This is a genomic window from Pseudomonas sp. BGI-2, from assembly GCF_004310295.1.
GTDB lineage: Bacteria > Pseudomonadota > Gammaproteobacteria > Pseudomonadales > Pseudomonadaceae > Aquipseudomonas.
This window is the reverse complement of sequence record NZ_SISB01000053.1, coordinates 1-42,415: the sequence shown is the minus strand read 5'-3', so window position 1 is coordinate 42,415 and position 42,415 is coordinate 1. Positions and strand designations below refer to the sequence as shown.

At 60.0% G+C, this 42,415-nt stretch carries 37 protein-coding genes; 21 read left to right on the top strand and 16 right to left on the bottom strand.

The genetic code is table 11. The annotated features are described in order from the left end of the window. Positions 1–261 precede the first annotated feature (261 nt). Complete coding sequence (locus EYC95_RS26945; protein WP_131063033.1) at positions 262–1,578, top strand: bifunctional DedA family/phosphatase PAP2 family protein; 1,317 nt, start codon at positions 262–264, stop codon at positions 1,576–1,578. Here EYC95_RS26945 and EYC95_RS26940 read toward each other — a convergent pair whose 3' ends face one another. From EYC95_RS26940 to EYC95_RS26930, 3 genes are read right to left on the bottom strand one after another with little or no spacing between them, the layout of a single operon-like run. Beyond that, the gene (locus EYC95_RS26940) at positions 1,579–2,169 is read right to left on the bottom strand and encodes an LON peptidase substrate-binding domain-containing protein (RefSeq protein WP_131063032.1); all 591 of its coding nucleotides are present in this window, start codon (positions 2,167–2,169) and stop codon (positions 1,579–1,581) included. 10 nt (positions 2,170–2,179) lie between these two features. Further along, positions 2,180–2,896 (bottom strand): LrgB family protein, encoded by a 717-nt coding sequence (locus EYC95_RS26935; RefSeq protein ID WP_131063031.1) that lies wholly within the window; start codon positions 2,894–2,896, stop codon positions 2,180–2,182. Further along, positions 2,893–3,255, bottom strand: coding sequence for a CidA/LrgA family protein (locus EYC95_RS26930; protein WP_131063030.1), 363 nt, complete (start codon positions 3,253–3,255; stop codon positions 2,893–2,895). The genes EYC95_RS26935 and EYC95_RS26930 overlap by 4 nt, the downstream gene beginning before the upstream one ends. A gap of 197 nt (positions 3,256–3,452) precedes the next feature. On the opposite strand from EYC95_RS26930, the gene EYC95_RS26925 reads away from it, so the two are divergent. The 3 genes from EYC95_RS26925 to EYC95_RS26915 all read left to right on the top strand — a co-directional run bounded on the left by EYC95_RS26925 (position 3,453) and on the right by EYC95_RS26915 (position 6,411). Then, positions 3,453–3,908, top strand: coding sequence for a MaoC family dehydratase (locus EYC95_RS26925; protein WP_131063029.1), 456 nt, complete (start codon positions 3,453–3,455; stop codon positions 3,906–3,908). 115 nt (positions 3,909–4,023) lie between these two features. Continuing rightward, positions 4,024–5,742: a C13 family peptidase gene (locus EYC95_RS26920; RefSeq protein ID WP_131063028.1), complete on the top strand. Its 1,719-nt coding sequence runs from the start codon at positions 4,024–4,026 to the stop codon at positions 5,740–5,742. 27 nt (positions 5,743–5,769) lie between these two features. Next, complete coding sequence (locus EYC95_RS26915) at positions 5,770–6,411, top strand: oxidoreductase (RefSeq protein ID WP_131063027.1); 642 nt, start codon at positions 5,770–5,772, stop codon at positions 6,409–6,411. 151 nt (positions 6,412–6,562) lie between these two features. Here the strand turns inward: EYC95_RS26915 and EYC95_RS26910 are convergent, their stop codons facing one another. The 3 genes from EYC95_RS26910 to mpl are packed head-to-tail and all read right to left on the bottom strand — an operon-like array spanning position 6,563 to position 8,818. After that, entirely contained in the window at positions 6,563–6,847 is a 285-nt protein-coding gene (locus EYC95_RS26910) for a YceK/YidQ family lipoprotein (RefSeq protein WP_131063026.1), read from the bottom strand. Beyond that, entirely contained in the window at positions 6,840–7,472 is a 633-nt protein-coding gene (gene ubiX, locus EYC95_RS26905) for a flavin prenyltransferase UbiX (RefSeq protein ID WP_010467349.1), read from the bottom strand. Before ubiX ends, EYC95_RS26910 begins: the two co-directional genes overlap by 8 nt. Then, the gene (mpl, locus tag EYC95_RS26900) at positions 7,469–8,818 is read right to left on the bottom strand and encodes a UDP-N-acetylmuramate:L-alanyl-gamma-D-glutamyl-meso-diaminopimelate ligase (protein WP_131063025.1); all 1,350 of its coding nucleotides are present in this window, start codon (positions 8,816–8,818) and stop codon (positions 7,469–7,471) included. The genes ubiX and mpl overlap by 4 nt, the downstream gene beginning before the upstream one ends. Positions 8,819–9,014: 196 nt before the next feature. Between mpl and EYC95_RS26895 the strand changes: the two genes are divergently transcribed. After that, the gene (locus EYC95_RS26895) at positions 9,015–10,166 is read left to right on the top strand and encodes a molecular chaperone DnaJ (RefSeq protein ID WP_131063024.1); all 1,152 of its coding nucleotides are present in this window, start codon (positions 9,015–9,017) and stop codon (positions 10,164–10,166) included. Positions 10,167–10,202: 36 nt separating this feature from the next. Here EYC95_RS26895 and EYC95_RS26890 read toward each other — a convergent pair whose 3' ends face one another. Continuing rightward, positions 10,203–12,116, bottom strand: a complete 1,914-nt coding sequence (locus EYC95_RS26890; RefSeq protein ID WP_131063023.1) for a sigma-54-dependent Fis family transcriptional regulator — start codon at positions 12,114–12,116, stop codon at positions 10,203–10,205. Positions 12,117–12,416: 300 nt separating this feature from the next. Here EYC95_RS26890 and EYC95_RS26885 point away from each other — a divergent pair, with 300 nt between their 5' ends. The 11 genes from EYC95_RS26885 (at position 12,417) to EYC95_RS26830 (ending at position 22,861) form a co-directional block, all read left to right on the top strand. Beyond that, positions 12,417–13,937 carry an aldehyde dehydrogenase family protein gene (locus tag EYC95_RS26885; RefSeq protein ID WP_131063022.1) on the top strand — a complete coding sequence of 507 codons (1,521 nt, stop codon included), beginning with the start codon at positions 12,417–12,419 and terminating at the stop codon, positions 13,935–13,937. Positions 13,938–14,052: 115 nt separating this feature from the next. Continuing rightward, positions 14,053–15,501: an ethanolamine permease gene (gene eat, locus EYC95_RS26880; protein WP_131063021.1), complete on the top strand. Its 1,449-nt coding sequence runs from the start codon at positions 14,053–14,055 to the stop codon at positions 15,499–15,501. 50 nt (positions 15,502–15,551) lie between these two features. Then, positions 15,552–16,946: an ethanolamine ammonia-lyase subunit EutB gene (locus tag EYC95_RS26875; protein WP_131063020.1), complete on the top strand. Its 1,395-nt coding sequence runs from the start codon at positions 15,552–15,554 to the stop codon at positions 16,944–16,946. 8 nt (positions 16,947–16,954) lie between these two features. Continuing rightward, a complete protein-coding gene (gene eutC / locus EYC95_RS26870) occupies positions 16,955–17,779 on the top strand; it encodes an ethanolamine ammonia-lyase subunit EutC (protein ID WP_165557512.1) in 825 nt (274 codons plus the stop codon). Positions 17,780–17,899: 120 nt separating this feature from the next. Next, on the top strand, positions 17,900–18,358 hold the full coding sequence (locus EYC95_RS26865) for an N-acetyltransferase (RefSeq protein WP_131063018.1): 459 nt from the start codon (positions 17,900–17,902) through the stop codon (positions 18,356–18,358). Positions 18,359–18,598: 240 nt separating this feature from the next. Then, entirely contained in the window at positions 18,599–19,255 is a 657-nt protein-coding gene (locus EYC95_RS26860; RefSeq protein WP_131063017.1) for a DedA family protein, read from the top strand. 6 nt (positions 19,256–19,261) lie between these two features. Further along, positions 19,262–20,074 carry a zinc-dependent peptidase gene (locus EYC95_RS26855; RefSeq protein WP_131063016.1) on the top strand — a complete coding sequence of 271 codons (813 nt, stop codon included), beginning with the start codon at positions 19,262–19,264 and terminating at the stop codon, positions 20,072–20,074. A gap of 273 nt (positions 20,075–20,347) precedes the next feature. After that, positions 20,348–20,875 carry an inorganic diphosphatase gene (gene ppa / locus EYC95_RS26845; protein WP_028620880.1) on the top strand — a complete coding sequence of 176 codons (528 nt, stop codon included), beginning with the start codon at positions 20,348–20,350 and terminating at the stop codon, positions 20,873–20,875. A 231-nt stretch (positions 20,876–21,106) separates the two neighbouring features. Further along, positions 21,107–21,853 (top strand): S24 family peptidase, encoded by a 747-nt coding sequence (locus tag EYC95_RS26840; RefSeq protein WP_131063015.1) that lies wholly within the window; start codon positions 21,107–21,109, stop codon positions 21,851–21,853. A gap of 476 nt (positions 21,854–22,329) precedes the next feature. Then, complete coding sequence (locus EYC95_RS26835) at positions 22,330–22,569, top strand: type II toxin-antitoxin system RelB/DinJ family antitoxin (protein WP_131063014.1); 240 nt, start codon at positions 22,330–22,332, stop codon at positions 22,567–22,569. Beyond that, positions 22,559–22,861: a type II toxin-antitoxin system RelE/ParE family toxin gene (locus tag EYC95_RS26830; RefSeq protein WP_131063013.1), complete on the top strand. Its 303-nt coding sequence runs from the start codon at positions 22,559–22,561 to the stop codon at positions 22,859–22,861. Before EYC95_RS26835 ends, EYC95_RS26830 begins: the two co-directional genes overlap by 11 nt. 371 nt (positions 22,862–23,232) lie before the next feature. On the opposite strand, the gene EYC95_RS26820 is transcribed toward EYC95_RS26830, so the two are convergent. Genes EYC95_RS26820 through EYC95_RS26795 form a run of 6 tightly spaced genes read right to left on the bottom strand, consistent with a single transcriptional unit; the run spans position 23,233 to position 33,409 of the window. Then, complete coding sequence (locus EYC95_RS26820; RefSeq protein ID WP_131063012.1) at positions 23,233–24,048, bottom strand: YfaP family protein; 816 nt, start codon at positions 24,046–24,048, stop codon at positions 23,233–23,235. Positions 24,049–24,051: 3 nt separating this feature from the next. Further along, on the bottom strand, positions 24,052–25,671 hold the full coding sequence (locus tag EYC95_RS26815) for a DUF2300 domain-containing protein (protein ID WP_131063011.1): 1,620 nt from the start codon (positions 25,669–25,671) through the stop codon (positions 24,052–24,054). A gap of 1 nt (position 25,672) precedes the next feature. Then, a complete protein-coding gene (locus EYC95_RS26810) occupies positions 25,673–30,238 on the bottom strand; it encodes an alpha-2-macroglobulin (protein WP_131063034.1) in 4,566 nt (1,521 codons plus the stop codon). Next, positions 30,235–30,885 carry a DUF1175 domain-containing protein gene (locus tag EYC95_RS26805; RefSeq protein ID WP_131063010.1) on the bottom strand — a complete coding sequence of 217 codons (651 nt, stop codon included), beginning with the start codon at positions 30,883–30,885 and terminating at the stop codon, positions 30,235–30,237. The genes EYC95_RS26810 and EYC95_RS26805 overlap by 4 nt, the downstream gene beginning before the upstream one ends. Continuing rightward, entirely contained in the window at positions 30,870–32,582 is a 1,713-nt protein-coding gene (locus EYC95_RS26800; RefSeq protein ID WP_131063009.1) for a DUF2138 domain-containing protein, read from the bottom strand. Before EYC95_RS26800 ends, EYC95_RS26805 begins: the two co-directional genes overlap by 16 nt. A gap of 35 nt (positions 32,583–32,617) precedes the next feature. After that, positions 32,618–33,409, bottom strand: a complete 792-nt coding sequence (locus tag EYC95_RS26795; protein ID WP_131063008.1) for a YfaP family protein — start codon at positions 33,407–33,409, stop codon at positions 32,618–32,620. Between the two features lie 277 nt (positions 33,410–33,686). On the opposite strand from EYC95_RS26795, the gene EYC95_RS26790 reads away from it, so the two are divergent. The 5 genes from EYC95_RS26790 to EYC95_RS26765 all read left to right on the top strand — a co-directional run bounded on the left by EYC95_RS26790 (position 33,687) and on the right by EYC95_RS26765 (position 40,197). Next, entirely contained in the window at positions 33,687–34,829 is a 1,143-nt protein-coding gene (locus EYC95_RS26790; RefSeq protein ID WP_131063007.1) for a Fic family protein, read from the top strand. Positions 34,830–35,018: 189 nt separating this feature from the next. Then, complete coding sequence (locus tag EYC95_RS26785; protein ID WP_007894317.1) at positions 35,019–35,261, top strand: exodeoxyribonuclease VII small subunit; 243 nt, start codon at positions 35,019–35,021, stop codon at positions 35,259–35,261. Beyond that, entirely contained in the window at positions 35,258–36,160 is a 903-nt protein-coding gene (gene ispA, locus EYC95_RS26780) for a (2E,6E)-farnesyl diphosphate synthase (RefSeq protein ID WP_131063006.1), read from the top strand. Before EYC95_RS26785 ends, ispA begins: the two co-directional genes overlap by 4 nt. A gap of 91 nt (positions 36,161–36,251) precedes the next feature. Further along, positions 36,252–38,150, top strand: a complete 1,899-nt coding sequence (gene dxs / locus EYC95_RS26775) for a 1-deoxy-D-xylulose-5-phosphate synthase (protein ID WP_131063005.1) — start codon at positions 36,252–36,254, stop codon at positions 38,148–38,150. A gap of 163 nt (positions 38,151–38,313) precedes the next feature. Then, the gene (locus EYC95_RS26765) at positions 38,314–40,197 is read left to right on the top strand and encodes a TonB-dependent receptor domain-containing protein (RefSeq protein ID WP_131063004.1); all 1,884 of its coding nucleotides are present in this window, start codon (positions 38,314–38,316) and stop codon (positions 40,195–40,197) included. Between the two features lie 110 nt (positions 40,198–40,307). Here the strand turns inward: EYC95_RS26765 and EYC95_RS26760 are convergent, their stop codons facing one another. From EYC95_RS26760 to ribA, 3 genes are read right to left on the bottom strand one after another with little or no spacing between them, the layout of a single operon-like run. Continuing rightward, positions 40,308–41,108, bottom strand: coding sequence for a cobalamin-binding protein (locus EYC95_RS26760; RefSeq protein ID WP_131063003.1), 801 nt, complete (start codon positions 41,106–41,108; stop codon positions 40,308–40,310). Next, complete coding sequence (locus tag EYC95_RS26755) at positions 41,108–41,527, bottom strand: MFS transporter (protein WP_131063002.1); 420 nt, start codon at positions 41,525–41,527, stop codon at positions 41,108–41,110. The genes EYC95_RS26760 and EYC95_RS26755 overlap by 1 nt, the downstream gene beginning before the upstream one ends. Continuing rightward, complete coding sequence (gene ribA / locus EYC95_RS26750) at positions 41,524–42,141, bottom strand: GTP cyclohydrolase II (protein ID WP_027924335.1); 618 nt, start codon at positions 42,139–42,141, stop codon at positions 41,524–41,526. Before ribA ends, EYC95_RS26755 begins: the two co-directional genes overlap by 4 nt. Between the last annotated feature and the right edge of the window lie 274 nt (positions 42,142–42,415).

The following is a 42,415-nucleotide window of genomic DNA, read 5'->3' as shown; positions in this document are numbered from 1 at the left end:
GTGCTGGAAGACCAGTACCGTGTACGACGAAAAGGTTTATTTACAGGCCTTGCTCCGGCACGGCTCACCGTTGACCAGCGAGCTGGACACAGCAAAACCGCGTTGACGGAAAGGCTCAGGGCGTGATAGCGGCCGACAGTCGAAGTAGATGTCGCCTGATACACCGCCATCGCAAGCAAGCTCGCTCCCACAGGTTTCTGTAATGTTTTGAAGATTGCGTTCGTCCCAAGAGACCAATGAACATCAGATGGAGTTGTTTTTATGGGCCCATGGCTCGATAGCGTGACCGGTTGGTTGTCGGCTAACCCGCAATGGCTGGCCGCGGCGGTGTTCATAGTGGCATTTGTGGAATGCCTGGCGATTGCCGGGTTGATCGTGCCCGGCACGGTGTTGCTGTTCGCCGTGGCGGTACTGGCCGGCAGCGGCGCACTGTCATTGAGCGAAACGCTTTTGCTTGGGTTCGTCGCCGGCGTGCTGGGCGACATCGTTTCGTACTTCATTGGCCGACATTTCCACCAGAACATCCGGCGCCTGCCGGGGTTGCGTCATCATCCGGAATGGATCGCCGGCGCCGAAGCGTATTTCCAGCGCTACGGCATCGCCAGTCTGTTGGTCGGGCGCTTTATCGGCCCGCTGCGCCCGATGCTGCCAATGGTCGCCGGGATGTTCGACATGCCGTTCCCGCGTTTCGCCGCTGTCAGCTTGCTGGCCGCCGCGGGCTGGAGCATCGCGTACTTGCTACCCGGCTGGGCCACGGGCGCAGCGATTCGTCTGCCATTGCCCGACGGTTTCTGGCCTGAGGCGGGTATCGTCGCCGGCAGCATCGCCATCATGTTGGGTTTGAGCATCACCAGCAGCATGCGCCGCCATCGTAAAGCGACGGTGCTGATTGCCGGCATGAGCCTGCTGATTCTCGCAGGGCTGTTTATCGGCTATCCGCACCTGACTGCGCTCGATCAGGGTGTGATGACCCTGGTGCAGGAACACCGCAGCCCGATGCTCGATGAAGTGGCCGTCACCTTCACGCTGATCGGCGAATTCCGCAACATGCTGCTGTTCAGCGCCCTGCTCACCGGCTTGCTGCTGCTCACCCGGCAGTGGCGCCAGGCGATTTTCGCCGGTGGCACCCTGCTCTTCACTGCTTTGGGCAACACGTTCACCAAGCAATTTTTCGCCCGCGTGCGCCCGGAAGTACTGAGCGATCCGCTGACCAGCTACAGCATGCCCAGCGGCCACGCCTCGGGCTCCTTCGCGTTGTTCCTGACCCTCGCCGTACTGGCCGGTCGCGGTCAGCCGCCGCGGATGCGCCTGACCTGGTTGCTGCTGGGTTGCTTGCCGGCACTGGCGATTGCCCTGTCGCGGGTGTACCTGGGCGCACATTGGCCGACGGATGTACTGGCCGGCGCGATGCTGGCGGCATGCGTGTGTGCCGCGAGCTTGTGGTTGAACCAGCGTCAGGCACCGCTCAACGGCATGCCGCCAAAAGTCTGGTGGCTGGTATTGCCGGCGTTGGTGGCGTTGTTCGGGTTCTTTGCGTTGCGGCATTTGCCGAATGCGATGTTGAGGTATGCCTACTGATCAGGCAAACAACTCACCCTGCAATTCATCCAGCAGCGCCTGAATCGCATCCAGTCGCTGCTGGGGATCATCGAGTTGCAGCAGGTCGATCTTGTCCAGCTCAGCAAACGGCAGCAGGTAGGCCAGCTGATTGGCCAAGGATTGTTGCCCGGTCGCTTCGGTGCCCATGTTCAACGCCTCGACCATCGGGTGTTCGGCCAAGGCCTTGAGCAGTGCGACCAGGTCCGCGTCCTCGTCCTGCAGCGGTTGCTCGGGCTCGTCTTCCAGCCACTCGACGTCAGCGACGGTCAATTGATCGCGCTGCACCTCGGTGCGCAGTACATGAAAACGCCGGCCGCCCTGCACGCGAATGCCCAGCAGGCCGTTGTCCTGCTGCTTGAAATCGGTGATCAACGCTTCGCAGCCCACCAGTGCATAGCCCGCCGGCGCGATGCCCACTTCTTCGCCGTCGAGAATGCACACCACGCCGAAGCCGCCGCCCTGTTTCATGCAGCGGCTGATCATGTCCAGGTAGCGCGCCTCGAAGATCTGCAAGTCGAGGATGCAGCCAGGGAACAGCACCGTGTTCAGCGGGAAAAGCGGCAAGCTCATAGACATTTCCTTACACCACCATCGACACCGCCAACGGCAGGAACACCGCCGTGGCCACGCCCATCAGACTCATCGCCAGCGCCGCGAAGGCGCCGCATTCTTCACTTTCCTGCAAGGCCACCGAGGTGCCGACCGCATGGGCGGTCATGCCCAAAGCCATACCGCGTGCTTCAGGGCTGTGCACGCCCAGTCGGGTCAACAGACTCGGCCCGAAGATCGCACCAATCACGCCAGTGATCAACACGAACACCGCCGCCAGCGCAGCGACACCACCGATCTGCTCGGCCACCAGCATGGCAATCGGCGACGTCACCGACTTCGGTGCCATGGTCATCAGGATCATGTGTTCGGCGCCAAACCACCAGCCCAGCAACACGCCCATGCCCGTGGCAACCACGCCGCCTATCACCAGCGTAGTAAATATCGGCCAGAACAACTGCCGAATCCGTCGCAGATTGAGGTACAGCGGCACTGCCAGTGCAACGGTCGCTGGCCCGAGCAAGATGCTGAGGATCTCGGTGCTCTTGCGGTACTCGGCAAAGTTGATCCCGCAAAGCACCAGCACGCCGATCACCAGCAGCATGGAGACCAGCACCGGCTGCAGAAAGATCCAGCGGGTTTTCTCGAAGGCCGCCAGCACCAACTGATAAGCGCCCAGCGTAATGCCGATACCGAACAACGGATGATGAATCACCGAGTCCAGCGCGCCGTGCCAATCGAGGATCATTGGCGATCTCCACGATGGGCATGCCGCTTGACCATGCGCTGCATCAGAACCCCGGCAAACGCCATGGACAGCACCAGCGACAACACCAACGCGCCGACGATGGCCCAGAAATCCGCGGCAATGTCCTTGGCGTAAACCATAACGCCCACGGCCGGCGGCACCAGCAGCAACGGCAAGTAACGCAGCAGGCTACTGGCCGCCAGGTTCAACGGCTCGCCGACTTGCCCGCGTGAAATCAGGTACACCAGCAACAGCAGCAGGCCGACAATCGGCCCGGGCAGCACCGGTAAAAACAAATGGTTGATGGCTGTGCCCAGCAATTGGAACAGCACCAGCCAGGTCAGGCCACGTAACAACATCCAGCATCTCCCGCACGCGCTCCCCACCAAAAAGGGGCCGGGCATTATAAGCACGTCAACGCTATGGATCGGCATTCGCCAAAAGCATGGTCAGTTGACCGGAGCAATTTGCCATGTTGATCTAAAGTGGTTCACAGGGAGGTCAAATCCCCCCGCTCGAAAAACTATAAATCCGATGAAACCCAAGGAGAGTCTCAATGCCCTATGTTCCCGTTGCAGAGCTCAAAGATTATGTCGGCAAGGAACTCGGACGTTCCGGATGGCTCACCATCGATCAGGAGCGCATCAACCTGTTCGCAGAAGCCACAGGCGATTATCAGTTTATTCACGTCGATCCGGTCAAAGCCGCGCAAACGCCATTTGGCAGCACCATTGCACACGGATTCCTGTCGCTGTCCTTGATCCCGAAACTGATGGAAGACATCCTGATCCTCCCTCAAGGGGCGAAGATGGTGGTCAACTATGGTCTGGACAGCGTGCGTTTCATCCAGCCAGTGAAGGTCAACTCCAGGGTTCGGCTCAAGGTCGACATGAACGAAGTCATCGAGAAGAAACCCGGCCAATGGCTGCTCAAAGCCACCGCCACCCTTGAAATCGAAGGGTCGGACAAGCCGGCGTATATCGCCGAGCCGCTGTCCCTCTGTTTCGTCTGACACATGCCTGATTGCGAAACAGCTCACGCTGTTTCGCGCTGTGTCTCTGCCGTGTCTCTATAAATGCGACACATAGCTGCGGCATACTCCGTCGCATAATTGCCCGGATCCCGCTATGCGCTCACTTGCACTCCTTGCCTTGACCCTATTGCTCACCGCTTGCGGCGATGGCGAATCGCTGCTGCCCCCCGATGCCCGCTTGCCGGACGGCGGGCGCTATCGCGGTGATCTGGTCAACGGCTTGCTGCAAGGCCAGGGCCGCATCGACTACCCCAACGGCAGCTGGTACGACGGCGAGTTCGACAAGGGCCAATGGCATGGCCAGGGCGAATGGCATGGCAGCAACGGTGAGGTCTATCGCGGACTGTTCAATCAAGGCTTGTTCGACGGCCAAGGCACGCTGACCACCCCCGGCAGCAGCTACACCGGCGGGTTCAAACTCGGCCGCCGCGACGGTGAAGGTACGCTTAAAGAAAACGCGATGACCTATCGCGGTGAATTCAAGGCCGATCAATATTCAGGGCTAGGTCGTCTCGAACTCGACGACGGCAGCTCCTACCAAGGCCAGTTCGCCCAAGGCAAACCCAATGGCGAAGGCCAGCGCGGCGATGGCAGTGGCAATCAGTTCACCGGGCACTTCAAAGACGGACAGCTGGAAGGCAACGGGACCTTCAACAGCGCCGACGGCGACATCTATGTCGGTGGCTTCAAGAACAATCAGTTGCATGGCAAGGGCCGCTACGAAAACGCCGACGGCGATGTCTGGCTGGGTCAATTCAAGGAAGGCTCGCTGAACGGCAAGGGCGAGTTGATCGGCGCTGACGGCAGCCATTACATCGGCCAGTTCAGCGACTGGCGCTTTACCGGCCAGGGTCGATTGAACCTGCCGGACGGCAGCTTCTACATCGGCCAGTTCGACGGTGACAGCTACTCGGGACGCGGCACTCTGGTGCTCACCGACGGCACGGTGCAAAGCGGTACGTGGATTAATGGCCAGCGTGTTCGCGATGCCGATGGCAAGTTGCTGCCCGACACCCTCGAACTCGGGTTGCTGGCCCAGGGCCGGTTACTCGATGACGCCCTGTCCAGTGTGCCGGCCTCGACCCCGGTGGTGGAGCTGTACACCTTGACTCTGGGCGGTGACGGCAAGCAGAGCGTATTCCTGCGTGAGTCCGATTACGTCAGCAACATGCTCAGCAGCCGCTTCGGCGCCTTTGGCCAGATTCGCCTGGTGAACCATCGCGATCACCTCGTCGACCGGCCGATGGCCACCCGGGAAAACCTGCGCCGTGCCGCGGTGACCCTGGCCGAACGCAGTGGCCCGGAAGACTTGATCTTCATCTACCTGACCAGCCACGGCAGCAGCGAACATGAACTGGTGCTCGACCAGCCGCGCATGGAGTTGGCCGATCTTCCGGCCGACGAACTCGCCGCCGTCCTCGCGCCCCTGAAAAATCGGGACAAGATTGTTGTGATTTCATCCTGCTATTCCGGCGGTTTCATCCCCGCCCTCAAGGATGAACGCACGCTGATCATGACCGCCTCGCGTGCCGATCGTGTGTCCTTCGGTTGCTCGGAAGAAGCCAACTTCACCTACTTCGGCGATGCGCTGTTCGCCCAGGCACTGAACCAGACCGACGATCTGGAGCAAGCCTTCAAGCTGGCCAAGGCTACGGTGGCGGAGCGCGAACTGGCCGACGGCTTCGAAGCCTCTGAACCGCAGATCTGGGCGCCGAAAACCGTTCTCTCGCACTGGCAGCTTTTACGCAAGCAGCAGGCACGAAAAGCACTACAAAGTGTCTCTATCAACAGCAAGGATGCAAAGAGCAACTAAGCTGAACAGTATCAAGGGGGAAACACTATGTACTTGACGCCTCAGCATGTATTGCTTGCCGGAGCTACCGGGTTAACCGGTGAACATCTGCTTGATCGCTTGCTCAATGAGCCAACGATTTCAAGGGTTTTAGCCCCCTCACGCCGGCCTTTGGCCGAGCATCCGCATCTGGAAAACCCGGTCGGCGATCCGGCGGTGTTCCTGCCGCAACTGAACGGTCGCGTCGACATCGCCTACTGCTGCCTCGGCACCACCATCAAGCAGGCCGGATCGGAGCAGGCGTTTCGCGCAGTGGACCTGGACATGGTGGTGGCGTTCGCCAAGCGTGCGCGGGAAATGGGCGCACGGCACCTGATCGTGATCAGCGCCTTGGGGGCTGATCGAAGATCTTCGGTTTTCTACAACCGTGTCAAAGGCGAGATGGAATACGCATTGCGTGCGCAGGACTGGCCGCAACTGACCATTTGCCGACCTTCGCTGTTATTGGGCGATCGCGTCAAGCCGCGACTGGGCGAGAAAGTCGCCGGTCCGTTGTCGCGATTGATTCCGGGCAAGTACCACGGCATCGAAGCCTGCCAACTGGCCCGCGCGATGTGGAGGCTGGCGCTGGAAGAACAGGATGGGGTGCGGGTGGTTGAGTCGGATGAGTTGCGCAAACTAGGCAAGTAATCCTGTGGCGTCTGAGAAGACGCCTTCGCGGGCAAGTCGGACCGCCGCACCGCTCGCTCCTACTGGTTCACCACCGTTGATTGTGTAGGAGCGAGCGGTGCGGCGGTCCGACTTGCCCGCGAAGGGCGCGACACCGATTCAATGCCGAACGCTACAACCCGCCCGTCGCTTGAAAACCCACTCCGATCACCGTCAGCAGCGACAACGGCAACAACAGCGTGTCGAGCAACGCGCTGGCCGGCAGATCAACGCCAGGGTAGCTCGGCGCTTCGGCGCCAAACCGGTCCATCGCGCAGCACCCACCGTTCATGGCGTACAAATCCAGGCGCGTCCCCGCGTACACCACTGGCGCCCCCGGCTTGGCGGCATCCAGCGTGCGCGCCGTGGCGCAGCCCGTCAGTTGCAGCGCCAACAGCATAATCAGCAGTTTATTCATCGCTGCTCAAATGATGTTCGCCCCAGCGCGGCAGCATGTCTTGCGGAATGTTCAACAGGTTGAGAATCCGTGCCACCACAAAGTCGATCAAGTCATCGATTGTCTGCGGCTGATGATAGAAGCCCGGCGAAGCCGGCAAAATCGTCACACCCATGTTCGACAACTTGAGCATGTGCTCTAGGTGAATGCTCGAATACGGCGCCTCACGCGGCACCAGAATCAGCTGTCGACGCTCTTTCAATGTCACATCGGCAGCACGCTCGATCAGGTTGTTGCAGGCACCGGTCGCAATCGCCGACAAGGTCCCGGTGGAACAAGGCACCACCACCATCGCCGCAGGCGCCCCGGAGCCCGAGGCTACCGGCGACATCCAGTCTTCCTTGCCGTACACCTTGATTTGGCCGGCGGCCGCGCCGGTGTATTCAGTGAGGAAGGCCTGCATCGTCTGCGGTTTGGCCGGCAGCGTGACGTCTGTCTCGGTGGCCATCACCAGTTGCGCAGCCTTGGAGATCAGAAAATGCACCTCGCGGTCTTCGCGTATCAGACAGTCGAGCAGGCGTAAACCGTACTGGGCGCCCGAAGCGCCGGTCATCGCGAGGGTGATGCGTTCCGGGCCGTTGTTCATTGCAGCGCCTCGGCGAGTTTGCCGTGCAGGCCGCCGAAGCCGCCGTTGCTCATGATCACCACGTGAGTGCCGGGCTGGGCCTGGCTCTTCACGCGCTCGATGATGCCTTCCAGCGAATCGCTGACAATCGACGGCACGGTGCACAACGCTGCGGTCGCGCCCAGGTCCCAGCCGAGGTTGGCAGGGGCGTACCAGATAACCTGATCGGCATCGACCACGCTTTCCGGCAAGCCGTCGCGGTGAGCACCGAGCTTCATGGAGTTGGAACGCGGCTCGATGATCGCAATCAACGGCGCATCGCCGATGCGTTTGCGCAGGCCGTCGAGGGTCGTCGCAATCGCCGTCGGGTGGTGAGCGAAGTCGTCGTAGATGGTGATGCCACGCACTTCGGCGACTTTCTCCATCCGGCGTTTCACGCTTTTAAACGCGCTCAACGCGGCGATGCCCATGGCAGGCACCACGCCAACATGGCGAGCCGCTGCCAATGTGGCCAGGGCGTTAGCCACGTTGTGCTGGCCGGTCATGTCCCAATCGACGATGCCTTGGGCGACGCCTTCGAACATCACTTCGAACTTCGAACCGTCTTCGCTGTGCAGTTTGACCTGCCATTGACCGCCGGCACCGGTGGTTTGCACCGGGGTCCAGCAGCCCATTTCAATAACGCGCTGCAATGCCGGCTCGGTGGTCGGGTGGATCACCAGGCCTTCGCTCGGGATGGTCCGCACCAAATGGTGAAACTGCCGCTCGATGGCGGGCAGATCGGGGAAGATGTCGGCGTGATCGTATTCCAGGTTGTTCAGGATCGCCGTGCGTGGGCGGTAGTGAACGAACTTGGAGCGCTTGTCGAAGAACGCGCTGTCGTACTCGTCGGCTTCGATCACGAAGAACGGCGTATCGCCCAAGCGCGCGGACACCGAAAAGTTTTGCGGCACGCCGCCGATCAGGAAACCCGGGCTCATGCCCGCGTGCTCCAGGACCCAGGCGAGCATGCTGCTGGTGGTGGTTTTGCCATGAGTGCCGGCGACAGCCAGGACCCAGCGACCTTGCAGCACATGATCCGCCAGCCATTGCGGACCGGAGACGTACGGCAGGCCTTTGTTCAGCACGTATTCGACGGCCGGGTTGCCGCGGGACATGGCGTTGCCGACCACCACCAGATCCGGCGCCGGATCGAGTTGGGCGGGATCGTAGCCTTGGGTCAACTCAATGCCCTGCGCCTCAAGCTGAGTGCTCATAGGCGGATAGACGTTGGCATCGGAGCCCGTCACGTGATGGCCCAGCTCTTTGGCCAGAACCGCCATCGAACCCATGAAAGTGCCGCAGATACCAAGAATATGAATGTGCATAGTCGACCTCGTAAACATGGCCGCAGGTTAGCGTAGGGTGGGGAAAATCGCACCTTGTGTTTAGACTGGCCGACGATGACTTCCCATTATGCTACTCGACAATCAGAATCGGCCCACGCTGTGCGGCAGCACAGTACGGCACGGGTTTCCTTGATAATACCGCCCTCACCTCCCGATGACTGCTCGGAAACTGCTCATGAATAACAAGACGTCTCAAATCAGCATCACGCCTGGCTCAAGCACGAAAAAACTGTCCGCCGGGCAGCGGAAATTCAACGGACTTGTCAAAAAAATCGAAACACAGCGCCAGACGCTCCTGGCATGGGAAACCGCCACCCCTTTATATATTGAACGCTGGCGCGAGGAGTTCATTCCTCAGTTCCACACATTTAGTCAACGCTCGCTTGAGCTTGTGCATGTTCTGGATGAACTCAGCGAACGGATAAAACTCTCGAAAACCGATCGCCACACGTTGATTCAGGAGATTTGCGCCCAGACCTTGTCGTTGATCGATAGCGGCAACTACACCGATGAAGATAAAGCCACCTTAAAAGCGCTGTACAACAAGCACAGCGGTCGTGACTTCGATGCCGACGCGAGTGAAGACGACGAGTTATTGAAACAGGGATTGCAAGAGATCTTCGGCGTTGATCTGGGCGACGATATCGACACGTTATCTGCTGAGGAAATTGCGCAAAAAATGCACGAGCGCCTGTGGGCCGAGCAAACGGCGCAGCAGCAGCAAAGCACCGGCAAAAAAACCGCAAGCCACCTGCGCCAGGAAGCGGACGCCGCCCAAGCCAGCCAATCTGTGCGCGAAATTTATCGCAAGCTGGCCAGTGCCCTGCACCCCGATCGAGAAACAGACCCCGACGAGCGCGAACGCAAAACCGTGCTGATGCAACGAGTCAACCTCGCCTATGGCGAACGGAACCTGCTTGATCTGCTGCAACTGCAATTGGAAATCGAGCACATCAGCGCAGACACCCTTGATGCACTTCCCGCCGATCGGCTTAAACATTACAACCAGGTATTGTCCGAGCAACTCGGAAAGCTGCAAAACGAAGTGTTCGAAATGGAGCTGGCGTTCAAACAGCAATTCCAGCTCGATCCGTTCGATGAGGTGACGCCGAAGAACCTGGCTGGCAAGTACCAATATCAGCTCGACATGCTAATCAACGACACAGAGGAGCTGAACGGCCTGCGCGAAGAACTGAAGGACCCCAACATCTTGAAAGCCTGGCTCAAGGCGCAAAGGGAATATCAGAAGAAGATGGACGCCATGGACCTTGAAGCGGACCTGTTCGATGAACAGTTCGACAAGTTCCCGGATTCGTTATTCCGCTGAATATCGGTCATCGGGTTTGAATCAACTCCACGCTCCTTAACGAGCAATCCCATGCTTGCGCAACTTTCTATAAAGGGTGTTGCGGCTGACGCCCAATTGCTCGGCGGTGTGGGTCATGTGCCAGCGCTGTTCTTCCAGGGCATTAAGCAGGGCCAGCCGCTCGGCATCCTCCAGCGGATGCTCCGACGGCTGTTCAGGGGCAGCGACCGGTAGCAGCCGATCCTGACGAATCATCGTCGGCAAATCCTCAAGGCCAATCCGCCCGCCATCACACAACGCCGCCAACGTGCGCAGCACATTGCGCAATTGCCGCACGTTCCCCGGCCAGGAGAAGGCCAGCAACGCTTGGCGTGCCTGACTGTCGATCAGTACGGTTTCCTCGCCCGCCTCTTCGGCCAGCAGAAAATCAAGCAACTGCGATTTATCACTGCGTTCACGCAACGCCGGCAACGCAATCTCCAACCCATTGAGCCGGTAATACAAATCTTCGCGGAAGCTGCCGTCCTGCACCCGCTCCAGCAAATTACGGTGAGTGGCGCTGATAATCCGCACATTGACCGATTCCGGCTCGCCGCCGATCGGCACCACCTGACGGTCTTCCAGCACCCTTAATAGCCGGGTCTGCAAGGCCAGGGGCATGTCGCCGATTTCATCGAGGAACAAGGTCCCGCCATCGGCCTGTTGCAACTTGCCGCGCATGCCTTCCTTGCGAGCACCGGTAAAGCTGCCGCCGCGATAGCCAAACAGTTCGCTCTCGATCAGGCTTTCGGGGATGGCGGCGCAGTTGAGCGCGACGAAGGCTTTATCTGCCCGCCGGCTGGCCTGGTGGACGGCTTTGGCAAACGCTTCTTTGCCGGATCCGGTTTCGCCGTTGATCAGTAGCGGTACGTCCCGTTCGAACACACGCAAGGATTTGCGGAAGTCTTCCTGCAACCCGGTGTCGCCCAGACAAATGCCCGCCAAGCGCGAAGGTTCGACGATCACCGGGCTTTGCACCACCGGCACCGGAATGCTGCGCGGCTGCCCACGCAACACGGCAAACAGACTCCGCCCGTCGCGCGTGCGCAACGGCCAACTGGCGCTGGCATTGACGCTGGCGCGGCCGAGCAATTCATCCAGCGAGCAGTCGAAAAACGCCTCCACCGGTTTGCCCAGCAACCCACCGCGAATATGCCCCAGCAGGTTCAGCGCACTTTGGTTGACCGCACTGATCCGCCCTTCCCCGTCAAACGCCAGCAACCCTTCGCTGAACAACCCGACGGATTCGGCCTGAAGGTGAAAACGCAGCAGCCATTGATTGTCGAAATAACGCAGGAAATAACAGCTCTCGATCATCTTCGCCGAAAGATTGACCAGGGCCATGGTGTGGAACTGACTTTGACGAGAGACCTCGTGGCGCGCCGAGGACACGTCGAGCACGGCCAGCAGTTCGCCGTGAGGGTCGAACACCGGGCTCGCCGAGCAGGTCAGCCCGGTGTGACGGCCGCGAAAGTGCTCGTCCTGATGGATGGTCAGGGACTGACGCTCCACCAGACAGGTGCCGATGCCATTCGTGCCTTCGCACGCTTCGCTCCAGTCAGCGCCGAGCCAGAGGCCGGCGCGTTCGAAAATCTTCCGTTCGGCCGGCGCGGTGACGCAATTGAGGATCACGCCGCGGGCGTCGGTCAGCAAGACCGCATGGCCGGCGCCGGAGAGTTGCTGGTGAAGGCTGGTCATTTCGCTGCCGGCGATGTGCAGCACTTGCTGCAAGCGCTCGCGGCTTTCCAGTACGCGGCCATGTTCCAGCACCGTGGGTGCCATGGTCAGGGCCGGGTCGAGGTGATAATCCTCAAGACAACGCAGCCAGGAACGGGCAATCGACGGATCGCTGCCGGGACCGCGCAGGTGGGATTTCCCCTGAGTGACGGTCAGGACCTGCTGGGCATGGCGACTCAAATGGTTGTCGTGCATTTCTGATTGTTCTCCCCGGGGCTCGGCGACCCGTGCATGAGGTGACGCCCAGCATCCTCCAGCCATCGGAGCATTGCAATGCTGGCGAGACCGCCCCGTCGCACGTTGTGCCATAAGCAGTACAAAGTGTCATCCAGGCTGTACCGAAAGCGTCACAGACATCATCCGCCTGTCCGGCAAAAACCACGCAAGGCCTTGATTTGCCTGACCTGCAAGGCAGTGGCCCGACCTTTGCTCTACGCTTATAACAAGCGCACATGCGCTCTCCCTTATAAGCACAAAAGCCAAGGAGAAATCACTATGCGTTACGCTCACCCCGGTACTGAAGGCGCTATCGTTTCGTTCAAGAGCAAATACGGTAACTACATCGGCGGCGAGTTCGTCGCGCCTGTCAAAGGTCAGTACTTCACCAATACCTCGCCAGTGAATGGCCAACCGATTGCCGAATTCCCGCGCTCCACGGCCGAAGACATCGACAAAGCCCTGGACGCTGCCCACGCGGCCGCCGATGCCTGGGGCGCCACGTCCGTCCAGGCTCGCTCGCTGGTGCTGCTGAAAATCGCCGACCGCATCGAACAGAACCTGGAAGTCCTGGCGATCACCGAGTCTTGGGACAACGGCAAAGCGGTGCGTGAAACCCTCAACGCCGACATCCCGCTGGCAGCCGACCACTTCCGCTACTACGCCGGTTGCATCCGCGCCCAGGAAGGCAGCGCCGCCGAGATCGATGGCAACACTGTGGCCTATCACATCCATGAACCATTGGGCGTGGTCGGGCAGATCATCCCGTGGAACTTCCCGATCCTGATGGCCGCCTGGAAACTCGCCCCGGCCCTGGCTGCCGGTAACTGCGTGGTGCTCAAGCCTGCCGAGCAAACGCCGCTGGGCATTACCGTGCTGATGGAGCTGATCGGCGACCTGCTGCCGCCGGGCGTGCTGAACGTCGTGCAAGGCTTCGGCAAAGAAGCCGGCGAAGCGCTGGCCACCAGCAAACGCATTGCCAAGATCGCCTTCACCGGCTCGACCCCGGTCGGCTCGCACATCATGAAATGCGCCGCCGAAAACATCATTCCGTGCACCGTGGAGCTGGGAGGCAAGTCGCCGAACATCTTCTTCGCCGACATCATGCAAGCCGAAGAAACCTTCATCGAAAAAGCCGCCGAAGGCCTGGTGCTGGCGTTCTTCAACCAGGGCGAAGTCTGCACCTGCCCATCCCGTGCATTGGTGCAAGAGTCGATCTACGACGACTTCATGAAAGTGGTCATGAAGAAAGTGCTGTCGATCAAACGTGGCGACCCGCTGGACACCGACACCATGGTCGGCGCCCAGGCGTCCGAGCAGCAATTCGACAAAATCCTTTCGTACCTGGAAATCGCCAAGGGCGAAGGCGCCGAGCTGCTGACCGGCGGCAAGGTGGAAAAACTCGAGGGCAACCTGGCGACCGGGTACTACATCCAGCCGACCCTGCTCAAGGGCACCAACAAAATGCGTGTGTTCCAGGAAGAAATCTTTGGCCCTGTGGTGAGCATCACCACCTTCAAGGACGAAGCCGAAGCCCTGGCCATCGCCAACGACACCGAGTTCGGTCTCGGTGCCGGCCTCTGGACCCGCGACATCAACCGCGCCTATCGCATGGGCCGCGCCATCAAGGCCGGTCGTGTGTGGACCAACTGCTACCACCTGTACCCGGCGCACGCCGCGTTTGGCGGTTACAAAAAATCCGGCGTCGGTCGTGAAACCCACAAAATGATGCTCGATCACTATCAGCAGACCAAAAACCTGCTGGTGAGCTACGACATCAATCCGTTGGGCTTCTTCTAAACCGTCTGTCGCAGGCAAGCCACTCTCCTTGTGAGAGTGAGCTTGCTTGCACATCGGGCCTTCGCGCCAACCCGGCAATCACGCCGGTCAAAAACAATAAGAACAGGTGAACCCTATGCCTAGCGATCAAGCCAGCGTGCAGCCGGCTACCTCCTCGGTCGACTTTGAAAAAGTCGGCTCCGACTACTTCCAGCAACGGGAACTGAAAAAAGGTGCGGCAGGCTGGGTCCTGCTGGTGGGTCTGGGCGTGGCCTACGTCATCTCGGGCGATTACGCAGGATGGAACTTCGGACTGGCCCAGGGTGGCTGGGGCGGCATGTTTATCGCCACGTTGCTGATGGCGACCATGTACCTGTGTATGTGCTTTTCCTTGGCGGAACTGTCGTCCATGATCCCTACCGCCGGTGGCGGCTACGGTTTTGCCCGAAGCGCATTTGGGCCGTGGGGCGGGTTTCTGACCGGGACCGCGATCCTGATCGAATACGCCATTGCCCCGGCGGCGATCGCGGTGTTTATCGGCGCCTATTGCGAATCACTGTTCGGCATCGGCGGCTGGATGATTTACCTGGCGTTCTACATCATCTTTATCGCCATTCACATTTTCGGGGTCGGCGAAGCCCTGAAATTGATGTTCGTCATCACCGCCGTCGCTGCCCTGGCACTGGGTGTATTTTTGGTGGCGATGGTGCCGCACTTCAACGTCGCCAATCTGCTCGACATCCCGGTGACCGAGGCCAAGGGCGCCAGCAGCTTCCTGCCGTTCGGCTACGTCGGCGTGTGGGCGGCCATTCCTTACGCGATCTGGTTCTTCCTGGCCGTTGAAGGTGTGCCACTGGCGGCAGAGGAAACCAAAAACCCGAAACGCGACCTGCCACGCGGGTTGATTGGCGCAATGCTGGTGCTGGTGACCTTTGCCCTGCTTATTCTGGTCATCGGCCCTGGCGGTGCGGGCGCCAATGCGTTGATGACCTCGGGTAACCCGTTGGTCGAAGCGCTGAGCAAAGCCTATGGTGGCTCGACCTGGATGGGCCACTTCGTCAATCTGGTGGGCCTCGCGGGTCTGATCGCCAGTTTCTTCTCGATCATCTACGCCTACTCGCGGCAGATCTTTGCGCTGTCCCGCGCCGGCTACCTGCCGCGCAAACTGTCAGAAACCAACAAGAGCAAGGCTCCCGTATTGGCACTGATTATTCCCGGCATCATCGGATTCGGCTTGTCGCTGACCGGTCAGGGTGACTTGCTGATTCTGGTGGCAGTGTTCGGCGCGACCATTTCCTACGTCTTGATGATGGCGGCGCACATCACACTGCGTATTCGGCGCCCCAAAATGGACCGGCCATATCGCACGCCGGGCGGTATCTTCACCTCGGGTGTCGCGCTGGTGCTGGCTTGCATCGCCGTGGTGGCGGGTTTTCTGGTGGACCCGCGTGTAGTGATTGGCGCTGCGATCATCTATGGAGTGTTAATTGCTTACTTTGCCTTCTACAGTCGGCATCACTTGGTAGCAGGCACGCCCGAAGAAGAATTCGCGGCCATTCAGAACGCTGAAAAAGTCCTGCACTAACGGCCAGAAATCACGGCGCAGCCCTGTCTGCGCCGTCACGGAGAATCTGTATGGCTAGTTTTGCTCACACTGTCGGTGGCCTGACTTATCGCTTCGAAAGCCTCAAGGAGGTGATGGCCAAGGCCAGTCCGGCACGCTCAGGGGATTTCCTGGCTGGCGTCGCGGCACTTAACGATGGCGAACGCGTGGCTGCGCAAATGGCCCTGGCTGACATTCCGCTGACTCACTTCCTGCTGGAAGTACTCATTCCTTACGAGGCCGATGAAGTCACCCGACTGATCATCGACACTCACGACAACCACGCATTCGCAGTTGTCAGCCACCTTACCGTCGGCGGTTTCCGTGACTGGCTACTGAGCGATGCGGCCGACGAACAGAGCCTGCGCGCCCTGGCGCCCGGCCTGACCCCGGAGATGGTCGCCGCCGTGTCGAAGATCATGCGCGTGCAGGATCTGGTGCTGGTGGCGCAAAAAATCCGCGTGGTCACGAAATTCCGCGGCACGATGGGTTTGCGCGGGCGGTTATCCACACGCCTGCAACCCAACCACCCCACCGACGAACCGGCCGGCATTGCGGCGAGCATTCTCGACGGTCTGCTGTACGGCAATGGTGACGCGATGATCGGGATCAACCCGGCCACCGACAGCATCGCGTCGATCTGCGCCATGCTGGAAATGCTCGACGCGATCATCCAGCGCTACGAAATTCCTACACAAGCTTGCGTTTTAACCCACGTCACCACGTCCATCGAAGCAATCAATCGCGGTGTTCCGCTGGACCTGGTGTTCCAGTCGATCGCAGGCACCGAAGCGGCCAACGCCAGTTTCGGCATCAACTTGAATGTCCTGCAGGAAGGTTATGAAGCCGGCCTGAGCCTGAATCGCGGCACCCTGGGCCAGAATCTGATGTATTTCGAGACCGGCCAAGGCAGCGCCCTGTCAGCCAACGCCCACCACGGCATCGATCAACAAACCTGCGAAACCCGAGCCTACGCCGTGGCGCGCCATTTCAAACCGTTCCTGGTCAACACCGTCGTAGGATTCATCGGCCCGGAATACCTCTACAACGGGAAACAGATCATCCGCGCCGGCCTCGAAGACCACTTCTGCGGCAAGCTGCTGGGCGTGCCGATGGGTTGCGATATCTGTTACACCAACCACGCCGAAGCCGACCAGGACGACATGGACACCCTGCTGACCCTGCTGGGCGTAGCCGGGATCAATTTCATCATGGGCATCCCCGGCTCCGATGACATCATGCTCAACTACCAGACCACCTCGTTCCACGACGCCCTTTACGCCCGCCAGACGCTGGGCCTGAAACCGGCGCCGGAGTTCGAACAATGGCTGGCGAAAATGGGCATCCTTACTCAGGTGGACGGAAAGATTCACTTCGGCGACAGCCTGCCTCCAGCCTTCCGCCAAGCGATGGCGCAACTGGGATGAGTGTTGAAATGGATAAACCACCTGTTGATCCAGAGAATCCGTTGCTGGAACTGCGTCGCCTGACCCCGGCGCGGATTGCACTGGGCCGCACCGGCACCAGCATGCCGACGAGTGCGCAACTGGATTTCCAGTACGCCCACGCACAGGCCCGGGACGCGGTGCACCTGCCATTCGACCATGCCGGGCTCAGCTCCCAATTGGCCGAAGCCGGGCGCGAGAGTTTGCTGCTGCACAGTGCAGCCCCGAACCGGGACAGTTACTTGCAGCGCCCCGATCTGGGGCGAAAGTTGAGCGATGACTCGGCCCGAACCCTGCGCGAATACGCGCGGGCCAAACCTGGCGGGGTGGACTTGGTGATCGTGGTCGCCGATGGCTTGTCAGCGCTGGCCGTTCATCGCCATACCTTGCCGTTTCTGGCGCGGATGCAAGAGCAGATTGAAGCTGAAGGCTGGTCCGTGTCGCCTGTGGTGTTGGTGGAGCAAGGCCGGGTCGCCGTGGCTGACGAGATTGGCGAGCTGCTCGGCGCGAAAATGGTGGTGATCCTGATCGGTGAACGCCCTGGCCTTAGTTCGCCGGACAGTCTGGGTTTATATTTCACCTACAATCCAAAGGTCGGGCTGACAGATGCCTACCGCAACTGCATCTCCAATGTCCGGCTCGAGGGCCTGAGCTACGGAATGGCGGCACACCGCTTGTTGTACCTGATGCGCGAGGCTTGCCGTCGGCAGTTATCGGGGGTCAATCTGAAGGACGAAGCCCAGGTTCATACGCTGGAGTCGGACGCCGGTGCGGACATGAAAGGTAATTTCCTACTGAGCCCGCCGAATACCTGAACCGTTTCCGCATTGCGTTTCTGTTCCGATTTCAGGCAGGATCGAAGCACGGCTGCCCGAGTGAAGAACCGTTCGCCGTCAGAGCACGTGAAGACAGCCACTTGAAGACGAGACTTATCAATGCGGATTATCCAAGCGACCCTCGAACACCTGGACCTGCTGACCCCGTTGTTCGTCAAATATCGCGAGTTTTATGGCTCACTGGCCTATCCGGACTCCTCCCGGGCGTTCCTTGAAAAACGCCTGCGACGCAAGGAATCGGTGATTTACCTGGCGCTGGCCGATGGCAACGACAAACTGATGGGTTTCTGTCAGTTGTACCCGAGCTTTTCGTCCCTTTCGCTCAAACGTGTGTGGATTCTCAACGACATCTATGTCGCCGAAGACGCCCGCCGGCAGTTAGTCGCAGACAACCTTATGCGCACCGCGAAAAAAATGGCCAAGGAAACCAATGCCGTGCGCATGCGCGTATCCACCAGCAGCGACAACGAAATCGCGCAGAAAACCTATGAGTCCATCGGGTTCAAGGAAGATACCGAGTTCAAGAACTACGTGTTGCCCATCAGCGACGAGCTCTGATGCTTGCCAGCTTCTGTGATGAGGGATCGTGCGCCCTCATCACAGAAGGGTTATTTATTGTCACCAGACTTCCGATCGCGCCATAGACATCCCCCGCTACAATCTCGACGCGCGCTTCACCACTCAGCCCGTATAATGCCGGCCTTTTCGGCTTGTAAGAAAAACTACACTCATCTGTAGGCTTTCGCGAAGTCATCCGCACAGGCCTGCTGAGTCTGGCCGTCACCACAGGTGCTCTCCATGGATTTCAACCCGATCGACCTTATCCTGCATCTCGATGTTTACCTCGACTTGCTGGTGAACAACTACGGGCCATGGATCTACGCCATCCTGTTTCTGGTGATCTTCTGCGAAACCGGTCTGGTGGTAATGCCGTTCCTGCCGGGCGACTCCCTGCTGTTCATCGCGGGCGCCGTGGCGGCCGGCGGCGGCATGGACCCGGTGTTGCTGGGTGGCCTGCTGATGCTGGCGGCGATCCTCGGCGACAGCACCAACTACGTCATCGGCCGAACCGCGGGCGAACGCTTGTTCAGCAACCCGAACTCGAAAATCTTCCGCCGCGACTACCTGCAACAGACCCACGACTTCTATGACAAGCACGGCGGCAAGACCGTGACCCTGGCGCGTTTCCTGCCGATCATCCGCACGTTTGCACCGTTCGTCGCCGGTGTCGCCAAAATGCCTTACCTCCGGTTCTTTGCCTTCAGCGTCCTCGGCACCATTTTGTGGGTCGGCGGCTTGGTGACGCTCGGTTACTTCTTCGGCAACGTACCGTTCATCAAGTCCAATCTTTCGCTGCTGGTAGTGGGCATCATCCTGCTGTCGCTGGTGCCGATGATCATCGGCGTGGTCCGCAGCCGCTTCGGCAAATCCGCGTCCAAAGCCCAATCGCGCTGACTCGCGATGTGGTCCCTGAGCGCCTGGCGTCGCCGGCGCATCCTGACCAGACACCTGGTTGCCGACGACCTGTGGCAACGGGTGCGCCAGCACTTGAGTTTTCTCGATGGCCTCAGCGCCGCCGAAGATCAATGGCTGCGCGAAGCCTGCGTGCTGTTCCTGGAAGATAAACACCTGACCGCCCTGCCCGGCGTCGAACTCCACCAGGAGCAACGGTTGCTGCTCGCCGCTCAAGCGCAATTGCCACTGTTGCATCTCGGCGATCTGAACTGGTACCAGGGTTTCCACGAAATCGTCCTCTACCCCGACGATTTCCTCAGCCCTCAACGGCATCGCGATGCCAGCGGCGTCGAACACGAGTGGGATGGCGAACACAGCGGCGAAGCCTGGCAGCAAGGCCCGATCATCCTCGCCTGGCCCGGCGTGATGGCCAGTGGCGGCTGGGAAGGCTACAACCTGGTCATCCACGAACTCGCGCACAAACTCGACATGCTCAACGGCGACGCCAACGGCTTGCCACCGCTGCACCCCGACATGCGGGTCAGCGAGTGGGCCAAGGTCATGCAGCACGCCTACGATGACCTCAACCGGCACCTTGACCGCAATCCGGACGCCGAAACGGCCATCGACCCGTACGCGGCGGAAAACCCCGCCGAGTTCTTCGCGGTCACCAGCGAATACTTCTTCAGTGCCCCGGATTTGCTGCACGAGGCGTATCCTCAGGTCTATGAGCAGTTGAAGCTGTTTTACCGCCAGGACCCGCTGGCCCGGTTGCGGCAACTTCTGGCCGAAGACCCGGTCTATCAGGCACACGACTAGTGCCCAGCCTCACCGATACGTTGCTCTTTTGACGAGTGGCCGTTGTGGTCAGGCAAGGCGCCGCGACGAGTCATAGCTGGCTATGGCGAGGAGCGGCAACGCAGCATGACCGCAACGGACGCCGTCAAAAAGCAACAGTATCGGTGAGGCTGGGCACTAGGGTCTCTACGACCTCTGGTACGTGGCGTCGGCGCAGGAATATGCCTATAATCGCCGCCACTTTTTGGTCAATCCGGCCAAGTGTTTTTGGTCAACTAACGGGGGCACCGCCCAATGAGCTACAGCAAGATTCCGGCTGGCAAAGACCTGCCGAACGACATCTACGTCGCGATCGAGATTCCGGCCAACCACGCGCCGATCAAATACGAAATCGACAAAGACAGCGATTGCCTGTTCGTTGACCGTTTCATGGCCACCCCGATGTTCTACCCGGCCAACTACGGTTTCATCCCGAACACCCTGGCCGACGACGGTGACCCCCTCGACGTGCTGGTCGTGACCCCTTACCCGGTTGCGCCAGGCTCGGTCATCCGCGCTCGTCCAGTCGGCATCCTGCACATGACCGACGACGGCGGCGGCGATGCCAAAGTCATCGCAGTCCCACACGACAAGCTGTCCCAGCTGTACGTCGACGTGAAGGAATACACCGATCTGCCTCCGCTGCTGCTGGAACAGATCAAGCACTTCTTCGAGAACTACAAAGACCTCGAAAAAGGCAAATGGGTGAAGATCGAAGGTTGGGGCGACGCAGAAGCCGCTCGCACCGAGATCATGAAGTCGGTTGCTGCCTATAAAGGCTGAGACGCCATTGGCCTCGCGCCTGTGACGACTTGAAGAAAACCCCGGTTGATCCGGGGTTTTTTGTGGGCGTTCATAAAGTGGCTTTTAAACGCCGCGTTTACCAAGCGACCACTTCAGTTTTTTCTTGTTTAATTTGTTCCAAATACGTCTTACATCCGGTCGTAAATTTCCCTCGAAATTTGAACGGTTCGTTTATTCAAAGCCCGGCCCAGCGCCCGTAGACTCGTGTTTATGAAAAAGAACACTAGCGGCCCACGGTTTAAGACGCTCCTCGAAGAAGCGAAAATAACGACGACAGGATTTGCCGCTTTCTTCGACACGGAGCCGCAAAATATCCATAACTGGTACACCCGCGGTGTGCCCGCCTACCGCATGGAAGAGGTTTCCAGACTACTGTCGGTAAACAGCGACTGGCTCAAGACCGGCGAAGGTCCACAAAGCTCAAAACACCTGCGCCTGCTCGACGAGTCAGGCAACACCTTCGACGCCCAGGCCATCCGCGGCATCTACACGGTGGTCGAACCTACCGATGTCGAGTTGCCCGTTTACAAAGAAATGCCCATCGCCCCGGGGTCCTACAAAACCCACGTCATCGAAGACCCCGGCCAATTCATCCGCCTACCCAAAAGCCACCTCGACTCCCTGGAAATCAACCATGCGGATGTGTTCTGCGTCCACATGCTCGGCAACGGCATGGGAGCCAGGATTGAGGACGGCTCCACACTCGCCATCGACCGTGGACTGACCAAGGTGATTGACGGCGAAATCTACGCCATCGAGCACGACGGAATGCTGCGAATCAAATACCTGCACCGGATGCCTGGCAATGCGCTGCGGTTGCGCAGCTACAACAAAGCCGAGCACCCGGACGAGATCTTCAATGCCGAGCAGATTGAGAAGCAAAACATCAGGGTGATGGGGTGGGTGTTTTGGTGGTCGACACTGAATAAACGACGGCCGGCGGTGCCGTTTCTGTAATACCTGAGTGCATTTTCAAGAGTAAGCCCACTCCCACAGGCATCACACAATCCCTGTGGCAGCGGGCTTGCCCGCGAAAGCGATGGCTCGTTCACCCAAAAAATCCGGGTGGATTACCTGATCCCGAGCCCCCGATGGCTCTAAGACGCACACTACGCTGGGAATCCCCAAAAAAAATCAGTATGCTGCGCCCCACATTTGCGCATCACCCCGCCCCGCGGCTCTGATCGCACCGACAAGGCAGATGATTTTCTCGCCGAGTCCCACAGCCGGACGCAAGATCCGGGTGTACGTTTTGAAGGCTGGCGCGGTTTACCAAAAATGAACCAAGCCAGTCCCCGAGAAGCCGGCCACAAGCCGGCTTTTTAATGCCCGGGAGAAAAGCATGCCTGTCATCTGAAAACTCTAAATGAGGGTTGTCGGGATAGCACCGCAATTGCTACCGTAACGACAAACGTCATTACAGGCACGTCACCATGGCTTCCATTAACATCCGCATCGACGATGATCTGAAGCAGCGTTCATTTGCTGAGCTGGAAAAACTCGGGGTAACGCCTTCCGAACTTCTGCGCCAAACCCTTCAATACGTCGCCGAGCGCGGCAAATTGCCTTTCAAAGCTGCATTACTCAGCGAAGAGGATGAAGTGCTCATCGCCGTGGTCACCGAACGTCTTACCGCCCCTCAGCGAGTCAAGGTAAGCCTGGATGACCTATAGCCTCGAATTTGATCGTCGCGCGTTGAAAGAGTGGAACAAACTGGGCGACACGTTACGCCAACAGTTCAAGAAGAAGCTTGCTGAAATACTCGACAATCCTCGTATTGAAGCCAATCGGCTTCGCCAACTGCCTGACTGCTACAAACTCAAATTACGCAGCGCCGGCTATCGGCTGATCTACCAGGTCCTCGATCAGGAAGTGGTGGTGTTTGTGGTTGCCATCGGGAAGCGCGAGCGTCAAGTCGCTTACCAAGATGCACAGGACCGAATTAGTCAGCAGACTGCTGACTAATTTGATTTGTCGCAGAATTGCTGCGACAAATGCTGGACGACATTGCTTTCCAGCTTCTGCAACTGAGCCTGACCTTACGTCACGGCGGTGGTTGGCGGTTTGGGCATGCACAACAGGGCTGAGGAGCCACAGTGCTCGACTCTTGGCTCAGGTTTTTCGCGCAGCTTTTTCCGACATGAAGATTTTCCGCCAGGCAATCTCACATACATGCGTGTCGCTCCCGAAGCGCCAGACATAGAATTTGTGCAGGAGGTGCTTGCGCAATTGCCTTGGTATTACCAGTTAGCGCTGCTGGACAAATTGCTCAGTCCTGAAACCCGCCGCTGGTACGCTGCCAAGGCAGGTGGTGTACGCAACTTTTTTGACTGGCCTCACGGGTAACTAAACCCCTTAATCAACGTCAACTCCCCCACCGCCCGCATCGGCACCAGGAACGTCTCCATCTTCTCATTCGGCGTCCCTTCCTCCGTAATCACCGTCACCTGTGCCGTGGTCAGCGGCTGAACCGCCTCCTCCTGCCCTTCCTCATCACTCCGATACCCACCCCCGAAGTAATTCACATACACCAAATACTGCCCCTTGATCGGCGCCGGCATAGCGAAAATCTCCGGCCCGTACCCGGTCGTAACATCAACATCCAGCGCCGCGCCATTTGGCACAACCCGATCGCCGTACCAGATGTGCGCGCCGTCAGGCGTGATGAGGTGCAAGTCCAGATCCGTGCCGTCACTATCCCAAGCCAGCAACACCCGCAACTTGGCCGGCGTAGCGCCGCCACTGGCGTTGAGAAATTGCGTGCGATGCCGCTGCTGCCCATCAGGGCTACGAACTTCAACGCTGTTGCTGCCATTCGGAAACGAGAACGGTCGATCAAAGCGCCCAGCCGGATCAATCTTCAGCGGCATGCTGACGCCGTTGACGATCAACCGACCGGTTTCACCTGACTTGGGCATGGCTTTGATCTGACCCATGATACGCGCCGTGTTGGCCTGCCCCACCGGCGTATTCACCGACGACGCCGGGTAGTTAACGGTCTGACGAAAGTTTTCACCTTCCCCCTCCGCCGCGCCGGTGCGCCAGCCGCCAACGGGCGTATCGAGTTTCACGGCGCTCTTCGCCGCAAAAACTGTCGGCAATACACAAAAAGAACAAAGGAACAGGAAGACCTGTGGATAACGGAGTTTCATGGCCTATTCCAGCAAGAGGTGACGGGCGAGCCCTTCGATGTAGGTTTCATCCTGGCCATTCGGGTGTGCTTCAAAGGCCAGGTGCAGGTATTCGTGGGTCAGGTCGAGGCGATCCTGTAGCGACAGCACGCCGCGCACGTAGATGCGTTGGCGTTCGCGGTCGACATAGGGGCGGCCGAATGCCAGACGGCAAACGGCGAAGGTGCTGACGTCGTTGTAGCCGACCTCGCTTTCCAAACGCGCACGCCAGCCGCGGCGTTGCTTTTTTAGCCAGTCTTGCGCGGCGGGCAGTGCTTCGCAGGAGGCGACGGGGTTGTCCCAGCGGCTGAGGCTCGCGCGCGGGTAAGCGTGCAGCAGGATGGCGTCGTAGCGTTGGCCGGTGTTGGCTTGTTCGACGGCGTGCTGCCAGGACAGTTTGTCCGGGCCGGGTTGGTCGGAGTGATAGGTGACGGTGCTGCCGGCGAGGACCAGGTCGCTGGTCCAGGCGGCAATGTTGCGTGATTCGGCGGTGGCCGGGCGTGGGGCGACACGTTGGCGGCTGCTGCTGTCGTCGATGCTCAGGCAGTCGCCGTTGCGCGTGGCGTTTTGCAGCAGGTAGGTGCGGATGGCGACGGCCAGGGCTTTGGCGGCTTCAGCGGGTTCAGGTTTGGCTTCTCGTTGCAGGACGCGGGCGACGTACTCTTCACGGTCCAGACGTGCGACCAGTTTTTCACCCACCAAAAACAGCTCACCATCGCTGTGGATATCCAGCTGATTGCCATTGGCGAATTCAACACGATAGTCGCCCTGCAGAGGCCCGGAAGCCACAACGTGATCCCCGGCCAGAACTCGCCTGATCGGATACCGGGAAAACAGACCGACTTCGACGCAACGTCCCACATCCACGGGCCAATCCACGGGCAACACCGAAGCCAACGCAGCCCCATAATGACGAAGCACCATTTGACTGGTCCCGCGCCCGCCCGCCCAGATCGGCGTGCCGTCCGTCATCCAACCGGCGAACCCGCCCTGGCGCGACGATGGATCCTGATCGCCCAACCAGCTCCAGGTTTTCACCCGTAATCGGCCACCGAGTTCGCCGACAACATTGCCGTCAGCCGCATTGAGCACCACATCGAGCAACACCCGCCGCGCCTGATCCTGCGCCGGCATCACGGCCAGCACCTTCAGTAATTCCGCCACCGACACTCGCGTAGAAGGCTGCAACGAGGGCAAATTCAGCAACCACTCCGGTGCCTGCCGCGCCTGCCAATACTCCCGCCATCCAGCATCAGAAATACCCAAACGCGCAGGCTCAAAATACAAGCCACACGACTTCACCAACGCCTGATCACGCTCAATCTTGCCGCCAGCCGTGCAGCAATAAACTTCCTCTTTCGACTGCCCGCGGCACTCATACGCCGGCTCACGGGCACCGGTGTCCACCAGCCAGCCGTAAACGAACAACTTCCACAAACTGCCCAATGGCGCCTGCAAATCGGCAGGCATTGGCTCGCGGGAAATCACCTGAGTCGGGCTCAACGAAATCAATTCACCCTTGAAGCCCAGACGCAGCGGATCGTCCTGCGCTGTTGCCAGCGCAGGAATCAAACACAGCAGCCACCAGACAAGCGGTCGGGTCATGTCAGTTGACCGTGACCTGGCCGAGGGCCGGTTTCTGTTCCTGGGCCTGACGTTGTGGCGCGTAGACCTGAGTGAAACGCACCGGCGGCAGGTTGAACTGGCCTTTCTGCGAGAAGCGCACCAAGTGACGCAGGCGCAGTTCGCCGCTCAAGGCATCGACTGGAATCGCATAGGCCATTTGCCCCGGCTCGAAACGCGCTTTCTCCAGCGCGGTCGGCTCGGTGCCAGCCTTGCCCATGAGCTTGATGCCCCAGGTCGTGCGCTCGACATCGGCACCCGGTGGCAGCGGCACTTCAATCATCCCGTAGCGCAACGGCGTGGCGGCTTTGCTGGTGATGATCACTTCGTCCAGATACAGCGCGTCACTGGACAACGGTTTGTTGCCCACCGCTTCGAGCTTGAACTGGAACGCTTCGTCACCCGGCACCAATCGAGACAGGCGACGGGTGATGGTCACCGCCATCGGATCAACCGGCGGTTGCTTCGTCTGGAAGCTCAACGCAGCCCGCAACGGACGTTCTTGCGTCCCGGTCAGCGACAACACGGCTGGCACAGGCGAGGCACCCTGCCACGTCCAGTACATCTCACCGGTATCACCGTGTTCTTTCTTCCAGCCTTCACCCGGCGCCAGTGCGATGGTGGGCGATGCCTGCTCGATGCTGCGTTGCAACCAGGTCAGCGCAAGAGCGCGCTCCAGGGTCGATTGCTGCGGCAGCAAACGTTGCAACAACGCTTGAGCGTGCGCCTGATCGAAGGCTTGCAGCGACAGATTCAAGGCTTCGGCAAATGGCTGAGAACTGACCGCTAACCGTTGTTGCGCATCCGGCAGTTGACGATTGAATGCGTCGGGCAAAACCACCTTGGACTGACGCGCCAGCGATGCCGTCAGCGAACGAGCAGCCGCCAAGCCGAGCGCCGAATCCGGATCGCTCATGACAAGGCTGTCCTCGCCATCCTCCATCAGGTTCGCCGCATTCCCCACGCCTGCTTTCGCCAGGTCATCCATCAACCCACTGAGCAACGTGTTGACCGGCAATTGCATCTGCTTGGCGAACGACAGAATCAACGCTCGCTGCAACAAAGGGGTGTTTTTCGCCTGCTTCGAATAGACCTCCAGCACCCGCTGCCAATGCTCCGGCGGCAGGCTCAGTTCCAGCTCTTTGCTGGCGTGCCAGTCGGCGTAATAGGCGTAGGCCGTAAGGAACGCATCCGGCTCGCCGTCCATGCCCCACCAAGTGAAGCTCGCCGACGGCCCGGCCATTTGCACCAGGCGCAGACGGCTGTTTTGCATGATCAGGCGCAAGCGATCGCGGATCTGCGGGTTTGACGACAAGGTCGGATACGCAATGCTCAGTGGCAGCAGACGACTGGCCGTTTGTTCAACGCCGCCGTACGGATAACTCAGCAGATCATCGAGCGCCGAACGGAACAGCGCTTGCGGACTGTCATCCAGACGCAGGCGAATATCGCTGGCGTCTGCCGGCAAGGTCAGCGGCGTGTCACCGCTGGCCACGTCCAGGCTTTGGCTTTGCGTGACCTGCCAGCCTTCGCCGGTCGCGGTCAGGCGCACGGCCAGAGCGTCGGCGGTTTTGCCGTCCTGCACCAGTTCGGCGGTCCACTCGCCCGAGGCCAGCGCGAACGCCGGCAACGCGATGTAGTTGATGCCGTTATTCAGCGTCACCGGCACGCGCTGTTCGGCGCCCGCGTAATGAATCACCAGCTCAGCCTTGACCGGTTTTTCGGCCTGGCTGAACGCGAACACACCGAGGTCCGGTTTGTCGCCATTGCGGAATTTGGTCGGGCCGCTCCACTTCAGGTACAACGGTTTTTCCGAGCGCACGAATTGCTTCTTCTGCCCGACCTGACCGTCATCGGCGATCGCCCGCGCAGTGATGCGCCAGCGGGTCAGCGAGTCCGGCATCTTGAAGGTGAAGCGGGTTTTGCCGTTGGCGTCGGTAATCAGTTCCGGCTGCCACGCGGCGGTGTCGACGTCTTCGCGACGCGGCCGCTCCAGCACTTTCACGCCCCGCTCGCTGCGGTTGGCTTTGCCCGGAGCGCCAGGGCTGCCCGGCAACGCAACGTCGTAGCTGATGAACGACAAACTGGCGCTGGTACGCACGTTGTTACGGCGCGGGTGGTAGAAAAACTGGTCGATGGTCGGCGCGACTTCCGGTTGTAGCGCGTAGACCATTTCATCCACCACACTGACCGTCAGGTGCGCCGGGATCGGCTTGCCGGCGAACTGGGTGGTCAGGTCGACCGACACGGTATCGCCCGGCTGATAGGCCTCTTTATCAGTGGCGATCGCCACGTCGATCTGCGGCGCAATCACCTTGATGCCGGCGTTCTGGAAGCTGTACTGACCGCCCTTGGTGTAAAGCACCGAGAAGGTCAGGTTCGGCGCGAAATTATCCTTCACCGCAATCCGCGCGCGGTATTGGGTGTCACTGAGTTTTTCCATCTTCAGCCAGTCGCCGCCCTTGGACAGCAACGCCGTGGCCTCGACTTTGTCGCGCTCCAGCGACAGCAAGGCATCACTGACGGGTTCGGGAAAGGTGATCAACGCCAGGGCTTCGTCGCCCGTCTTGTACTCGGGTTTGTCGAGGACGATTTCCACGGTCCCCGGCACCGCTTTGACGCCATCGCCAGTGACCGAATGACCGCTGGCGCCGACGACTCGGCCATGGTCATCCTTCAACGTCAGGTTGTAGGTGCCCGGACGGTCGAAGGCCAACGTGAAGCCTTTATCCGTGGCGGCGAGTTTGCCCTCGCCCGTGCTCTGGTCTTCCAGGCGCACCCAGCTGTAGCTGCCCGGCGTGACCGCCTTGCTCTCCTCGCTGCCGCCTTCGTTGGCGTAGCTGAACGCAACCTTGTCGCCTACTGCACTGAAGCGCTGCGGAGCGCTCAAGCGGAAACTCGCGGCGCCACGGTCGATGAGGATTTCCTTGGTGGCCTTGACCCGATACGCCGCGCCATCGCTGGCGAACACGGTGAGCATGTAGCGGCTCGGTTTCTCGGCGGCCGGCAGGTCGAGGGTCGCGTTGCCCTTGGCGTCGGTGGTCAGTTCGGTGCTGGTCAGTTCCACCGGGAACTGCCCGAGGTATTGCAGCTCGTTGTCGACCATCGACAGTTGCTGGGCGCGCAGGCTCAGGGTCAACTTGGCATCGGCTACCGGCTTACCGTCCGGGTACAGCAGCACCAGGCTGCCCTTCACCGGTTCGCCGGTGCGGTAATCCTGCTTGGCCAGGTTCAGCGAGATTTCGAAGTGCGGCTTGATGTATTCGGCAACACGGAAAGCGCTGCTGTAGGCCTGATCCTTGTAGCTGAAACGCAGTTCATAACCGCCCGCCACCGCGTTGTCCGGCAACTGGAAACGGCCTTGGGTGCCGGCCTTGGAGTCGAGCTTCAGCGCCAACGATTGCAGCGCGGTGCCGGTGGCATCGAGCACGGTAACGTTGACGTCGGCAGCGGTCGGCGCCACGGAATCCCGCGCGTTCTTGAACTCGCGGCCGACGATTTTCAGCGACACCCAATCCCCCGGCCGATACAGCGGCCGGTCGGTGAACGCATAGAGTTTGGTGTCGTAGATTTCACTGTCGTAATAGAAGTTCTCGGAGACAAATACCCCGCCCTCCTCGTCCTCGCCGATCACGAACGAACGCTCCGGGCTGACGTGTTTCAGGCGCAGCAAACCATCGGTATCGGTGGCGCCGCTGCTCATCACGCCGAGGCCATCGGTCCACAACACATTCACTTTTGGCACCGAACTGCCTTCGTGTTTGCGCGCGGCCCAGACCACCAGTTCATCACCGGCAATCTTGCTCACGGCGACGGTGTTGGAAACGAAAACCATGGTGGTCGCGCGGTACTTGCCGATCAGCGCTTCCACCAGATACAGGCCGGGTTTCAAGTTGCCCAACGGGATGTACACGTTGCCCGGCGCGACAGTGACGAACTCACTGGAAGAACCGGCGAGGTTCACACCTGTAGGTGGCTGGATCGGCTTGGCTTGCCACAGCGGATAACGGAACTGGCTGACCACTGGCAGGCCCGGGATCAGCGCGAATTGCGGCTGTGCGTCGTAAGGCGTTGGCGCAGCAATCGCGGCACCCATCTTCAGCTCAGGCACTTCCTCGGTGACTTGTTTACGCGACTCGTAGGAAAACGCCCGCTGCATCACCCGACGGGATTTGCGATACCAGTTGTCCCACAGGTACGCGAGGGTATTCGACAGACCTTCGCCCTTGAACTGACCGTCGCTGACCACGCGGTGCAGGTTCTTCTGGCGCTTGAGGAAATCCAGCGGCTTGTCGATGCGATACACCCGAATGTCGGCGCCGCCGTAAGGCTCCATGCGGAACCGGCGATAGTCGCGGCCCGGCGCTTCGAGGCGCACCATCGCTTGCTCGTCGCTGGCGAAACTGCTGTCGGCCAGCAGGAAGAAGCTTTCACCGGCCACCGGCGTGTAGCCGCTCGGCTCGACGGTGTCTTCGGCATTGACCGCCGAGAAAGGCAGCCCTAATACCAACAGCAGAGGCAGAAAACGCAACATGCGGGCACCGATCATTGGGAGAGAAAGTTCAGTCGATAGACGCCGATGAAGTTGGGGTTGGCTGCGTCGGGTATCCATCGGGTGTCCTTCCATGTCATGAGTTGCTGCAGGCTCGCGGAACGCATGCCGTTGTCAGTGGGGGTGGTGGTGCCGGTGTGATAGGCGATGTAGCGGCCCATCCAGATCATCAGGTGCTGGTCGTCGCCCTGATCGAAAAACATCAGGTCGCCGGGGCGGGCTTGCGCCAGATCCCGACCGACCAGATGGCTGTTGAACTGAATCAGTTTGATCGCGTTGACGTACGGCCCGACCTTGCCGCCGCCCTGCTGCCATTGCTGGGCGAGGCCGCGCTGGGCTTCGCTCAATTGCAGCTCCGGCGGCAGGTAGCGATTGGACAGGCCATTGCTGCGCAGCCATTTGTCGTCATGGACTTTCAGCGCTTCGTTGGCAGCGAAACGCACCAGCCCGGCGCAGTCCTGCTGATACCAGCGCGGGCTCGGTCCTTGGGTCAGTTGTTCCTGGGCGATGCGCACGAACCAGGCGCGGAACACCTGGGATTGCTGCGGATCCAGCGGTGCGGCTTCACCGGCAAATGCGCGACTGCCCAGCAACATCGCCAGCAGGCCGAGGCCTCGGATGAGTGCGGTCACAGGGCTTTCCATTCCAGCGGCAGCCACTGCCAATGGCCGTCGGGCTCACTGCCTTCGGGCAAGGTCAGGGCGTATTTGCCATAACCGCCGAGCTTGCGCAGTTTCGGGATCAGGTAAGTTTGCGCGGCGTTGTAAAACACCGGTTCCATATCCTGCGGCAAGCTGTCGAGGGTTTCCTGTTGCATCAGTTGCGCCATGGAATCCGGGCCGAAGTAGACCGGCATCAGCAAGTCTTTCGGCACGACGTCGGCCATTGGCGGAAAGCGTTTGTCGAGGGTGCCGAGGGCCTTGTCCACGAGTTTGTCGTCGAGGGAGAACAGCAGCGTCGAGTCGTGACGCGCCAGGCTCACTTTCATGAAAGCCTTGCCGGTGATCGCGTCCGGTTGCGCGGCGTCCTTGGCCTTGTAAGGACCGAAGTTGGAGCTGACCTGGCGCTGCCATTGATGGGTCTTGCCTTCCTGTTTCTCGGTCACCGGGAATGCATGCTCTTCAACGTTGCCTTCGTAGGCACCGACCATCGAACCGAACAGATTGCCCAGGTCGCCGTCGAGTCTGGCGCTGTCATCATCGTTCAGGCTGGCCACCAGCAGTGGCGTGTACAGCCGCGAATCGGCGTACCAGCACAGGCCGGCGGCACCGGCCATGTGTTCGGTCAGGGACTGGGCCACGTTTTCGTCGGCGCCGAGTTTTACCAGCAGCGGTTTCTGTTGTTCGACGGCGAGCGGCAGGGCCACGCAAGCGCTGGCGCCCATCGGCATGGCTTGCCAGATCGGTTTGAAATCGAAGTCCGGCTGGTTTTCCAGTTCGTCCATGGCGAGGAAGCTGTGCCAGCCCTTGTCGTCCATGTCGAAGCGCAGGCCGGCGAAGTTTGGAATGAAACGCTGGTAACCCATTGCCAGAACGCTGGCGTTGACGGAGAGGCGTTGTTTCACCTCGGGCGTGCGCGGTGGCAGGCCGAAGGCTTCGGGGAACAGTTTCTGGCCGCCGAGCAATGTTTCCAGCGATTGAGTCGAAACCATGCCGCGCTCATCGATCGGGCCATTACTGTTGTCGTACAGTTTCGAAGGATTGGACAGCACCACCAGCTTGTCGCCATAAGAGGCAAACAGCAGCGCTTTGCTGTTGTTGTAGGTGAGCTGATACAGCGGCACCGTATCGCCGGCGACCTTGATGTCACCGAGTTGCGTCAACTGCGAATCATCCAGCGCCACTTTCGCTAGAGGCTCCAGCACCTTGGCCAGACCACCGCGATCCATCACCAACAGGAAATCCTTGAGTCGACCGTCCGCCCCGCGCCACAGCGCCACGTCCGCCGGTTGATCGAAAAGCTGCTCGATCAGGCTGTCCTGCAACTTCAGGTCATGTTCGTAAATGATCCGCCGCAGACTGCCGATCAAGCCAAGGCGATCGGCATGCGCTTCGTAATAGAAGACGAAATCTTCGGTCAGGGTTTCCTTAAGGAATGGCACGGCCAACAAATCCTTGGGCAACTGGCTCAAGGAATGGGTTTCGAGCAGACCGTCCGGGCGGCTCATGCCCAGTTTGTCACTGGCCAACTCTGCCGGTGGCGCTTTGGGTTTATGCATGAACCACCCCAACCCGCCCGCGACACCAGCCACCAGGCACAGCCCAATCAGCACGGCCGGCCAACGACGTGAAGGTTTGGCAGCAGGTACGTCGGCGGCCGGGGAAACAGTGTTATCGCTCATTTAACAAAACCCAATTCATCCGTGGTGCGGGATGTTTAATAGTTGAAAGTCTTGACCAGCAGCAGGTCACCGATCGCGCGCAGGGGCACGATGAAGGTCTCGCGTTTTTCGTCGACGGTGTTTTCGTTGAGCACCAGGTTGATCTGCGAGGTGATGACCTCGTTCTGGTTGCTGGTCTCATCGAAGTTATAGCCGCCGCTGCCGAAGTTGCCCCAATAGTTCACGTAAACCAGATAGGTGCCATGCATCGGCGCGGTCATGGTGAACATTTCCGGGCCCGGGCCATCGACGCCGTCCGGGTCCAGGCCGCCGCCATTGCTCATCGCCGGGCGAGCCCAGAATGCATGCTGGCCGTCTGGGGTAATGATGTGCAGATCGAGTTCGGCTTTCGGATCGTCCCACCCCAGCACCACGCGAATCCGTGCCGGTGTGCGCAGGTTGTTGGCTTCATAGAATTGAACGCGCTTGAGGGATTTGCCTTCGGCACTGCGCACTTCGACGCTGTTGGAGCCCGCACCGAACGCATACGGCCGGGCGAAACGCCCCTGGTCGTCGGTGTACAGATTCAGGGGGTTGCCGTTGACGGCCAGCGTGTGCGGCCCGCGTTGCGTGCCGATGGCCTTGAGCTGGCCTTGGATCATCGTGCGATTGCGCTGCACACCCCGGTCGATGGGCGGTGTCGGATAGGCAACGTGAGGATATTCACTGCGGTCCAGCAGGCCGTTATAGCGCCAGCCGCCGACCGGTTCCGACAGCTCAGCCGTCGGCTCGGCCCAGGCAGCGGTCGCGCAGACCCACCCCATCAGCACTAGAAGAAATGAACGCATGTGACGCCTCCTGCCATGCATAACGAAACCCTGCGCCCGATCCTCGGCGCGTTACAGATCCAAAAACTGCGTTTCGTCAGAAAGACCCGTGACTATTGGGTCGTAGAAGGCGCGAAGGTTAGCCATTCGGCAGTTTTTTAACAATCGGATACATCTACATTTGCGGTCGAAATCACGCACATTTGGGGCTGTGAGCCGATTAGCGAGTTTATTCGGCTCACAAAATGAGCCGAATACGACTATTATTCGGCTCATTGACCCTGGAGCACCTGAATTCATGGCACCTCACTGGACCTGGCAACAGCCCGACTGGCCGAATTTCAACTGGCAAGCTGAACGCCTGACGCCGATGCTGCGCGAATGCGTGCAGGCGCAAGGTCGGCTGATGGGCATGGCCAGTTCCGTGAGTAGCTCACTCAGCGCGCAGAACGAACTGGATGCGTTATTGCAGAACATCGTGACGTCTTCGGCTATTGAGGGTGAACAGCTGAATGTTGGCTCGGTCCGCTCTTCGCTGGCGCGGCGTTTGGGTCTGGAACAGATCGATGGCGATCACGTCAGTCAGCGCAGCGAAGGACTGGCGCAGTTGATGCTCGACGCCACTCAGCACTTTGCGAAACCGCTGACATTGGAGCGATTGCTGGAATGGAACGAATGGCTGTTTCCGGATCAGGACACTGAGCTCGCTGCCCGATTGATGCATGTCGGTGCATTGCGCGGCGATGAACCCATGCAGGTGGTTTCAGGGCGCCTCGACAGACCGACCGTTCACTTCGAAGCACCGCCCCGCCAAGGCCTTGAGCAACAACTCGATACGTTCCTTGCCTGGTTTGAAGCCAGCCGAAGTCAGGACGGGCTCGATCCATTGCTGCGGGCCGGTATTGCGCACTTCTGGTTCGTCACCTTGCATCCCTTCGACGATGGCAATGGCCGCCTGACGCGCACCCTCACCGATCTGGCGCTGGCTCAGGGCGAGGCACAGGCCATCCGTTTCTATGCGATGTCAGCGAGCATTCTTGAAGATCGCGCCGGCTATTACCGGGTACTGGAAACCAGCCAGAAAGCGACGACGGATGTTACTGATTGGCTGGAATGGTTCCTGAAAACTCTATCGCGCAGCTTGCAACAAGGCATGGCGCGGATCGAATCAGTGCTGGGCAAGGCGCGTTTCTGGCAGACGCATCGGCAGTCTGAGTTGTCGACCGAGCAGGCCAAAGTGCTGAATCGCCTGGTGGATGGAGGGGAACGCGGTTTCGAGAATGGTATTAGTGCGGCGCAGTATCAGGCCGTAGCGAAGGTGTCCAAGGCTACTGCCACTCGTCATCTGGCTGAACTGCTGGAAAAGGGCTGTCTCAAACGCCTTCCCGGAGGCGGACGCAATACTCGGTATCAGATCAATTACCCAGATCAATCAACATAATGACCTGCTGCTACACATCCCTGTGGGAGCGAGCTTGCTCGATAGCGGACTATCAGTTACCAATATGTCGACTGACACACCTATATCGCGAGCAAGCTCGCTCCCACAGCGATTACCCCCGCTCATTTGCCCATAACCCCCATGTCTGCTAGTGTCGCGCCGGTTTAACGTCAACCGGAAATAGCCGCCATGGCCCGCAAAAAAGCTGCACTGGATTTCGAACAATCCCTCGCTGACCTGCAAACGCTGGTGGAGCGACTGGAGAACGGCGAATTGTCGCTGGAAGACTCGCTGACGGCTTTCGAGCAGGGCATCGGTCTGACCCGCGATTGCCAGGCGGCGCTGGCGCAGGCCGAGCAAAAGGTTCAGGTGCTGCTCGAGCGTGACGGCGAGCTGGCCGAGGAACCCTTCGACGCGGATCAGCCAGAATGATTGCAGCGTATTCGGCGACCAGCCAGGCCCGCGTCAACGCGGCGCTGGAAACCCTGTTCACCGCGCCGAGCCCCGAGCTTGCGCGGTTGTACGAAGCCATGCGCTACAGCGTGATGAATGGCGGCAAACGGGTGCGTCCGCTGCTGGCCTACGCGGCGTGCGAAGCGCTCGGTGGCAAGGCTGAACAAGCCAACGGGGCTGCTTGCGCGGTAGAGCTGATTCACGCTTATTCCCTGGTGCACGACGATTTGCCGGCCATGGACGACGACGATCTGCGTCGCGGCCAGCCGACGACGCACAAGAAATTCGATGAAGCCTGCGCGATCCTGGCCGGTGACGGCTTGCAGAGCCTGGCGTTCAGCGCCCTGCTCGACCCGCGACTGAGCAACGCTGACGCTGCTCTCACCTCCGATCACCTCCGCTTGCAAATGGTCAGAGCTCTCGCATTGGCCGCAGGCCCGGCCGGCATGGTCGGCGGTCAAGCCATCGACCTCGGTTCGGTCGGTCTGAAGCTCGATCAAAAAGCCCTCGAAACCATGCACCGGCACAAAACCGGTGCGCTGATCGAAGTCAGCGTCAAACTCGGCGCCTTGGCCAGCGGCCGCGCCGAGAAGGACGAACTGAAGTCTTTGCAGACGTATGCGCAGGCCATCGGCCTGGCATTCCAGGTGCAGGACGACATTCTCGACGTTGAAAGCGATACCGAAACCCTCGGCAAACGCCAAGGCGCCGACATCGCTCGTGACAAGCCGACCTACCCGGCCCTGCTTGGCCTGGACGCGGCCAAGGCCTACGCCCAGGAACTGCGCGATCAGGCCCTGCACGCGCTGCGACCGTTTGACGCGGCCGCCGAGCCGTTGCGCGATCTGGCCCGCTATATCGTCGAACGCCGCAGCTGACAGCGTATCCGCCAAAAAAGAGCAACGCGTGGGCAGGGGGCGATGCATCAGGTAAACTGCCGCATCTTTTATACCTATAACGATTCGCCTGATGCCCACGACGTTTCATGAGATTCCCCGCAAGCGCCCGACCACGCCCCTGCTCGACCGTGCCAACACGCCGGACGGCCTGCGCCGGTTAGGCGAAGCCGAGCTGGAAACCCTGGCCGATGAGTTGCGCCTGGAATTGCTCTACACGGTCGGTCAGACCGGCGGGCATTTCGGTGCCGGCCTGGGCGTCATCGAGCTGACCATCGCGTTGCATTACGTCTTCGACACCCCGGACGACCGGCTGGTGTGGGACGTGGGTCATCAGGCCTATCCGCACAAAATCCTCACCGGCCGTCGCGAGCGCATGGGCACCCTGCGCCAGAAGGACGGCGTCGCAGCCTTCCCGCGTCGTTCCGAGAGCGAGTACGACACCTTCGGCGTCGGCCACTCCAGCACCTCGATCAGCGCAGCGCTGGGCATGGCGATTGCCGCCCGCCTGCAAAACAGTGATCGCAAGGCGATTGCGGTGATCGGCGACGGTGCTCTGACCGCCGGCATGGCCTTCGAGGCGCTGAACCATGCGCCGGAAGTGAACGCCAATATGCTGGTGATCCTTAACGACAACGACATGTCGATCTCGCGCAACGTCGGCGGGCTGTCGAATTACCTGGCGAAGATCCTGTCCAGCCGCACTTACGCGAGCATGCGCGAAGGCAGCAAAAAGGTCCTGTCGCGCCTCCCCGGCGCCTGGGAAATCGCCCGTCGCACCGAAGAATACGCAAAAGGCATGCTGGTTCCCGGCACGCTGTTCGAAGAGCTGGGCTGGAACTACATCGGCCCGATCGATGGCCACGACCTGCCGACCCTGATCGCCACCCTGCGCAACATGCGCGATCTCAAAGGCCCGCAGTTCCTGCACGTCGTCACCAAGAAAGGCAAAGGCTTCGCCCCGGCGGAAGTCGACCCGATCGGTTACCACGCCATCACCAAGCTTGAACCCGTTGATGCGCCGGCCGCTGCGCCGAAGAAATCAAGCGGGCCGAAGTATTCCGGCGTGTTCGGCGAATGGCTATGCGACATGGCCGCGTCTGATCCGCGTTTGGTGGGCATCACCCCGGCGATGAAGGAAGGCTCCGACCTGGTGGCGTTCAGCGAGCGATTCCCGCTGCGTTACTTCGACGTGGCGATTGCCGAGCAACATGCAGTGACCCTCGCCGCCGGCATGGCCTGCGAAGGCGCGAAACCTGTTGTGGCGATTTATTCGACGTTCCTGCAACGCGGTTACGATCAACTGATTCATGACGTCGCGGTGCAAAACCTCGACGTCCTGTTCGCCATCGACCGCGCCGGTCTGGTGGGCGAAGACGGCCCGACGCACGCGGGCAGCTTCGACCTGTCGTTCCTGCGTTGCATCCCCGGCATGCTGGTGATGACCCCGAGCGACGAAAACGAACTGCGCAAAATGCTCACCACCGGTCACTTGTTCAACGGCCCGGCCGCGGTGCGTTACCCGCGTGGCAGTGGCCCGAACGCAACGATCGAGAAAGACCTGCAACCGATCGAAATCGGCAAAGGTGTGGTCCGCCGCCAGGGCAGCAAAGTCGCCCTGCTGGTGTTCGGCGTGCAACTGGCCGAAGCGCTGAAAGTTGCCGAGAAACTGGATGCGACCGTGGTCGACATGCGTTTCGTCAAACCGCTGGATGAGGAACTGGTTCGCGAAATGGCGGGCAGCCATGAATTGCTGGTGACCATCGAAGAAAACGCGATCATGGGCGGCGCCGGTGGCGCGGTCAGCGAGTTCCTTGCGCGTGAAAACATCCTCAAATCGATTCTGCACCTGGGCTTGCCGGACAGTTACGTCGAGCATGCGAAGCCTGCGCAGATGCTGGCCGAGTGTGGGCTGGATGAGGCCGGGATCGAAGCTTCGGTGCGTGAACGCCTGAAACTGCTGAACATCTGAATAAATGCAAAACCCCTTGTGGGAGCGGGCTTGCTCGCGAATGCGGTGTATCAATCAGCATAAGTGTTGACTGATACACCGCATTCGCGAGCAAGCCCGCTCCCACATTGGTTTTCTGTACCTTTCAAAATTTGTGTTCGCTTTAAGCACCAACGGACTGCCGATGAAACTCTCCCCCCTCGCCCTGACGCTGACCCTGCTGCCGGCCGGCCAACTCCTGGCGGACACCTTCGAGCGCGATCAAGCCCTGAAACTCCCCGAAGTGCTGATCAGCGCCAACCGTCAAGTCGAAGCACGCAACGACAGCAGCGCCGCCAACACCGTGTTCACCCGCGAGGACATCGATCGCCTGCAACCGAGCAGCGTCACGGACTTGCTGAGTCGGGTGCCGGGCGTGCAGGTCGGGCAAACCGGTGGGCGCGGCAGCCTGCCGGGGATTTACATTCGCGGGACCAAGTCGGCGCAAAGCCTGGTGCTGGTGGACGGTCAACGCATCGGCAACTCGACCTCCGGCGACAGCAACCTGCAACACATCAACATCGAACAGGTCGAGCGCGTAGAAGTGCTGCGCGGCTCCCGTTCGGTGATTTACGGCAGTGATGCGATTGGCGGGGTGATTCAGATTTTCACCCGGCGTGGCGGCGAACAAGGCCTGCAACCGCGCCTGCACGTCGGCTTCGGTAGCAACCAGACCTGGGAGCGCAGCCTCGGATTATCCGGCGGCGATGAGAAAAACCGCTTCAACCTCGGCGCCAGCCTCGATGAAACAGCCGGCATCAATCGCACCCACGCGTCCTATCCCAGCGACGGCGATCACGATGAGTACCGTAACAAGTCAGTGAGTTTGAGCCTGAGCCATGCCCTCACCGATGACATCGAAATCGGCGCCAACGTGCTGGATAACCGCGGCAAAAGCGAGTTCGACAATCCGTTCGGGCGCTTCGACGCCACTACTTTCGAATCGCTCCAGCAGCAGCCTTACAGCGACTTTGCCGTGAGCAGCATCAGCAGTTACGTCGATGCCCGGGTCAACGACCTCTGGAAAACCCGCGTCGAATTCGGTCACAGCGAAAACCGCGAGAAAACACTGGACAAGCTCAGCGATGAACGCAGCGTGTTCAATACGTACCGTGATTCGGTGAACTGGCAGAACGACCTGACGCTGAATGAGCGCAACAGCCTGATCCTCGGCGGCGACTGGTACGAAGACCGGATCAACAGCAGCACGCCGTTCGACGAGGACAGCCGCTGGAACCGCGCGGCGTTTATCCAGCATCGCTACCAGGCGGACAGCTTCTCCACGGAACTGGGTTTGCGCCGGGACCAGAACCAGCAGTTCGGTGGCCAGAACAGCTGGAGCGCCACCTTCACGCTGCCGCTGAACCCGGACAACGACGTGCTGCTGACTTACAGCGAAGGCTTTCGCGCACCGACCTTCAATGACTTGTATTACCCGGATTTCAGCAACCCTGATCTGAAGCCCGAGACCTCAAAAAGCTACGAGCTGCAATGGCGCAGTCAATTGACCGACACCAGCCGTCTCGAAGCTTCGCTGTATCGCACCGACCTTGAAGACGCGATTATTTTTGGCAGCAATTCACGGCCACAGAACGTTGCATCGGCGCGGATCAACGGTTTCGAAGCGGCATTGAAACAGGAACTGTTCGGTTGGCAGAGCAACCTCGGCGTGGCAATCATCGACCCAAGGGATCGCGACAGCGGCCACACCCTGGCGCGTCGGGCGCGGCGGACCTTGAGCCTGGATCTGGATCGGCAGTTCGACCGGCTAGGGCTCGGCGCCAGCTGGCAGGCCGTGAGCAGCAGCTACGACGATGAGAACAATCAGCAGCCGTTGGGCGGGTATGCGTTGCTGGGGTTGCGTAGCAGCTGGGAATTGAATCGTGAGATCAAGCTTGAGTTGAAGGTCGATAACCTGCTGGACAAAGGGTACAGCCGGGCGCTGTACAGCCATGACGGCAGTCAGTATGGGTATCGCGAGGAAGGTCGGGCGTGGATGTTTGGGGTGACCTGGACGCCGGAATTTTGATCTGAAATTTGTAGTGTTCGCACGGGCCTCTTCGCGGGCAAGCCTCGCTCCTACAAGGGTCACACCGGACCTGTAAAGCGAGGCTTGCCCGCGAAGGCCGCACCTCGGTCTCACCGGTCCGGCGCGATGATATGGCACAACTTGGCCGTCGCTTCGATCATCTGCCCGCTCGGCCGTTCCAGCCCCTTATCCGTCACCAACAACAACCGCCCTTGCACCACCGCCGCCACCTGCGGCCAGGCTTTCCACGCATCAAGCTGCGCCTGATCACTGGCCAGAATCACCTCGGGATTACGCTGCAACACTGCCTCGACGCTGACCTGCGGCGCTGGCAATGTCAGGTCGGCAAACACATTCCGCGCCCCGCACACCTGCAGCGCATCACTGATGATCTGACCGCCGCCAACGGTGTACAGCGGTCGATCCCAGACCTGATAAAACACCCGCAACGGTTCATCCCGGCGATAACGCTGGCGCAGCACATCCAGTCGTTGGCGTAATTGCGCGGCCAATAAAACGCCACGCTCAGGCCGACCAAGCTGTGTGGCAATCGCTTCGATCTGCGCGGTCAGTTGTTCGAGGTTGTGAGGTTCGGCGACATACGTGGGGATGTTCAGTCGATTGAGCTGCTCACGCTGGGCCGGGCCGACGCTGCCGGGCCAGAGCAATAACAGATCGGGTTTGAGGCTGAGCAACCGTTCGATGTCCAACTGGCCGTAGCGGCCAACCGATGGAAGACCTTTGAGTTCGACGGGACGCTCACCGGCATCCAGCACGCCGACCAAAAGGTCCGCGGAACCCAGCTCGACAACGATTTCAGAGAGAGAAGGCGCGAGGCTGACAACACGCTCAACGGAAACAGCCGAGCCGCTGACGGCCAGCAGCAACACCGCCAGCCAGACGCGAAACATCAGCCGAGTTGACGCGGGATACGGTAGAGGTAGAACAGCACCGTGGTCGACAGCGCCAGCAACACCAAAGGCACCGCTTCGAGGCCGACGAACACCGCCAACGCACCGATCCACGCCGGCAGGCCGGCGACCAGCAACGCCGTGCGGCGTTTGGCAGCCAGGGTGATCCAGGCGGCGGGCTCTTCAGGGGTATCGAGGGCTTTCTGGGTGGCGATCAGTGCGTGTTTGTAGCCGCCAAAAAATTTCAGGCTGACAAACATCGAGGCGACACCGGCAATGATCAGTGGCATCGCCAGCACCGGTAAAATCGCCTCGCCCTGGCCGAACACGCCATTGATCACGAACAGCGGCAGCAAGGCCAAGGCCAGGTATTGCCACCAGCTGAAAGACAATCGCCGCCGTACCTGACCGCGCGTCACGCCCGGTCTGCCTCGCCCTGATGCTCGTTGCCCATCATGTGGTCGAGCTTGCTGGCCTTGGTGGCCAGGTAGAGTTTGTTGTGTGGGTTATGGCCGGTGTGCAGCGGCACGCGCTCGGCAACCACGATGCCCATGTCGGTCAAGGCTTTGACCTTGCGCGGATTGTTGGTCATCAGGCGCAGGGATTTCACGCCCAGGTGTTCCAGCATCGGCAGGCACATGGCGTAGTCACGCTGGTCGGCGGCAAAGCCCAGACGTTCGTTGGCTTCAACGGTGTCGGCACCGCCATCCTGCAACTCATAGGCGCGGATCTTGTTCAGCAGGCCAATGCCACGGCCTTCCTGGCGCAGGTAAAGCAACACGCCACGGCCTTCACGGGCGATGGCCTGCAAGGCGGCCTCAAGTTGCGAACCGCAGTCACAACGCTGGCTGAACAAGGCATCGCCAGTCAGGCATTCGGAGTGCAACCGGCCGAGTACCGGGGCACCGTCGGCGAACTCACCCAGGCTCAGCACCACGTGCTCGCGCCCGTTTTCTTCATCGAGAAAGCCGTGCATGGTGAATTGCGCAAAAGGCGTTGGCAGCTTGGAAGCGGCGACAAAAACGACAGGCACCGGTGTGCTCCTGATCAATAAGTACTGGAGATTCGCAGAGGCGGCATTGTAACAGCAGGTTCCTGCAGACGCTTAGGCTGAATTATGGGGCATAACGATCAAAAAGTTAGATCTCAGGCCCGCCACTTCCCCTTGTGGGAGCGAGCTTGCTCGCGATATAGGTAGTCCGTTCCTTTCTCTTCCATACTGATATCGCTGGAAGTCAGTTGTCGGCGAGGAAGGAACATGCACCTGTGGGCTACGAATATGCTCGCGCAGCACTCGATGATTACGC

Excerpts from the sequence above, each read along its gene's own strand:
- EYC95_RS26930 (WP_131063030.1), bottom strand. The coding sequence starts at position 3,255 with ATGTTGTTACGTGGCCTGACCTGGCTGGTGCTGTTCCAATTGCTGGGC.
- EYC95_RS26785 (WP_007894317.1), top strand. The coding sequence starts at position 35,019 with ATGGCCCGCAAAAAAGCTGCACTGGATTTCGAACAATCCCTCGCTGAC.
- EYC95_RS26800 (WP_131063009.1), bottom strand. The coding sequence starts at position 32,582 with ATGAGCGATAACACTGTTTCCCCGGCCGCCGACGTACCTGCTGCCAAA.
- EYC95_RS26915 (WP_131063027.1), top strand. The coding sequence starts at position 5,770 with ATGTACTTGACGCCTCAGCATGTATTGCTTGCCGGAGCTACCGGGTTA.
- EYC95_RS26795 (WP_131063008.1), bottom strand. The coding sequence starts at position 33,409 with ATGCGTTCATTTCTTCTAGTGCTGATGGGGTGGGTCTGCGCGACCGCT.
- EYC95_RS26855 (WP_131063016.1), top strand. The coding sequence starts at position 19,262 with ATGTGGTCCCTGAGCGCCTGGCGTCGCCGGCGCATCCTGACCAGACAC.
- EYC95_RS26860 (WP_131063017.1), top strand. The coding sequence starts at position 18,599 with ATGGATTTCAACCCGATCGACCTTATCCTGCATCTCGATGTTTACCTC.
- EYC95_RS26920 (WP_131063028.1), top strand. The coding sequence starts at position 4,024 with ATGCGCTCACTTGCACTCCTTGCCTTGACCCTATTGCTCACCGCTTGC.
- EYC95_RS26935 (WP_131063031.1), bottom strand. The coding sequence starts at position 2,896 with ATGATCCTCGATTGGCACGGCGCGCTGGACTCGGTGATTCATCATCCG.
- ppa (WP_028620880.1), top strand. The coding sequence starts at position 20,348 with ATGAGCTACAGCAAGATTCCGGCTGGCAAAGACCTGCCGAACGACATC.
- EYC95_RS26885 (WP_131063022.1), top strand. The coding sequence starts at position 12,417 with ATGCGTTACGCTCACCCCGGTACTGAAGGCGCTATCGTTTCGTTCAAG.
- ubiX (WP_010467349.1), bottom strand. The coding sequence starts at position 7,472 with ATGAACAACGGCCCGGAACGCATCACCCTCGCGATGACCGGCGCTTCG.
- EYC95_RS26810 (WP_131063034.1), bottom strand. The coding sequence starts at position 30,238 with ATGATCGGTGCCCGCATGTTGCGTTTTCTGCCTCTGCTGTTGGTATTA.
- EYC95_RS26765 (WP_131063004.1), top strand. The coding sequence starts at position 38,314 with ATGAAACTCTCCCCCCTCGCCCTGACGCTGACCCTGCTGCCGGCCGGC.
- EYC95_RS26790 (WP_131063007.1), top strand. The coding sequence starts at position 33,687 with ATGGCACCTCACTGGACCTGGCAACAGCCCGACTGGCCGAATTTCAAC.
- EYC95_RS26820 (WP_131063012.1), bottom strand. The coding sequence starts at position 24,048 with ATGAAACTCCGTTATCCACAGGTCTTCCTGTTCCTTTGTTCTTTTTGT.
- EYC95_RS26830 (WP_131063013.1), top strand. The coding sequence starts at position 22,559 with ATGACCTATAGCCTCGAATTTGATCGTCGCGCGTTGAAAGAGTGGAAC.
- dxs (WP_131063005.1), top strand. The coding sequence starts at position 36,252 with ATGCCCACGACGTTTCATGAGATTCCCCGCAAGCGCCCGACCACGCCC.
- mpl (WP_131063025.1), bottom strand. The coding sequence starts at position 8,818 with ATGCACATTCATATTCTTGGTATCTGCGGCACTTTCATGGGTTCGATG.
- EYC95_RS26815 (WP_131063011.1), bottom strand. The coding sequence starts at position 25,671 with ATGACCCGACCGCTTGTCTGGTGGCTGCTGTGTTTGATTCCTGCGCTG.
- EYC95_RS26805 (WP_131063010.1), bottom strand. The coding sequence starts at position 30,885 with ATGGAAAGCCCTGTGACCGCACTCATCCGAGGCCTCGGCCTGCTGGCG.
- eat (WP_131063021.1), top strand. The coding sequence starts at position 14,053 with ATGCCTAGCGATCAAGCCAGCGTGCAGCCGGCTACCTCCTCGGTCGAC.
- EYC95_RS26895 (WP_131063024.1), top strand. The coding sequence starts at position 9,015 with ATGAATAACAAGACGTCTCAAATCAGCATCACGCCTGGCTCAAGCACG.
- EYC95_RS26940 (WP_131063032.1), bottom strand. The coding sequence starts at position 2,169 with ATGAGCTTGCCGCTTTTCCCGCTGAACACGGTGCTGTTCCCTGGCTGC.
- EYC95_RS26840 (WP_131063015.1), top strand. The coding sequence starts at position 21,107 with ATGAAAAAGAACACTAGCGGCCCACGGTTTAAGACGCTCCTCGAAGAA.
- EYC95_RS26865 (WP_131063018.1), top strand. The coding sequence starts at position 17,900 with ATGCGGATTATCCAAGCGACCCTCGAACACCTGGACCTGCTGACCCCG.
- EYC95_RS26875 (WP_131063020.1), top strand. The coding sequence starts at position 15,552 with ATGGCTAGTTTTGCTCACACTGTCGGTGGCCTGACTTATCGCTTCGAA.
- EYC95_RS26835 (WP_131063014.1), top strand. The coding sequence starts at position 22,330 with ATGGCTTCCATTAACATCCGCATCGACGATGATCTGAAGCAGCGTTCA.
- EYC95_RS26945 (WP_131063033.1), top strand. The coding sequence starts at position 262 with ATGGGCCCATGGCTCGATAGCGTGACCGGTTGGTTGTCGGCTAACCCG.
- ispA (WP_131063006.1), top strand. The coding sequence starts at position 35,258 with ATGATTGCAGCGTATTCGGCGACCAGCCAGGCCCGCGTCAACGCGGCG.
- EYC95_RS26890 (WP_131063023.1), bottom strand. The coding sequence starts at position 12,116 with ATGCACGACAACCATTTGAGTCGCCATGCCCAGCAGGTCCTGACCGTC.
- EYC95_RS26910 (WP_131063026.1), bottom strand. The coding sequence starts at position 6,847 with ATGAATAAACTGCTGATTATGCTGTTGGCGCTGCAACTGACGGGCTGC.
- eutC (WP_165557512.1), top strand. The coding sequence starts at position 16,955 with ATGGATAAACCACCTGTTGATCCAGAGAATCCGTTGCTGGAACTGCGT.
- EYC95_RS26760 (WP_131063003.1), bottom strand. The coding sequence starts at position 41,108 with ATGTTTCGCGTCTGGCTGGCGGTGTTGCTGCTGGCCGTCAGCGGCTCG.
- EYC95_RS26925 (WP_131063029.1), top strand. The coding sequence starts at position 3,453 with ATGCCCTATGTTCCCGTTGCAGAGCTCAAAGATTATGTCGGCAAGGAA.